Below are 57,671 nucleotides of genomic sequence, written 5' to 3' on the forward strand. Positions count from 1 at the left end.
TATAGGCGGTTCTCTGTGCTTGCTACCCAGTTACAAAACTGTTCCCACAAGGAAGCGCTTTCGCGTCTTTGTAATGTGGTTGTCATGGTTCTATGTATTGCTAATTAAACAACAGGAATGTTGCTTGTTTTGGTATGAATCAGGCTCCGTACTTGGTTGCCTGTAAATATATCTTTACACAACTTCAGCAAAAATTTCACATATTGCTAATTCTATTAAGTAATATTAAAGCAAGATATATATAAAAAAAAGTTATATTTAGAGAGAAAAATTCTGTCTGTAGGCAATATTCACAATAAATCCATAGCGATCGCAGCAACTGAAGTGAGCGCAGTCACTGCTTTGTCAAGCAGAATTGGTAGGCAAATAGTTGGTTCAAAGTAGTATAAATTTGAAAAATCCTCAGTGAGGAAATATTTAAATGTAATGAGGTATATTTCTAAAGGGGGATGAAAAAATTTAGATTTTAGCAGACCGAGCAAGGGACTTAAACAGTCGTAATTTTCGCGATCGCGCCTCCTAAAATAGAGGTAAAGACTCACTCCAGTCGAGGTTTAGATGCCTACTTCCAATTCCAACCTCAAAGAAACCGCAGGCGTAAAAGTATTATTTTTTTCAATTCCCAATAATTTTCTATTGCAGCTCGGTACTGGCTCTCTACTACTTGGGCTAGTTGGAGGTAAAGCTGTAGCTCAGGCAGTCACAGCTATTGGGCAAGCCAGTGAAGAAGTATTTCGTGGCGATCGCTTGCCAGTTTTGCCATTTCCCGAAACAGAGACGACATCAGAACCTAGTGACGCATAATTTGCATCGTGCCTAATTCGTCAGGATTTCGATTAAAGATAAAGATTGTCGCTTCGACAACGAATTAGGACAGCATTCAACTCTACAATTATTAATTGTTCCTGGCTCTACTCGAACAGACCCTATGACTTCGCTCCTCCACTCCCATGATGAAGCTTTGACTATCAGCACCTCTCCCTTTGATTTGTTCTTGAGGCAACGCCTGCAAACAGTAGAGGAGTTGTGGGAGTCTGTTCTGAAACAAGAATGCGGTCAAGAATTAGTGAATCTCTTGGCGCAATTACGCGATTTATGCTCGTCAGAAGGACAGGCGATCGACGAACAAATATCGGAAGTCGTTCAATTAATCTCTCAGTTAGAATTGAACGAAGCAATTCGCGCTGCGCGTGCCTTTGCACTCTATTTCCAGTTGATTAACATTGTCGAGCAGCACTACGAGCAACGCCAGCAGCTGAGTATCAGTCGCGCTTTGCATCAAAAAGCAGCTAAGCAGCTACATCAAACGCCACAACCCACTTCCACAATTAACGAACATCAAACAGCAGATGTAAATCGAGATCCTGGCGTAGAACTGTTAGAAAAAAACTGGCACGCTACCCAGCAGCAGCAAAAACAAGGAACTTTCCACACCTTGTTTCCCCATCTACGGCAGATGAACGTACCGCCGCAGCACATTCAACGGTTAATCGACCAGTTAGATGTCAGATTAGTCTTCACGGCGCACCCAACCGAGATCGTCCGCTCTACAATTCGGGATAAGCAAAGACGCTTAGCCAAGCTACTGCAACAGCTCGATCGGATTGAGGAAAGTACGGGCAGTATTGAAGGTGCCAATCCTTGGGAAGCAGAAGCCCTGCGGGAACAGCTCACAGAAGAAATTCGCCTCTGGTGGCGCACTGACGAGTTACATCAGTTTAAGCCAGCCGTGTTAGATGAGGTAGAGTACGCCCTGCACTACTTCAAAGAAGTTCTGTTCGAGCAAATTCCCCTACTGAATCACAGATTTAAACACGCTCTAGCAGCTGCCTTTCCCCGCTTGCGCCCGCCTAGTAATAACTTTTGCAAATTTGGTTCCTGGGTAGGATCGGATCGGGATGGCAACCCTTCAGTAACACCCCAGGTTACGTGGCAAACGGCTTGCTATCAGCGCCAGTTGGTGTTGGAAAAATACATTCATTCAGCCAAGCGACTGACGAACTTATTGAGTATATCGCTGCACTGGAGCGATGTCCTGCCAGATTTATTAGAATCTCTGGAGCAGGATCGGTTGCAGATGAACGAAGTGTATGAAGCACTTGCCCTGCGGTATCGTCAAGAACCGTATCGACTCAAGCTTGCCTACATTTTGAAGCGACTAGAAAATACATTCGAGCGTAACGCGCGCCTGTACAACAAGAATCTGCGCAAGCAAGAAATTCAAGAAGAGAACGTCACTACGGCAGTCTATAAATCTGGGCTTGACTTTCTCGCGGAATTACGACTAATTCAACGCAACTTGTCAGAAACAGGCTTAAACTGCCGAGAACTGGACAGTCTGATCTGCCAGGTGGAAATTTATGACTTTAACCTAGCTCACCTTGATATTCGCCAAGAATCTTCTCGCCACGCTCATGCTTTTAATGAAGTGTTGGAATATCTACAAATTCTGCCTCAGTCATATAACGAAATGTCAGAAGCAGAAAGAGTCAAGTGGTTGTCGGGAGAATTGCAGACTCGTCGTCCGTTGATTCCCGCCGAACTACCTTTTAGTGAAAAAACCAACGAAGCGATCGAAACTCTGCGCGTCGTACGTCTGTTACAGCAAGAGTTTGGCGTGCAGGTTTGCCAGACTTACATTATCAGCATGAGCCGCGATCTGAGCGATCTGTTAGAGGTGTTGTTGTTGGCTAAGGAAGCTGGACTCTACGATCCAGCAACAGGAATCGGCACGATCCAAGTTGTACCTCTATTTGAGACAGTAGAAGACTTGCAACGCGCCCCTAGCATCATGCAACAGCTATTCGAGCTGAAGTTTTATCGCGCTTTGTTAGCGGGAGGGTATAAGAGAGCTGGGGGAGCTGAGGGAGCTGGCAAAGACAAGGCAGACAAGGCAGACAAGGGGGACAAGACAGGCAATTCAAGTCACAAGTCGCAACTAATTCCGAATTCCGAATTCCGTTCACGCAGTGTAGCGTCAGCGTCTATTCCGAATTCCGAATTCTCTCCCCTCACTCCTCACTTACAAGAGGTGATGTTGGGTTACTCAGATAGCAACAAGGATTCTGGGTTTCTCAGCAGCAATTGGGAAATTCACAAAGCGCAAAAAGCACTCCAACAAGTTGCCGAACAGCATGGAGTCGATTTGAGAATTTTTCACGGACGCGGTGGCTCAGTAGGACGCGGTGGTGGTCCTGCATACGAGGCAATTTTGGCTCAACCCGGACATAGTATTAATGGCAGAATTAAGATTACCGAACAAGGTGAAGTTTTAGCCTCTAAGTACTCGCTGCCAGAGTTGGCGCTTTACAATTTGGAAACAATTTCGACTGCCGTGATTCAGGCTAGCTTGCTACGCACGGGATTTGATAATATTCAACCGTGGAATGAAATATTAGAAGAGCTAGCAGCGCGATCGCGGCAACATTATCGCGCCCTAATCTACGAGCAACCAGATTTTATCGACTTTTTCCACCAAGTGACTCCGATTGATGAGATCAGCCAGCTGCAAATCAGCTCTCGCCCCGCCCGACGACAAGGCGGAAAAAAAGATTTAAGTGGTTTGCGGGCAATTCCTTGGGTATTTAGTTGGACGCAAAGCCGTTTTCTCTTACCCGCTTGGTATGGTGTTGGCGCAGCTTTGCAGGAATTCTTAAACGAGGAACCCGAGCAACATCTCAAATTGCTACGTTATTTCTACATGAAGTGGCCCTTCTTCAAAATGGCAATTTCTAAAGTAGAGATGACACTGGCAAAAGTAGACATGCAAATCGCTCATCACTACGTCAAGGAGTTATCGAAACCCCAAGACTTAGAACGATTTGAGCGGCTATTCGAGCAAATTTTGCAAGAGTTTCACCTCACAACTGACTTAGTACTGAGTATTACAGGTCATAAACGCCTGCTCGATGGCGATCCAGTCCTACAGCAGTCCGTACAGTTGCGAAGCGCGACGATTGTACCGTTAGGATTTTTGCAGGTTTCATTGCTGAAGCGACTGCGGCAATACAGCAACCCGAGTACGACAGGTATCATCGATTCTCGTCATAGCAAAGGCGAATTATTGCGCGGTGCGTTGTTAACTATCAATGGAATCGCTGCTGGGATGAGAAATACTGGTTGATTGGTAGTGGGTAGTGGGTAGTTGGTAGTTGGCGATCGCATTTACAAATGACCAATGACAAAAGATCGATGACAAACAAAAAAAGAATGTTGGTTTGTACGTTTGTGGCATTGGGAGCGGGATGTTTTAGTGCGATCGCAGGTGGGCAAATTAGTGCATGGGTACACCAGCAAAACTGTCAACAGTTCCAGTGGGGAGGCAAGGAAATTTGTCAAGCTTGGGTGATACCGGGAGCGCTCTGGCAAGGTAGTACAACTGGATTTTGGGTTGGCGAAGTGGTAGGTGCGTTACTGGCTGGTTTAGCAACAGTGCAGCAGAGATCGAATGACTCCTAACTCTTGCAAGGGCGGGTTTTGGGCAAAGATTTCTTACCACAAACGCTGAATCTGTTGCTAAACCCGCCCCTACGACAACTGATAACTGATAACTGTTCACTGGTCGCTGGTTGCAGTAGGTGTTTGCAAGCTCTCCCAACTCTTCCACGTATTGGTATTTGTGTCAAAACAGCGCCAGTTCAACTGTTCTGCTTCTTGGTAGCAAATCAAGACGCGGTGGCTATATGGGTAGCTGCTACTGATGTAAGATACTACTTGTTGTAGAGGGGTTGTTTTGCGACTGAGCCGCCTAGCTACAGCCTGGTTGGGGCATTCAATTAGCATGGCTGAGTGTCCGTCAATGTAAGTCAGAGAAAAGACAGACATGCGCAAAATTGCCCGCAACCAACTTTCAGTATGGTCAAAATACTCGTCTACAATCCTGTTAGTAAATGCTCTTTGCAACGAACGGTCGTTGGAGTTGGGTTTGAGAGAGTCTGACATAGTGACGCTTGTGAGTGGCTGGCTTGAGGTTAGATCGAAAATGTTGAGAGTGACAAGTAGGCGATTCTCTTTGGGATAGCTTCGCTTCACGCACAACCGAGCAGATTTTTTCCATTTGTAACAGAAAAATTCCTGTCGATGCTTTTTGTTTTGATTTTGCCAATCTCTCTTGGTAGAATGCATCCGTAGATCTTCTCATATAGCCATGTCTGCGGAAACGTCACTAGATAACACTTTGGGAGCGGATGCTGTCGATCGCGCGATCGCGGATGGGATCGATTTGGACGGCTCCCCAATTCCTCCTGTCAAGTTGGAGCTTTACCATCAAGTCATGGCGCTAGAAGCTGGAAGACAGCGCAGTGGCGTGTCAAATACGATGCGATCGCGGATCGTGCGTATTGGTGCGAAGCACATCCCCCAAGCGGAACTCAACCAAATGTTACTCGACGCTGGTTTTGCTCCACTTAAGGATAAGGAAGTCGCTTTTTATTACGGGAATAAATAGAAGACAAGGGGGACAAGAAAGACAAGGGGGACAAGAAAGACAAGGAAAAATTAAAACTATTTTCTTCCCCTACTCCCTGCTCCCTGCTCCCTCAATTACCATTCATAGCCGCGCTCGACCCAATAGTACCAATCTTCGATCGCTTCTAACGTGTCGTCATCAACTTCCATTGGTACGACATCATATAAAGGTACGGCAAAAGTATCTTCCGTACCCTCTTCTTGATAAACAATTTCTACATACATATCGTCTTGGCATTCCTCTTCCGATGCCATTCCGATAACTTCGACTTCTTCACCTTCGATTTCTACTTCATCTTCCGAATCAATCGGACGCTCTTCTGAAATCCAAATGGCGTTGAAAGGAAATTTAACTTGGCGATCGAGATAGTAATACCAACCTAGTCGCCGTTCTTCTTCGTCATAAGCATCAACGACAACTTCCATTTCGATTCTTTCTTCTCTGCTTGCGTCGATTTCCAACTCGGACATGGGAAACCTCACCACAATGGGCTGAGTGTAAACATTACCAAGCACAAACATTTTAGATGCTAGCAATACTAGCTAGACAATGAGGTTAAAAATTTTAAAGCGCCAAGTGTAGAAATCACTGGCAAAAGATGAATTTAACTTTACCTTAAGTTGCGATCGCGTCAACAGTTTTGCAACTCATTTCAAAGAGGGCGATCGAATTAAAAATATTCGCCAGAACGATAACGTTAGGCTGCTGTACAACTGGGTATCGGTAAGAAGAGTTTATGTACTTTTATCCTGTTTTATAAGTCGTGGATAGATGATATCGGCAGTCAAGACAATTAATGCGTGAATTGGCAGGATAACTAATAGAAGTGTTGAAAACCGCGCCATAGCCATCACGCCTTCAACAATGGGAGACTGCGGAGCAAGCCAGTCGAAGGCTGATTCTAAGAAGTTTGCAACCTGTTCCTTTCCCTCTACACACAACCAGGGGCTGTGAGCAACTATTGCACGTTCAGGCTCCCAAGCACGAACGGTCTGAAGAGAATTACGCAAAGATGCTCTGTCAAAGATGTGCGCGAATTGCACGCCACGCGGTGTATGCTGATACATTTGGTTCCACCGAGTGGTAATGCGCGAAATAGATGAAAAGGTCGATGGATCGAAGTCCATGACCAGATCGGTAAAGACTATGATACGTGATGCTAGATGGAAAAAGACAATCTCATCAAACCATCCGTTCCCCGATCCAAAAATGCACTGCTCGATCTGACCAGCCCATTCAGGTTCAGGCGTATTTGTAGATAATGTTTTGTAAAAGGTTATGTCCTTGCGCTTTAGAGCTAGTCGCGGAGATGCATAAAGTTTGGCATCAGGATACGCTTGGCTCCAGTCTCCGAGGTACAAGTGGTGTAGGTGATTGGGTGAGACAAAGTATTTTACAATCCCAAGCAGATTGATATCAGTACGAATATCGGGATTGAGTTGAATTGGAGAAAGAATGAAAAGGCTATTGTCATTAAGGCGAATAACAACTGAACGATGCGTATAGGGATAGCGGGGCTGCATCGGAGGACGGAAGCAGACGCACTCCTTTGCCTCAATTGTCCAAATGTTAGAGGCAACTTGAATTAGACCACTTTTTGGTTTGTTAGGAACTAGGCGAAAGCTTTGTACCACGAAGTACCTCGGCTTAGATTCTATGTGAATTGGGATTGGCTACGGTATTGGCGGCTTCACCGATGATTCAGTTCTAGCGGACGCTCGACAAACTACCAACCCCAACTACCAGGAACGCCTTTAAATGGTCCGACAATATTGTTCGTAATCCAGCCGCCATAAAAGTTACCTGGCTGAGGCTGTACTTTTTCCGCATCGACATAGCAAGCATCCATGACATGGGCATAAAAAGCTACATAATCCTTAATTGTGGCAAAACTTGGCGTTGGGTCGGGATAAAACCAACCTACATTCTCAGCTTGTTTGTCGCCGACAACAATAGTGTAATATCCCGCTCGACCTTTCCATTCGCAAAAACTCGAATTGGGTGTTCTGACGAGGTACTCCATTTTAATATCGCTAGGAGGAATATAGTAAACCGGAGGATGGCTGGTTTCGAGTACGCGCTTGGCATGGCGAGTATTGGCAATTTCTACACCATTGAAAATAATTTGAATCTGCTTGTTGACATCCTCCAAGCGAGGAGGTCTAGGGTAATCCCAGACTGATTCTTGACCAGGAGCAGGTTGAATGCGTTGAGGATGCGCCATATGCTAATTTTTGTAGTTATCAATGTTTGAAAGTAGATATTGTTGCAAAGAGCCGATCCCCTAGCCCCCTTAACAAGGGGGAATCGCCCATAGTCCCCCTTAATAAGGGGGGTTTGGGGGATCTTCTGCGGCATAGTCATAAAGAATTGGTATAGCCTAAATCTTTGTGGGTGAAAGATTTAGCATTCGTCCCCGTGTAGGTAGCAGCGATGTGTCCGTCGCCTGTTAGCTGGTATTTGTATGTAACTAATCCTTCTAAACCAACAGGACCACGGGGTGGTAATTTGTGGGTGCTGATGCCAACTTCTGCACCAAAGCCGTAACGGAAGCCATCAGCAAAGCGAGTCGAACAGTTATGATAAACTCCTGCTGCATCGACTTGGGCTAAAAATGTTTTTGCCGTTGTCGGATCTTCAGTGACAATCGCCTCTGTATGGCGCGATCCATAAGTATTAATGTGGGCGATTGCTTCTTCTAGAGAATCTACCACCATTATTGACAAAATCAAATCGCTGTATTCCGTCGTCCAATCTGCCTCGGTTGCTGCGGCTACATCGATAATTTTGCGAGTGCGATCGTCTCCGCGCAATTCTACCTGACGTTCTTGTAACACACGGGCAACTAACGGTAGAAATTCAGGGGCAATGTATTGGTGTACTAATAGAGTTTCTATGGCATTGCAAGCAGCGGGATAATGGGTTTTGGCATCAACAGTAATCTCTACTGCTTTGGCAATATCAGCTGCTTTATCTATGTAAGCGTGACAGATCCCATCTGCATGACCTAAAACAGGAATGCGGGTATTTTCTTGTACGAAGCGCACGAAAGAGTTAGAACCCCTTGGAATAATCAGATCGACATATTCATCTAATCGTAACAGCGCTATTGTCTCTTCTCGCGTTGTCAGCAATTGGACTACGGCTGGATTAATTTCTGTTTGAGAAAGTCCGTGGTGGATCGCTTTGACGATCGCCTCGCAAGAACGCACGGCTTCCTTGCCACCTTTGAGGATGACACCATTTCCCGATTTGATTGCCAATAAAGAGATTTGAATTGCCGCATCGGGTCTAGCTTCAAAAATGACACCTAGTACTCCCAAAGGGCAAGTAATTCGCTGAAGAATTAACCCTGTATCTAATTCACGGTGAATCTGCACCGCACCCACGGGATCGGGTAATTTGCCTACATCTCGTACCCCCGCGATCGCATCTTTGAGTTTAGTTGCATCCAATTTGAGGCGATTGTAGAGTGGTTTGGCAATTCCTTCCGCTTCAGCCGCTTTGCAATCAGCCGCATTTGCTGCCAAAATTTCCTCAGCTTGGGCTTCTAACGATTGAGCGATCGCTTCAATTGCTCGATTTTTCGCTTCGGTAGATAAGACTGCGAGTTGACGCGCTGCATCGCGAGTAGAAAGAGCGATCGCGCTGAGGGAATGGGATTCGATCTGGGTGGCAGTCATGAATCGATCTCAAAGATATCCAGCCAAAGTGTAACAAAATCTGGGTGCTGTTTGATGTTGAAATAAATTGGTAATGGGTAATGGGTAATGGGTAATGGGTAATGCTAGACAAAATTACGGTGATTCAAGGTGATATTACTCAGTTGCAGGTGGATGCGATCGTCAATGCTGCTAATAATTCACTATTGGGTGGTGGTGGCGTAGATGGGGCAATTCATCGCGCGGCTGGCTCCCAGTTGTTAGCAGAATGTCGTCAGTTAAGGGGGTGTGCCACAGGTGCAGCTAAAATTACTCAAGGGTATAACTTACCAGCCAAATGGGTGATTCATACAGTCGGTCCGGTGTGGGAAGGTGGCGATCGCGGTGAGGACGAACTTTTAGCAAGTTGTTATCGCAGTAGCTTGACTTTAGCAGTGCAACATGGAATTAAAACCATTGCCTTTCCCGCTATTAGTACGGGCGTGTATCGCTTTCCTATCGATCGCGCCGCACAAATTGCTGTGAGCGAAGTTCAGGCTTTTTTGTCTACCAATGATTCGATCTCGCAAGTCATTCTTGTCTGTTTTAGTCAATCGACATGCGATCGCTTTCTTAAGGCGTTGCAACAAGTGGATAAAACATCGCTAGATTAGATCGGCGTATCTATTTTTATCGGGAGTCGGTAATCATTGTAGAGACGTTACATGTAACGTCTCTACAATGTGGTTTGTCCCCTTGTCTCCCTTGTCCTCTAAATAGGAGATAAATAATGTCAAAACTGCCCAGCAACAAGATCGATCCCGCGCCTATGACGGCGGATGTTAGCGTTGTGGATCTGATCGATAATTACTTCACGGCATATAACTCAGCAAGATTGCGGGAAATCTGCCAGTTGTTGAGTCGAGAAGTATTTCGCGAGGGTGTCACTGTAGGGTTGAGCCTATCGGGAGCAATGACCCCTGCTGGATACGGAGTTTCAGCCCTAGCGCCTCTAATTCGTCATGGTTTTATCGACTGGGCGATCAGTACTGGTGCTAATCTCTATCACGACATGCACTATGGGTTAGGTTTTGAACTGTATAAGGGTAATCCGTTTGTAGACGATGTGAAGTTGCGTCAGGAAGGCACGATTCGCATTTATGACATTATGTTCGGTTATGACGTGCTGCTGGAAACGGATGCTTTCATTCGTAAGATTCTTCAAGCGGAACCTTTCCAAAAACGCATGGGAACGGCAGAATTCCACTACTTGCTGGGTAAATACGTCCGTGAAGTTGAAAAGCAAGTTGGGGTAAAGCATTCTTGTTTACTGGCGACGGCTTATGAATGTGGCGTACCGATCTATACTTCTTCGCCTGGAGATAGTTCAATTGGCATGAACGTTGCAGCTTTGGCTTTGGAAGGCTCAAAATTAATTCTCGATCCGTCGCTGGATGTGAATGAGACAGCTGCGATCGCCTATTCTGCTAGAGAATCTGAAGGGAAAAGTGCGGCGTTAATCCTTGGTGGTGGTAGTCCCAAAAATTTCTTATTGCAAACCCAACCCCAACTTCACGAAGTACTAGGGTTGGAAGAACGGGGACACGATTACTTTATCCAGTTTACCGATGCGCGTCCCGATACTGGCGGTTTATCTGGAGCTACCCCCAGCGAAGCTGTCAGTTGGGGAAAAATCGATCCTGAAGAACTTCCCAGTACAGTTGTCTGTTATACCGACAGCACGATCGCCCTTCCCCTCGTTACCGCATACGTTCTCAACCAGTGTCCCCAGCGTCCCCTGAAACGCCTATACGATCGCCGCGAACAGATCCTAGAACAACTCCGCACCGATTACTTAGCTGCTAAAACTCAACCTACAGATAAGATTCCGGCTGCGGTGGCTGATGCTGCTACAGAACAACCGATTGCGACTTATCCCTGTGGAAGAGTAATTCCACAACATTCTTCGTGAAATTCAAAAGTAAGGTGGACGTTGCCCACCTTACTAAGAAATCTTATCTATCATCAGATAGATGAATTCAAAAAATAGTATTATTTAAGTATCAAATAATACCCCAGTCGCCAATTATTAAATCTTGTTCTTGTTACAAGATTGTCACTTTGATTGTTTAAGATACAAGGCGGCGCGGTTGAATAGTTTTATAGATTTCTCCATAAATCAGTTGCGATTAAATTTCATCCATGTTGCTATCAGTATTAGATGAATGTGAGAACTTTCTCATGCAAGCTTCATGCAAAACTTACAAAAATTCTTGAATATTTAGGTGTTGTTACTCTATCATTAAGATAAGTAAATACTGATGAATCTGCCTCTCAAAATCATCAAAAGAGTGGCTGGAAAGCTCATGGCTATGTTTTTTACTGCGTTGACTAACATCAAGCGCGATCGCTAGCTACTAGTCAAGGAAATATCCCGCTAACTTTCTAAAAGCGAACGGTAGCTTTGCGCTGCTTGTTAAAAGCTGTTTATTTTTGGTCAATTTGATAGTTAGTAGTAATGAAACAAACTTGAAAACAAAAAATCAAATTTTTTGATCGCTCAACTCTATTTTATTCGATTTTTTGTTAACTGTGTTACGAAAAATGGAGAAAAACGAGCCACGAGATCGGCTTTAAACAATAGGCACAAATGAAGTCAGTTATTAATTTTAGCCAATCAGATTAGAGGAACTGAAAAAGATTTAGGTAATTTCCGATCGCTGCTAGAAAGCGATCGATGCAATTCATAAATAGAGTCATAAATGGAGGAAAGCATGGAAATTCGGGAAGGCATCAAAAACAAACGCCCTTTCACTCGTGGCGTAACCAATGATTTTCTTGCCTCAATTGTCGTCTTTCTTGTCGCTCTGCCTTTGTGTATGGGGATCGCGATCGCCTCTGGAGTACCACCAGCAAGGGGCTTAATTACGGGCATTATCGGCGGGATAGTAGTCAATATTTTTTCCGGTTCACCCTTACAGGTAAGCGGACCCGCCGCTGGACTAGCAGTAGTCGTTGCCGAACTGATTCAAGAATACGGAATCGAAATGTTGGGTCCAGTGCTGCTATTAGCAGGTTTCATGCAATGGCTGGCGGGAGCATTCAAACTTGGGCAGATCTTTCGTGCCATGTCGCCAGCGGTGATTTATGGAATGTTAGCAGGAATTGGCGTGTTAATTTTTGCCTCTCAATTCCATGTTGCCATTGATGAAAAGCCTCATACCCACGGGTTAGATAATTTGCTTGCTATTCCCGCTTCAATTCAAAAAGCAGTCTTATCCCCTGCTGACAGCAACCATCATATTGCCGCACTTATTGCGATCGCCACCATTGTCATAATTATCTTGTGGGACAAGTTTAAACCCCAACGCCTGCGATTGTTACCAGGAGCATTAATTGGCGTAGTTTTAACCACGGCGATCGCCACTTCATTACGACTGCCAATCCAGTATGTCAACGTCCCTGGCAATTTATTAGAAGCAGTACAATTACCGCAACCTGCCGGATTATTTCGCTTGCTACACGCACCGCTAATTTTAGAAGCATTAGCGATCGCCTTTATTGCCAGTGCCGAAAGTTTACTCTCTGCTGTTGCCGTAGACCGCTTGCACTCAGGTGAGAGAACGGATTTTGATAAAGAACTTTCCGCGCAGGGAATTGGTAATATGATTTGCGGCGCGCTGGGGGCGTTACCGATGACAGGGGTAATTGCTCGCAGTTCGGTCAATGTTGAAGCAGGTGGAAAAACCAGATTATCGGCAATCCTCCACGGTATCTGGATACTAATCTTAGTTGTTGCTGCTCCTGGCTTGTTACGGATGATTCCCACCTCTAGCTTAGCGGCGATTCTATTGGTGACAGGTATCAAGCTGATCGAGATCGAACACATCCGCAAGTTGCAATTTTACGGGAAAGCTCCCCTCGTCATTTTCTTCGCTACCTTTGTCGGCATTGTTGTCACAGATTTACTCTCAGGCGTATTGATTGGCATCGTCTTAACAGCAATGACACTGCTGTACAAAATGTCTCGCTTAAATATCCATATGCAACGAGACAACAACCAACCTCGAATCGATATCTACTTAGAGGGAGCAGCAACATTTATTCGGTTGCCCAAACTAGCAGCAGCTTTAGAACAGTTGCCACCTCAAAAAGAACTACACGTTCACTTAGACAAGCTAGCTTACATCGACCACTCCAGCATGGACTTGATCTCGATGTGGGCAAAGCAACAAGAGCAAATGGGAAGTCAGGTAGTTATGCAGTGGAACGGTTTAGAAGATCGCTTCCGCAGACCGTTCTTACCTGGGCGGGCGATCGCTGCTTGATGTGGTGGTGCGTGTTTTACTTGCGAATGCGCGACTTGTGATTTGAGACTTGATTGTGTCCCTCTGCTCTCTTCCCCGATTCCCGATTTCTGACTCCCGATTTACAACGACAAGTAGAAGCTTATGAATTTGATTTTTCTGATTCCATTAGCAACTTGTTTTTTAACTGGCTGTCTTTGCCAAAAATGCCCAGGTGAAATAGCATATCTTACCGCTGTCATTGCAGTTATTAGTTTGATTTTGAGCCTGATTTTAGCTCCTTGGCAGCTTCAGCTATTGATAATCCTGTTTGTTTTTAGCAGTACTAGAAAGCTGTTGCAGCAAAATGAGTCTAGACTGCGATTGATGGATCGACAAAAGCAAGGCGATCGCCATTCGTAGTAACTTGGGCGCTGCTCAGCCGAGGAGATCGGAGTTTTAGAGGCGCTGTCTTGACCGCAAATATATACTGGACTCATCCGTTAGGTAGAGCTTTGAGAAAAATAACTCGCACCATTGGCTAGAGGAAAGAATCTGCTTGGCTTTTTACTATAGTTGGGTGGTTGAGAAAAATTGTGAATAGTTTGACAAATAGAGAGTAGAGAGCGCACGAGCAGTAATATCTACTTCAAGTAGCGATCGCCCAATTGCATTATGTAGAGGGAAGCCAGGAGTAACACATGACAGCCTCAAATGAAAAGCGTAAAATTCGCTATGCAGTAGTCGGCTTGGGGTGGATTTCCCAAGTCGCAGTACTACCAGCCTTTGCCAATGCTGAAAATGCTGAATTAGTGGCTCTGGTTTCCGACGATTCAACCAAGCGAGAAGATTTAGGCAAAAAATATAAGGTGCAAAAGACTTATTCTTATGCAGAGTACGATCGCTGTCTTGAGAGTGGTGAGGTTGATGCTGTCTATATTGGCTTACCCAACCACCTGCATCGAGAATACACCGTACGAGCCGCACAAGCTGGGGTACACGTACTCTGCGAAAAACCAATGGCAGTTACGGCGCAAGACTGCGAAGCGATGATTGCAGCTTGCCAAGATAATAATGTCAAACTGATGATTGCTTATCGCTTGCATTTCGAGCCTGCAAATATGCAAGCAGTAGAAATTGTGAAATCAGGAGAAATTGGCGATCCACGGTTTTTTAGTTCGGTGTTTGCTCAGCAGGTAGAAGCGGCGAACGTCCGCGTCAAGAAAGCATTGGGTGGCGGCGTTCTAGACGATATGGGCATTTACTGCATCAATGCCGCTCGTTATCTATTTCAAGATGAGCCAGTTGAAGTATTCGCTGTCAGTGCTAGCAAGCCAGAATCGCGCTTTCAGGAAGTAGCAGAAATGTACAGTGTCATTCTGCGGTTTCCCGAAGATCGGTTAGCGACGTTTACTTGTAGCTTCGGTGCTGCTCCCGTAGGAAGCTATCAAATCGTTGGTACAAAAGGAGATTTGAGGCTAGATCCCGGTTATGATTTTCAAGGAGCGCTGACGCATTACTTAACAGTCGATGGCAAAACTCAAGAACGAACTTTTCCACCTACCGATCAGTTTGCCGCAGAATTAATTTACTTTGCTGATTGCATACTACAAAACAAAGATCCAGAACCATCAGGGATTGAGGGTTTAAACGATATTCGCATTATCCGCGCCCTCGATCGCGCTATTGAAACTGGTAGCCCTGTAAAGCTAGGCAGGCTAGAAAAGCAACAACACCCCTCAGCCGCTCAAATTATCGAGCGTCCGCCGATTCAACAGCCAGAGTTAATTCACGCTGCCGATCCTTCAGGAAAGTCTTAACGATTAGTTATCGTGTCACGAATACTGAATCCGATGCAAGCAAAGGTGATTTTTTGTCCCCTTCTACTAGCTTTTTAGAATTAAATGCAATATTTTATACTGACAAGTCAAACTACTTGGAAAGCTGAAAACCGTGGTTGTACAAAGCTTTGAAAACTGAAATGACTGAGCGAAATCGGGCGCTTTTAGCAACAATATGATACTCGTGCAATGCGAACAGAAGACTGAAGCCCGAAAAGATAGTGCTATATGCGTTCCCAGTCGATTCCAACCACTGAAATAGAGTAGCGGTCGCGTATGATAAAAGTCATCTTTCCGCAAATATCACTAAGCCCCTAATAATATCATAAATAAGAGCATAGTTGGTTTACAGCGCAAACAGCACGTATATAGCTGAGAAAAGACGTCTATGCTCAAGAAGCATAATTTCAATTATTAATAAAAAATAGTTTTGTTTCGAGTAGTAAAAATTGCTACTTAAATCTTCTTCAACTACGCACACACTTTTTTTAAACTTCCTTTTCTTCAGAATTCTATTACAAATTATCAGAAAAGCTTGGCAAATATTTAAGCATTATTCTGGAAAGTAGCCAACTCTGCCTGTAGTGATTGAGTAGAGTAGCCTTTACATCATATTTTGTCATGCAGTTAGCCAATCGCGTTGCAATTCCACTGCGGACTCAGACTTTACCTGAACAAACCCCCGAGCAACAAAGCATAATAGTATTTCACTCTACAGGCTCTTCAAATTCACAATTATCACGCCCTCACTCTCATACATTTTTTGAACTTTTTTTTGTTGAAGAGGGTGAAGGTTGGTATTCAATAGGCGATCGCCCTATTTGGGCTAAACCTGGCGATCTATTTTTACTCGCTCCCGGTGAGGTTCACGATCCGAGTGGACTCGATGATGCAACTAAGTGGGTTGTTGGTTTCAGTGCCGAAGCTCTTAACCCTGCCCGTGCTGAAGCCGATATGCTCTTAATGTTACCCGATCGCCTGCTAAACTCATTTGTTCAAACTGAAAATGCCCGAACCAAACACTATTACGTTCCAACTGAGATTCGATCGCGCTGGTTAATTCTACTGGGACAACTCAAAAGCGAACTTTGCGATCGGGGATTTGGTTTTACCGAAGCAACTCGCGCTCTATTAATTCTATTACTGATAGAAACTGCTAGACTTGCTGCATCTGAACTACCTGAATCAAAAAAATCTTCGCCTCAAACTCGCCCAATAGTAAAACAAGTTTTGTGCTTTATTGATGCTAATTATTGCAATTCCATTGGACTGCAAGAAGTGGCTAAAGAGGTTAACCTTTCTCCTGCTTATCTAACTGACATGATTCGCCGAGAAACTGGCAAAACTGTACTAAGTTGGATTGTCGAACGTCGCATGACAGAAGCTCGTCGCTTGCTTTTAGAAACCGATCTGGCTGTAATTCAAATTGCCGAAGCAGTTGGCTATTGTGATGCGGGTTATTTCATTCGCCTATTTCGACGACTGAACGGCACAACCCCCCAGGCATGGCGAGTTATGTATCGCGGCTAGCATAAAAGTTAAAAATCAAAAGTTAAAAGTCACAAGTAGGGTGGGCAATGCTCACCCTACTAATTTTTTCAATAATTTAATTTAATAACTTGAATGTAAAGATTTTTTTCATTGGCATAAATTCAGTCAATTTGATTGAGGGTCACTACGGACATAAAGCATTATGGTTACAAATTTATTCGTGAGAAACAAGACAAAAAAAATAACCAATCGCACAAAAAAAATGTCCATTGATGTTCGAGTTTATCTTGCATAAACTAATAAATATAGAACAGATAGAGCTGGGGCGGTCGACCAATGTAATGCAGTCAAACGAACAAGACTTTAAAACATAGTTCTACTTAACAACTTCTTCAGTTAATGCTCTAATTTGAAAAAAATTGATGATTTTGCAAATAGTAGTTTGTGATTTCTGCATTGCACCGATCGCCAAGTTGAAAGATCGATACATTTTTGAAGGTTGAAATGGTGCAATCAGCCCTAATTCGAGGAAAAAAACAATGAGACAGTTTACAATTAGTACGACCCTAATGGGTAATGTGACTGAGATCAGAGAGCAAGAAGCTGCTTTTCATATTAAATGCCGTAGTGGTGACGAACTCGTCGTCAATGTGGGTAGAGAAACCCAATTTCAGTTCGTACAAAATTTAGATGGAATTAACCGCGATCGCTATCCAACTCCAGAAGGTTTCGAGAGAAATCCGTCACAGTTAGTCAAAAAATATATTCAACGCGATCGCTTAGTTGCCGTCCAAGGAGTTTATCTTGAAGACGATCCCAATCGCCGCCTCGATGCGCGAATTATTAATATCTTACATGCTCCTGACGGCAAATTCCTATTCGAGCAAACGCATTGGTGGTTAGTTCAAATTGCTCGTTTAGCTGATACTTGGTTAGGTTTCTTATTTCCAAATAAGATGACTTATGAAATTGATGATTTCAAACTGTATCAGACTAACTTAAATATTATCGGTTTGCGTACTGATGATAACTTGCAAGAAAGTTCGACGCTATCGCGATTGATCTACGGTCTATCTTCTGCTTACTTACTTACTGGATGCGAAAGCTATTTATCTGCGGCGCGTGCGGGAGTCCAGTATCAAAGAGAAACTTTTCGCGGCTTAACTAGCGATGGCAAACATTGTTTTTGGGCATCTGGTAAGCGTAAGACAGATTACAGCTATCAACTGTATATGACATCGCAAAATAGTGACGATCTCAACACAATTCCGCTCTACGAACAAATATATGCCTTAGCTGGATTAGCTCAATACTATCGAATTACCCTCGATTGGGAAGTACTAGATGATATTCAGCGAACAATTCGCACCTTTAACGATTACTATCTAGACCTTGAATCGAAGTATGGGGAGAATGCTTTTGGAGATTACTTCTCACACCTCGATTATGCAACCCTAAGTTGGGATAATGAGGCGTTAGGCGACAATCAAGCGAGGAAAAATTGGAATTCTATTGGAGACCATATTCCAGCTTATTTGGTTAATCTGATCTTAGCTCTTGAGCCATTGCCAAGAACTTGTGGCAACTTTGAAGAACTTCAGAAGTTTTTAAATATCTGCAAAAAGATTCTTCACACGACCAGCACGATTATCATCGAGCAGTTTCCCGATCCAGATTCGAGCATACCATTTGTGAACGAGAGGTTTTTCCGCAACTGGCAACCAGATCAATCTTGGCGCTGGCAGCAAAATCGTGCCGTGATCGGACACAACTTAAAGATTGCTTGGAACCTGACTCGCGTTGCCAATTACTACTACTTTACGGCTGATAAATCCATAGCTGATAACCCGGAAGCAGCAGAGCCAACAAAACAGTTTGCCGATAAGTTGATGAAGCTTGCAGATAAATTAGGTTCGACAATGGCTGAGATTGGTGTCGATCTATTCCGAGGCGGAATTTTTGATACTGTAGAGCGCCGTCCCAGCAATGGATTTCCATTAGAATTCCCTTGGAGCAACACGAAAGACTTTTGGCAACAAGAACAGGCTCTCCTAGCCTACTTAATTCTGCATGGTTGCAGTAATGAAGATGAGACGCAAAAGCAAAAGTATTTAGAACTTGCTCAAGAGACAGCCGCTTTCTGGAATTTATTCTTCCTCGATCAAGACAGCAAAGGGATCTTTTTCCGAGTCACCGAAAGCGGAATGCCCATAATTCAAGGTGGTTATGGGAATAAAGGCGGACACGCGATCTCCGGCTATCATGCCTTCGAGCTAAATTATTTAGCTCACATCTATATGAGTTCTTACGTCACGAAACAACCTTTCTGCCTTTACTTCAAACCGAATAAAAATTGTCGGCAGCGATCGATTAATGTCTTGCCTGATTTCGTCAAACCTCATAGCTTGCAAGTTAGCCGCATCAGCATTGATGGTAGCGATCGCGATGATATCGATCCCGATAACTTCCGAATTAATCTGAGCGAAAAAGAATTTCAACTCGGTTCGGAAGCAGAGATTATCGTACAACTGAAGCCTTTAAGCGCGTAGGAGCAAACAAATGACCGCGAGAATGCTTGAAGGCAAGAAAATTGCCGTACTCGTTGAGACTGAATACATTCCCTACGAGATTGAAGCATATCAAACACGCTTTGCCGAACTAGGTGCAACCGTCGATCTCATGTCTCGGCTGTGGGGAAATCAGAGCGTTCGCTTTGCCGCTGATGTCGATAGCGTAGAAGTAGCAGACCAGATTAACAGGCAAGAAACGTCCCTCGCAACACTAGAAGTCAACATAGACTTTCAAAACGTAGATCTCAATGAATATGCAGCTGTCATCATGGCTGCAAATTACACCAGCGTCCGCCTGCGCTACTTTCAACCCCCACAAGGACAACAAATCAGTCCAGAACAGACTCGTACCGCTCCAGCAGTCCAATTCTTTGCTAAAGCAATGGCGAATCCCCAAATTATCAAAGGGTTGCTGTGCCACGGCTTGTGGTTGCTTACACCAATGCCAGAGTTACTCAAAGGACGACGAGTGATTTGTCACGAAGTTGTCTTAGCAGACATCACGAATGCAGGTGCAATTTACGTACCACCCCCTGCTAATTCCGAGCCAAACGACCCCAAAAATATTGCGATCGACGGTGACATGGTGACGGGACGAGCAGGACATGATGTCAACGCATTTATCGATGCGATCGCGATTCAAATCAAACAGAAGTCGGGAGTCGTAGGGGCGGGTTTAGCCAATAATTCGCAACTGAGACAGTAAATCTTGGCTCGAAACCTGCCCGTACGGGAGTCGGGAGTGTTTGACGCACCACATTCTTACCAATTACCAATTACCAATTACTAAAAGAGGTTCCAATGACTAGAAAGATTTTGATTATTCTATCTGAATGGGGTTACTGGGGTGAAGAATTGATCGGTCCCCTAGAAACCTTCGATGCTGCTGGGTATCAAGTAGACTTTGCAACTCCAACCGGCAAACGACCCGTAGCCCTTACCCCCAGCATGGATGCTACATTCGTCGATCCGCCTTTAGGTCGTCCTGTCGTTTCTCAAGAAATGGCAGAAAAAGTCCGCGTTATAGACGACCCCAATAATCCCCGCTTAAATAATCCCATCAGTTTGAGAGATTGGTTGCCGGAAAGACCTTATTGGAGTTCTCCTAAATTTCTGCGGGAAATGGAAGCCTACTACCGCAGACTTGAGGAAATTCGCGAGCAAGATTTGAGCCAATACGATTCGATGTTAATCGTTGGTGGTAGCGGTCCTCTGGTGGATTTGGTCAACAACCAAAGAGTCCACGATTTGATCCTCAACTTCTATCAAATGGATAAGCCCATTGCTGCCGAATGTTACGGCGTTCCCTGCCTTGCCTTTGCCCGTGACATCAACGATCGCAAAAGCATTATCTGGGGCAAGCACGTTACAGGTCATTGTTTGGAATATGACTACAAAGACGGTACGGGATTTATGGGAACGAACGTCGATCCTAACTTAGGCAATATTAACTTCGGTCCTCCCTTCTATCCGCTAGAGTACATTCTGCGCGATGCTACGGGACCAGAAGGGCAATTCCACGGTAACGTTGGGCATGAAGTTTCAGTTATTGTCGATTACCCCTTCGTCACAGGTCGTTCCACTCCAGACTCCTATGCAACTGGTCAGCGGTTGGTGGAGGTTTTGGAAAAGGGATTGAGACGGTACGGCTGGTAGTGGAGAGCTGAGGGAGCTGAGGAGCCTGAGGGAGAAAAAACGCTACACCCCAACCCCACATCCTTTCCCGACTCCTGTACGGGCGGGTTTCGCTCCAAGATTTACTGTCTCAGTTACGAATTGTTGGCTAAACCCGCCCCTACGAATCCCTCTCTAAAAGGAAAAAAATTATGGAAAAAAGAAACGGACGATTTGCAATTGTCGAACAATTACTTGCCGATGGTATCCGCTACATGTTCGGCAACCCTGGTACTTCTGAGGAAGGGTTTCTCGATTCGCTCGGCGATTATTATCCAGAATTTGAATACATTCTTGCCTTACAAGAAACGATCGCGGTCGCGGCTGCTGATGGCTACGCCCGCTCTACTAAAAAGCCTACCGTCGTGCAACTGCATAGCGGTGTTGGTCTGGGAAATGGCATCGGCATGATGTATCAAGCAATGCGTGGTCATGCGCCGCTGGTCGTACTAGCAGGTGAATCTGGCGTTCAATATGATGCGATGGATGCCCAGATGGCAGCAGACTTAGTGAGTATGGCAAAACCTGTCACGAAATGGGCAACTAGGGTCGTTCATCCGAGTTCGCTGCTGCGGGTATTGCGTCGAGCGATCAAAATTGCCGCTACGCCACCGATGGGTCCAGTTTTTGTCTCTCTGCCAATGGATGTGTTGGATGCACCAAATGAGGAAGAAGTTGTTCCCACCTCGATCCCAATAACGCGAGTGGCTCCCGAACCAGCAGCGATCGCCAAAGCTGCGTCAATGCTGGCTGCGGCATCCAAACCACTAATTATCGTTGGTGACGGTATAGCTTATTCCGATGCTCAGGCAGAATTAACCCGCGTTGCCGAATTAACTGGCGCTCAAGTCTGGGGTTCGGATTCATCAGAACCGAATATGAGTGCAACTCATCCCTTGTTTGGCGGATTGCTAGGTCACATGTTTGGCGAAGTCAGCAGTCGCATTACGTCTCAAGCCGATGTCGTGCTGATCTGCGGTACATATGTTTTCCCTGAAGTCTTCCCGGCATTATCGGGTGCGTTTGCTCCTGGTGCAAAGATCGTTCATATCGATCTGAATGCTTACGAAATTGCTAAAAATTTCCCTGTAGATCTCGGTATAGTCAGCGATCCGAAAATGACCCTTGCTAAATTGGGTGCTGAATTAGAAAAAATAATGACTGCCGAGCAAAAGCGGCTAGTCGGTCAAAGAATTGCCCAAATTGCTGAAACGAAAAAGCAGCACATGACGGAACAGTTTGAAGCTGACAAAGCCTTGCACGATTTAGTGCCTCTGCATTTATCGCAGTTTGCCGAAGAACTCGCCAGACATTTACCACCAAACGCGATCGTCTTCGATGAGGCAATCACTCATTCTGAAGAACTATGTCGCTATATTCCACCAACGACACTGGGACATTATTTTCAGACACGAGGTGGTTCTCTCGGTGTAGGTATTCCTGGTGCAATTGGAATTAAGCTCGCCCATCCCGATAAGACGGCGATCGGCTTTTCGGGCGATGGTGGTGCAATGTATACGATCCAAGCATTGTGGACGGCTGCTCACCATAATATCGATGCTAAATTTGTCATCTGTAACAATCGCAGCTATCGCATTCTGAAGCTGAATATTTTGCAGTATTGGCAAGAACAGCAGATCCCGCGACATGAATTTCCGGCATCTTTTGATTTGTGTCATCCCGATCTGCGATTTGACGAACTAGCACGGGCGATGGGAGTGCAAGCCGTGCGCGTGGAAACACCAGAACAGATCAAACCCGCGATCGCGCAAGCTCTTTTCCACAACGGTCCTTTCCTGATCGATCTCGTCATTAGTAATGAAGTCCCAGGAGCGATCGGCTAGGGAACTGAGGGAGACAAGGGGGACAAGGGGCAATTCACAATTCACAATTCACAATTCGCAATTAAAGAACGCACCACGCACCACTTTCTTACCAACAACCAACAACCAACAACAAATTTCCCACACCCCACACCCTTTCTTCCCCGATCGCTGATAACTGACAACTAATAACTGTTTACTACTCACCATGATTCATCAATTAATATTTGCCCATCCTAGACCAGGAATGAGCGAGAAAGATTTTCAAGACTATTGGGTTAACATTCATGCTGTGAATTATGCTAGCAAAATTCCTCAAATTAGAAGATATTTAATCGATTTGAGAATTCCTTTTGGAGCAGAACCAGAAGATCCTCTTTTCAGTGGTGTGGCTGAAATTTGGTTAGAAAATGAAGCAGAACAAATTGCTTCGCTTCAGTCTAAAGAGTTTATCGAAGGAGCGCGACGAGATGAACCAAACTGGGCAGCATTTTGGCGCACGGTTGGATTAGATACTACGGCTCATGTTTTGATGGCAGGAGAACCGCTACAAAGAGATTCCAATCGCATCAAGCTTTTGATTATGGTGAAGCGCAAAGCTGGAATGCCATTAGCAGAATTTCGCCAAACTATGTTGCACGGTCATGCTGCTAAAGTTATGAAGATTCCAGGTTTGCAACGCTATCTTCAATGCCACGTTCGCGATAGTTTTTACGCGATCGGTGAATCTATTCTCGACTGCGTATCGCAACTTTGGTTTGATGATTTATCTTCTCTTGAGAAAGCTTTGAATTCACCAGAATATGAAAATCTGATTTTACCAGAATTCGGGCATCTTTTTGAAACTAATTACGTTCATAGTATGGTGACAACTGAAAACTGGATTATTGGTCCAGATTTTCGTTAAAGGAGATTGAGTTTATGTCGAAAGCAAGCGTAGTTGATTTTTTTAGAGCTTGTCATAGCGATATGAAATTGCTAGAAAAATTTGAGCAGAAAAACTTACCCGAAGTTATTTTTCACACTAAGAGTTTGGGTTACAGCTTTAGTGGTGAGGAATTAGCTGCTGTAATTGGAAGCATGGAAGCTCAAATTATTACAGAGATGGGTGAAGCGATCGATGCTAATAGTAGTTTATGGCGAAGAATGTGGGGAAAGTCTCGCTTGCAATATGTTATTGAGGAATTATTTCAGACTTTCTCTGAAGCAGAATTAAAGCAGTTTCTTAACTAAGTTTTTAAACCAGTCAAAATCCTATGGCAAGAACAGAAGTAGTTAACTTTTTACAAGCACTCGTTCGCCAACCTGAATTGCAAACCAAATTAAAAACCTTCCCTAAACCAGAAGTTTTGGCATATGCAGAGCAGGCGGGTTATAAGTTTACCGAGCAAGAATTTGACGATACTGTTTGGGGGATTGAGATTTTCTTAGCGAATAAATTAGGAGAAAATTTCGATTTGACATTTAGTTTATGGGAAACAATGTGGGGCAAATACTATCTAGAATATCTCGCTGTCAATGTGATTGATAGTTTGTCACAACAAGAAATTGATGAGTTTCTAAACCAGTGAAAAAGGGGGACTAGTCAATGAATTTTGAACGTACATTTGATTACATTATTGTAGGTGCTGGCGCGGCTGGTTGCGTCATTGCCTATCGACTGATGAAAAATCTGGGTTGTAGCGTTTTGTTAGTGGAAGCAGGTAATCCAGATAGTAATCCTGCTATCCACAACACAGATATGCAGTCGATGACTTCTCTGTGGGGTTCCAATGCAGATTGGGGTTACTCAACCGAACCAGAACCAGGTTTAGGCGATCGCCAAATCTCCATCGCGCAAGGCAAAGTTTTGGGCGGCGGGACTTCAATCAATGCCATGATGTACATTCGAGGCAATCGTCGCGACTACGATCGCTGGAAATATTTAGGCAACGAAGGTTGGAGTTATCAAGAAATCTTACCTTATTTCAAGAAATCGGAAAATTATGAAGGTAGAGCCTCGGAATATCGAGGTGTAGGGGGACCTTTACACGTCATTAACTATCGCAATCCCGCACCTGTATCCCAAGCTTTCGTGTCAGCAGCGATGGAATTGGGTTATGGGGGTAATGACTGGGATTGCAACGGCGCACAACAGGAAAATGGTGCATTTTTCTATCAATCGACTCGCACTCAAGATAATCAGCGTTGCAGTACGGCTGTTGCTTTTCTCAGACCAATTCTCGGACATCCCAATTTTGCAGTAGAAGTTAACGCACAAGTCACGCGACTTTTATTTGCTAAACAGCGAGTTATTGGCTTGGAATATCTGCAAGACGGCAAAATTCACCAAGTTAAAGCCGACACGGAAGTGATTCTTAGTTGCGGTGCATTTGAATCGCCAAAACTGTTGATGCTTTCCGGTATTGGAGCCGCCGAACATTTGCAAGATCGTGGTATTCCTCTTGTAGTTGACTTACCTGGAGTTGGCAAAAATCTGCAAGATCATTTGCTATTTGGAGTTGGATATAGCTGCAAGCAAGCACAACCCGTACCTAATCTGCTTTCCGAAGCAGGTTTATTTACTTATACCAGCAGCGACATCGATCGCAGTACGAACTCACCCGATTTGCAATTCTTTTTTGGACCCGTACAATTTTTAGCACCTCAGTATCAAGTCGATGGTCCTGGCTTTACTTTTGCACCAATTTTAGTTCAGCCGCAAAGTCGAGGCACTGTTTCTTTAAGATCTAACAATCCTCAAGATTTAGCTGTTTTGCGTCCTAATTACTTACAGTCTGAAGCCGATCTCAATGTTTTAATTCGCGGAATTGAATTATCGAGAGAATTAGTGAATACTCGCGCTTTTGATGAGTTTCGCGGTGAAGAATTAGCTCCGGGAATTTCTGTAACTAACAAAGCAGAATTAAGTACTTATGTTCGACAAGTTGCTTCTACTGTTTGGCATCCAGTTGGAACTTGCAAAATGGGAAGCGATCGCGATGCCGTTGTTAATTCTCGACTGCAAGTTTATGGAGTAGAAGGACTGCGAGTTGCCGATGCTTCGATTATGCCCACAATTACGAGTGGGAATACGAATGCTCCTACCATCGCTATTGGTGAAAAAGCAGCCGATTTAATTATTGCCACTCGATAGTTTAGCAAAACTAAAAACAAAAATTAATGAATGGGGGGCGATCGTGACAGAAACTTTTGATTATATTATTGTCGGTTCGGGTGCGGCAGGTGCAACCGTTGCTTATCGCTTGAGCGAACTTGCTGATGCTAAAGTCTTAATTTTGGAAGCTGGCGGAACCCAAAATTGGGAAGCTATTGACGTTCCCTATCGTTGGAATGAATTGTTATTGACCGAAATAGATTGGGCTTACATGAGCGTTCCCCAGCCAGGATTAGCTAACAGACAAATCTATTCTGCGGCTGGCAAACTAATCGGCGGAACTTCCAATATTTATCACATGATTCATACCAGAGGTAAAGCCGCCGATTTTGATGATTGGGCTTACAATGGTTGTGCTGGCTGGTCTTTCAAAGACGTGCTGCCCTATTTTCAAAAACTAGAAAATCAGGAAGACGACACCAACCCTACTGCGGGTAAAGGTGGTCCAATTAATATCATTGATGCCAAATACGAAGGCAACCCAGCTTCACAAACTTTCATCGATGCCTGTGTAGAACTGGGATATCCTTACGTTAAAGATTTTAATGCCGAAGATTTTGGTGTTGGTTGGCATCACGTCGATATTAAAAATGGCAGACGCGCTGGAGTTAGAACGGCATATTTAGAACCAGCTTTAGCTCGTCCTAACGTTACTTTAAGCAGCAATTCCCAAGTAACAAAACTATTAATAGAGAACAATCGTTGTGTAGGAGTTGAATATCAACAGGACGGATTTTTAAAGACTGCCAGAGCCGATCGCGAAGTTATTGTTTGTGCAGGGGCAATTCAATCGCCAAAATTATTGCTGCTTTCAGGCATTGGTAATCCCGAACAACTGCAACAATTCAACATACCTATAGTAGTCGATTTACCAGGTGTAGGAGAAAATTTTCACGACCATCCGCTGATTATCGGTCCTATGGGCATGATGTCAGAACCAGGAGCCGATCCCAAGGGCAACATGACCGAAGTTGCCTTGTTTTGGAAATCTGAACCGTCAATGCTGGTTCCCGACTTAGAAATTTGTTTGGTGCATCGCGCCCCATTTGGCGAATCATTTTTCGGTAACGTCATCCAACGCCTGCAAACAAATCAACCAATTGCGCCAGTTAGCCAGTTAGTCGATCCGAGAATCATTTTGGCACTACCTGGTTTGGTGCGTCCGCTATCGCGTGGCTGGGTGCGTTTGGCAAGTAGCGATCCGATGGCTAATCCGCTGATTAACGCCAATTATGGAGCCGAAGAAGCGGATATCGATCGCATGGTCGAGATGGTAAAAATAGCACGTCAGATTTATCAAACTCAAGCCTTTACTAAGTTAGGTTTGACAGAAATCAATCCAGGTCCAGAAGTCAACACTGAAGCAGCACTCAGAGATTGGGTAATTAACAATGTCGGTTCCTACTACCACTACGTAGGATCTTGCAAAATGGGTGTCGATCGCATGGCAGTTGTAGACACGCAACTAAAAGTTTACGGCGTGGAAGGATTGCGCGTCGCAGATGCTTCCATCATGCCTGCCATCCCCTCATCCAACCCTCATACAACAATCGTCGCGATCGGCGAAAGAGTCGCAGATTTTATTAAACAACAGAGGTAAATATGCCAGAACAATCACAAACAGAAATTTTCGATTTAGGTGACTTCCAACTATCAACTGGATTCATCCTTTCTAACGCCAAACTAGCATATAAAACCCACGGGAAATTGAATGCAGCTAAAGACAATGCGATTCTGTTTCCACATTTTTTGGGCGGAGCGCCAGAAGCTCTAGAAATCTATATTGGCGAAGATCGTCCGCTCGACCCGCGCAAATACTTTATCATCTTACCTGGGCTGTTAGGCAATGGTGTTTCTTCCTCGCCTAGCAACACAGCTGCACCATTCGATCGCGGAGCCTTCCCGCAAACTCATATTGCTGATGATGTCATCGCTCAACATCGGCTCGTCACTGAAAAATTCGGCATCGACGAACTGTATTTAGTCCTCGGCTGGTCTGTTGGTGCGTTGCAAACTTATGAGTGGGCGGTTCGCTTTCCCCACATGGTCAAGCGTGCAGCTTCGATCGCAGGCGCTCCCAAGCCTTCTCCGTGGACTCTTTTATGGTTGCGAACGGCAATTGAGGAGCCGATCTTAGCCGATCCAGCTTGGAACAACGGCTTCTACACCGATCCTCAAGCCGTACAAGCTGGATTGCGCCGTCAAGCACACATCATGGCGCTGACACTACCACCACTCGGATTCTACCGTGAAGGCGAAGAAGTCTGGCGGGCGATCGGCTTTGCTTCTATGGATGACTTCGTTTCTCGTTTCTGGGAAGCCTTTATGCTGCCCCAAGACCCCAATAATTTGATTAATCAATCGCGCAAGACCCGCGCCGCAGACCCCAGTGCTGGTGGCGATCTATCTGCCGCACTCAGCCGCATTAAAGCACAGATGTTTGTAGTTGCTTTCACTGGCGATCGCATGTTTCCGCCGGAAGAATGCAAGCGTGACGCTGAAAGGATTCCCAACGCTAAATACTGGGAAGTTAACAGCATCGGCGGACACTTGACGACATTCTCCCTGACCGAGCAAGACAGACAGGCGATGGATGACGTGCTGCGGCAAGTGTTAGCAGCCTAGAAATGGGAGCAGGGAGCAGGGAGCAGGGGGACAAGGGGGACAAGGGAGCAACAACTATCAATTACCAACTACCTAACTACCCATTACCAACTACCAACTACCAACTACCAACTACCAACTGCATTCCTTTTACAAGCAATTTAGTATTTTCGTAGGAGACAATCAATGTATATCGGTCGCGATTGGTCAATCGAGCATAACCAACGGGCAAAAGTCAAAAACGCCGAACTCAGATATGCGTTAGTGGGAAGCGGCGAACCCGTACTTTGCATTCATGGCACAAATATTGCTGACAGCCTGATTACGCCACTGCAATTTTATCCCCAGTTGTTTGAAAAATACCAGTTTATCAGCTACTACAGAGCTGGCTACAACGGCAGCACTCTAGAAAACGATAGTTTGAGCATTGAAGAAGGCGCAGAACACGCTAAACAATTGCTGGAGCATTTAGGGATTGAAAAAACACATATTCTGGCTTTTTCCTTTGGTGGTGTGATTGGCTTTCAATTCATGCTTTCCTATCCCGAAATGGTGCATTCTGCTATCCTGCTCGAACCATATCTGCCGAGAGAAGCTCCAGAGGCAGTGGAAGCGAACGTAAATGCCTTTAACCGAGCGATGGATCTATTTAAAGCTGGCGATCGCCTGGGTGCGGCTCAGCGCTACATGGTAGATGTCTGCGGACACAGTTTTCTGAGTGCTGTCGATATGACGAATCCAATTGACGTGTGGGACAGAGTTGCCGTTGATGCCAATATCGCTTTCACAATTGATTTCCCGGCAATTTCCAATTGGGGATTCAGAATGTCAGAGGCAGATCGGCTAGTCGAGAAAAAACCAACTATGCCAGTCTTAGCGGCGATGGGACTAGACAGTGAAGCTGCAATGCCTGGTTTTCGCGAAACGCAGCAGTTTCTCATGGACTGGCTGCCGCAAGCCGAACGGTGCGGCATTATGAATGCAACTCACGGGATGCAAAGCATGAATCCTGTAGAAGTCGGACAAGCTGCCCTGGCTTTTCTCCAGAAGCACCCAATGGTTTAAGCCGGAGAAGTATTCATATGTCATTACTCGCGCAAGCCGAGCAGTTTTTCGCAGCACTTAACGCCCACGATCTCGATCGCGTAGCTGCCGCGATCGCACCGTCAGCCATTGTTCGCACGCCCATAGGGTCATTTACTGGCGGTGAAGCCTACCGAGAGTGGATGTTAATGCACTTCCGAGCGCTACCGGATTTCACTCACGAAATTCGCGGTATGGCAGCCGAATCAGATCGGATGCTTGCCTTCGAGCTGCAAGCTACTGGAACTATGACTGGTCCGCTCGCCATGCCAGGTGGCGACTTGCCTCCTACTGACAGAAGCATAGATATCTCGGCATCCGATTTCTGGCGGTTTGAGGACGGGCTGATCGTCGAGTATCATCTTTACTTCGATCGGCTCGATTTCTTCGGGCAACTGGGGCTAACTCCACCAGCTGATTATTAATTTTTGACGCGATCTTGTATCTTTCTACTATCACTTTTTGAAAGAAGATTATGCAGACACGCACTCTCGGTAACAACGGTTCCAATGTCTCTGCTCTCGGTCTAGGGCTGATGGGGATGTCAGATTTCTACGGTCCTGCTGATGAAGCTGAAAGTATCGCAACCATACACGATGCGATCGCATCTGGAATTACGTTATTGGATACAGGAGACTTCTACGGATCGGGTCATAACGAGATGCTCCTGCGCGAAGCCCTGAAAGGTCGCAGACGTGAGGATGTCTTTATCGCTGTCAAATTCGGAGCGATGCGATCGCCTAACGGTGGTTTTATTGGCGTTGATTGCCGTCCCGCCTCCGTGAAAAACTTCCTCGCCTACACGCTAAAACGGCTGGGAACCGACTACATCGATCTTTACCAACCAGCGCGGATAGACCATACAGTGCCGATTGAAGAGACAGTCGGCGCGATCGCCGAAATGGTTGAAGCGGGCTACGTGCGCCATATCGGGCTTTCAGAAGCAGGAGCCGAAACCCTGCGCCGCGCCCAAGCCGTTCACCCGATTACCTGGCTGCAAATTGAATATTCGCTCCTCAGTCGCAGTATCGAAGCTGAGATTCTGCCGACAGCTCGCGAACTCGGCATTGCGGTTACTGCCTATGGAGTCCTGTCGCGCGGTCTTTTGAGCGGTCACTGGTCGAAAGAGAGATCGGCAACAGCCCGCGATTTTCGCGCCCACCTGCCCCGCTTTACGGGCGCAAACTTAGATTGCAACCTCGCCCTCGTCGAAGCGCTACGGGCGATCGCCCAAGAGAAAGAGGCGACAGTGGCTCAAGTCGCGATCGCCTGGGTTTTAGCGCAGGGAGCCGATATTATTCCGCTGGTTGGCGCACGTCGGCGCGATCGCCTTGCTGAGGCGCTGGGTGCGTTGGAAGTGCATCTGTCTGTGGCAGATCTCGCTCGGATTGAAAAGGCAGTCCCAACAACTGCGGTAGCGGGCGATCGCTACGATGCCGGACAGATGGCTATGCTCGACAGCGAAAGAAAAACATAAAGACGTTAACAAGAGTTTTGCTATGCCTACCATTCAGTTTACGTATTTCACGGGATTAACAAGAGAGATTTTTGCCAACGCCCGCTTAACTGGTAGCTGGGACGGCAACGGACGCTATTCGGAGCAGTGGACGACTATCCCCATGCAACAAACGACTGGTGAAGATGGTTGTCCCTGCTTTACAACTACAGTGGAGTTAGATGATTCGCAAGTTGGTTGGTTATTTCGCTGGGCTGTCATTTTAGATAGTTTAGCAGGTGCAGATCGGTGGGGCATTGCCACTGAGATTAACGATAGTAATTCGAGCGATCGCTACCGCAGTTTTACACTACAACCTGACAGCGGTAAACCGCAACCAGAAAGCTATTACCTCACCCATTCCCGTCTTCTGGGAGCGCAAAAATACTATAACGATGCCCCCCAACCAGCGATTCAATTTGCCGTTTGGTCGCCTAACGCTCAAAATGTGGAAGTGGTTTTTGGTGGTAGTAGTGGTTACATAGGCGATGACGGTTCCGGCATCGACTCCTCTCGCAGTACGCTGGCTTTATCTCGACAAAATAACGGCATTTGGCTAACAAATATCGCCAATTCCGCCCTGGCTAATTTCGCCAATTTCGACCATCTGCCCTATATGTATCGGATTACGAAACAGAATGGCAGGGTGGAGTATAAAACAGATTTATATTCCCGCTGTCAGATCGGTCAAGGAAATATCAATCCCAACGGCGCAGCTTATACTGGCGATTACCGCGAACTTGATGGTTCGGTGAGTTGTTCGGTGGTTGTCGATCCCGATCGCATTTTGATGCAGCCTGGAGATACGATCGCGCTATCTTCACAAGAATTTATCTCCGAAGTAGAGTTTTGGCAAAACGAGTTTAATCCCAATCGTCCCCTTCCCCGTCGCGTTGAAGATCTCGTTATCTACGAACTGCATATTGGTGCGTTGGGATACGGTACGAATCGACCTGGTAATTTTGCCGATGCTATACAACTGCTACCCTACTTAGTCGATTTGGGTGTCAATGCAGTTGAATTACTACCCATGTCTGAATTTAGAGACGAGCAAAACTGGGGTTATGAAACATCCCACTACTTTGCTTTAGAATACAGCGCGGGTGGTCGCGACCAATTGAAGCATTTCGTTCGCGAGTGCCATCGCAACGGTATTGCCGTCATTATGGATGTGGTATACAATCACTACTCTCCAGATGCCGGACGCGCCCAATGGGCTTACGATTCGGACGTTCCCGAACAAAACATTTATTACTGGTACGAGGGCAACTCCAGCAACTATTTCTACTCGGACGGCAGGCACTTCCCAGAAGGCGGATATGTAGACAACATGTCTACTGGTTTCTCTCCCCGCTTTCATGAAGAGATGGTGCGCAAGATGTTTATCAGCAGTGCTGCGACTCTATTAGAAGAGTTTCATGTTGACGGTTTCCGCGTCGATCAAACAACTTCGATGCACTCATATAACGTACTACACGCCGATGGTAGACCGCTAGGAAACGTTAATGTTTTTGGGGCTAAATTCCTGAGAGAATGGTGTCGGACGTTGAAGCTGATCCGCCCAGATGTGATGTTGATGGCGGAGGATCATTCTGATTGGGATCGAGTCACCGAGTCAACTGAAAATGGTGGTTTGGGATTTGATGCGGCTTGGTATTCCAGTTTCTACCATAATTTAGTTGGCGATGCCAGTGCCGGAAGAGAATATGCCAAATTAATTCCCACAGCTGGCTATGGTGACAACGATCCGCTAGCGATGGATTATTTTGCAGGCGCATTAGTAGCATCTGGCAGTCACAAAGTTGTCTACCACGAATCCCACGACGAAGCAGGTAACTCCTACTACAACGAAGGTGGCAATCGCATTGAATCTCGGCGCACGATTGTAGCAGCAGTGAACTCTGCACCTTTAATTGGCAACACGCGGCGCTTTGCTGAGGCACGCTGTCACTTTGCTTGTGGCGTAACAATGCTGAGTGCGGGTACGCCGATGTTCCTTATGGGTGAAGAAATTGGGGCGCAAAAAGCCTACAGATACCGTGGTTTCATGGACAACCGCGAAGATTTGCTAGGCGAACGGCAAACCAACGGACAGCGATTGTTTCGATTTTATCAGGATATTATCCGACTGCGACTCAACAATTCAGGATTGCGATCGCACAATATCGATATTATTCACGTCCACAACGCCAACCGAGTTATTGCATTTAGACGCTGGGACAACTCCCAGGAATTTTTAATTGTCGCCAGTCTGAATAATAATCCTTTTGGTTCGGGATATGCGATCGAAAGTTCTCGTCTTGGCAATGGTACGTGGCGCGAAGTTTTTAATAGTGACGCCGAACCTTATGGAGGAAATAGTGTCGGTAATTTAGGCGGATCTATTGCTTCTAATAACGGGTGGATTAATGTTATTATTCCAGCAAATGGATTTGTCGTCTTGCAGCGAATTTAGCTAGGTAGGGTGCGTTATTTAACGCACCTTACCAATAAAACTTTTAATTTTTAACTTACTTTATCATGCCAAAATACACAATTGAAGATGTTTTAGACATCATTAAAACCTTCACCCCAGAAGAAAAAATTACCTTACAATCTCAACTGGCTACAGCCTTAAACTCTCCAGCAGGTGTAACACCTTCAAGTAGAAACCAGCAATCTCAATCCTTTGGTAACGTTACCCTTGGTAGCGGCAACACTTTTGATGCTAATCAGATTTCTGCTGAAGGCTCTGTAAATTTAGCTCGTAGTACAAACACAGGTGAATTTGCTAAAAAAGAAATTCAAGAAGCTTTAGATTTATTGCAAACGCTTAAACAAGGAATTGCTCAAACTGAGAAGCTGAATGTATTAGAAAAGAAAAATGCTGAGGCAACGATTTCAGTTGTAGAAGAAGAAATTACTAAGCCCAAACCAGATAAAAATTTACTGACTCAAGCAGGAAGTGCTTTAGAAAATTGTTGTAAAAAAGTAGCAGAATTTGCCGATCCTGCCTTGGCTATTGCGAATATCATCGCCATGATTGTTTGACTTGTTATTAGGGAGCAGGGAGCAGGGAGCAGGGAGCAGAGGGAATAAGAGAGCTGAGGGAGAAAAAAACCTACACCCCACACCCTACACCCTATTCCTGAGCGCACCACGCACCACGCTCTTACAAATGACAGACCAATGACAAATGACAAAAAATGCTAAACAGTCAACAACAAGTACAAAGTTTCGGTGATATTGCATTAGGAGATGGAAATGTTTTTACGATTAACCAAATCCTCCAAGTCACCGCCTCTGCAATTCAAACTCGTCCTCTCAATCCAACATCACCTTATCGAGGACTGAGAAAGTTTGAATTTAATCATAAAGATCTGTTTTTTGGTCGCGATCGCCTCATTGCCAATTTAATTGAGATTGTCAGTCAAAGTAATTTTATCCTTCTTTTGGGTGCGTCTGGAAGTGGCAAGTCATCCTTAGTTCGAGCTGGAATTATCCCTCAACTCGCCGAAAGGTTAGGTACTAAATTTCGCGACTTTACATTTACGCCTGACAGAAACCCTTTTGAGTCTTTTCGGATTAGTTTAATTAGTAAAGGCTATAGACAGTCCGAAGTAAAATCTACTTTTGACAACTTTAAAACTCCTCTAAATCAAGGTATTTATGCATTAAAAGAAAAAGATTCCCAGTGGCTCATATTTATCGATCAGTTTGAAGAAATTTTTACTTTATGTCAAAATTTAGAACAGCGCAAAAAATTTATTGACAATTTAGTCGCTATTGCAAAGTCGAATCGCCAATCTGTCAAAATTATCTTAGCAATGCGGGCAGATTTTTTAGATCGTTTTAGTCCCTATCCCAACTTAGGTAAAATTGCACAGCAGAATATTCATCTCGTGACTGATATGCATCCAGACGAGTTGAGGCAGGCGATCGAACAACCTGCTGCTCATCATGGTATTATTTTTGAAGCCGGATTAGTAGAAGAAATTATTCGAGATATCCAAGGACAAGCTGGTTCTTTACCTTTATTACAATATACTTTAGATTTACTTTGGCAAAATGAAGATATTTCAGACCGCACTTTAAATATTAAAACTTATCGAGAACTGGGCGGTGTGCGCGGTGCATTACAAACTCATGTCGATCGCATTTATCAGCATTTAAAACCACAAGAACAACTGGCAGCAAAACAAATTTTTCTGAGATTAATCGATTTAACCGCAACAGAACAAGAATTCAATATGGTGGGAAAAGCTGTCAGCCGTCGCGCCCATCTATCAGAATTTGATAACCAATTAGTTCAAAATATTTTAGATCGCTTAATTGATAGCAACTTATTAGTCAGCAATAGACAAGAACGATCGACTGTAGAAATTGCTCACGAAATTTTAATTAACTCTTGGTCAACTCTGAAAGAATGGATTGAAGATAGCAAAGAAGCGATCGCCATTCGCAATCGATTGTCAGAAGATGCCCAACGCTGGCAAGATGCAGGTACACCTTCAGACGAACTCTGGAGTGGTTCCAAGTTGCAACGGGTGGAAGAACTACGACAACAGCAAGAATTCGATTGCCTGGGTGGGTTAACTGAGTTAGAAAATCAATTTATCGGTGCCAGTATAGCAGAACGCGATCGCCGGATTTGGGAAGCAGAAGCACGTAGAAAACGGCTACTAATAGCAGTTTCAGGCGCATCTGTAGTTTTTGCTGGGCTATCTCTCTTAGCGGGGATGCAGTGGCAGCAAGCCGAACGACAGAAAACAATTTTAAGCTTGCGCGAACGGGCAAATCAAGCCACCAACCTGCTAAATATTAACCCAGTAGCAGGAGTTACGAGTGCGATCGCCCTCACTGGTGAAAGTATAGATCGATTTGGCGATCGATTCGCGCAGACTTTACCTCAAGTACGTTCTAGTTTACGGGATGCGATCGCTATACCGACAGAACGCAACGCCCTGAGAGGACATCAGGGTGCTGTTTGGGCAGCTGCTTTTAGCCCTGACGGTCAAATGATTGCCAGTGGTAGTGACGACGGGACGGTGCGCTTGTGGGATAAACAGGGTAATCCCATCGGTCAACCCTTTCGGAGTCATAAAGGTTTTGTTCATTCAGTCGCTTTCAGTCCAGACGGGCAATATATAGTCAGTGGCGGTGGTGATAACACAGTGAAGTTATGGGATAAACAGGGCAATCTCATCGGTCAGCCCTTCCAGGGTCATCAAAGTGCCGTGCTGTCTGTTGCTTTCAGCCCTGATGGACAGTACATCGCCAGTGGCGGTGATGATAGCACGATCGGGTTATGGGATTTACAGGGCAACCTCATCGGTCAACCCTTCCAGGGACATCAAGGAGAAGTTTGGTCAGTCGCCTTCAGTCCAGACGGACAATACATTGCTAGCGGTGGTACTGACAACACGATTCGGCTGTGGGACAAACAAGGAAATCCACGCAGCCAGACTTTTCGGGGTCATCAAGACCAGGTGTTTGCAGTTGCCTTCAGTCCAGACGGAAAAGCGATCGCGAGTGGTAGTGCCGATAATACGATACGCTTGTGGGATCTCAGGGGCAATGCGATCGCTCAACCCTTCACCGGACATGAAGATTTTGTTCGTGCAGTTACTTTTAGCCCTGATGGAAAGTATATCTTAAGTGGCAGCGACGATAAAACTCTGCAGTTGTGGGATTTAAAAGGACATCAGATCGGTCAACCACTGATCGGACATGAATATTATCTTTACTCAGTTGGCTTTAGTCCTGATGGAGAAACAATTGTTAGTAGCAGCGAAGATGGTACAGTTCGTCTGTGGAATCGAGCCGATTTTGAAACCGATTCCACTTTGACAGGACACCAGGATAAAGTTTTAGCTGTAGCTATTAGTCTCAATGGGCAGTACATTGCGAGTAGTAGTGCTGACAAGACAATTCGGTTGTGGGATAAATCTGGAAATCCTATAGCTCAGTTACAAGGTCATCAAGGTGCTGTAAACTCAATCGCTATTAGCCCTGACGGACAATTTATCGCTAGCGGTAGCGACGATCGCACGGTACGATTGTGGAATAAACAGGGTAATGCGATCGCGCGTCCCTTCCAAGGACATGAAGGTGATATATTCTCAGTTGCCATTAGCCCTGACGGACAGTATATTGCTAGTGGTAGTGCAGACGACACAATTCGATTGTGGGACAAACAAGGTAACGCGATCGCGCGTCCCTTCCAAGGACATGAAGGTGGCGTATTCTCAGTCGCCATCAGTCCTGATGGACAACAGATTATCAGCGGTGGTAACGACAAAACAATTCGCGTGTGGGATCTAAAGGGCAATCCTATCGGTCAACCCTGGCGCAGACATCCAGATGAAGTCCACTCAGTAGCTTTTAGCCCAGATGGAAAATATGTCGTTAGCGGTAGCCGCGATCGCACGGTACGATTGTGGGATTTGCAAGGCAATGCGATCGGTCAACCCTTTATAGGACATGGTAGTGCTGTCTCATCAGTAGCTTTCAGTCCAGATGGAGAATATATAGTTAGTGGTAGCCGCGATCGCACGGTAAGATTGTGGGATTTGCAAGGCAATGCGATCGGTCAACCGATGCAAAAACATGAAAGTCCTGTCAGTTCCATTGCTATTAGCCCCGATGGGCAACATATTGTCAGCGGCAGTTGGGACAAAACAGTACAATTATGGCAAGGTGGCAGTTTCTCAACTTGGTTGAAAACAGCCTGTAACAAACTACAAGCGCATTCTATTCTCACTACGTCTGCCACAGATACAGCTAAAGCTGCAAGCAAAACCTGTCAATCTGGGTTGTAATGGGTAATGGGTAATGGGTAATTGGTAGTTGGTAGTTACTCCCCTCTCACCCTTGTCTTCCTTGTCTCCTTGTCCTTCCCTAGCCCCCTGCCCCTAGCCTCTAGCCCCTCAAATGGTTTCATCTCGCAGTATTCCCAACCGTCAGACTATAGAACAGCTGGCTCAACAATTTCCAGAAGTTGATATTGCTTCAGTCGAAACCTGTTTGGCTTTTCTCGATACTACTGCTGATGTTTATACTGCCCTAGAAACTCATTTTGCCCGTCACAGCTTATCTGTGGGCAAGTTTACCCTACTAATGCAATTGTTTGTGGCTGGGGAACAGGGACTTACACCTTCGGGTTTTGCCGAACGTGCGGGTGTCACTCGTGCATGATTATTTTTGGAACTTTTTGGTTGTTTCCTTGGGCAAACGCGGCAACTGAGATTTCGCTCGAATCAGGGCTAAAATCGTTTCAAAATCCACTCTATACCTTTGACGCGCTCGGAGTGTTACTCGGAACGCTAATTCAGGTTTTCTTTCTATTCGTCATTGTCGGCATCTCGGTACTCAAGCCGTGGGGAAGACGAACAACCACAGAGAAACAGGCAAAGCCAACCGCCGCAAGTTAAGTTTTTGTCCAAGGATTAATACTTTGAGTTTGTAACTAGTCGCAGTCTAATTGTCATTTAGTAGCTTCATTATTGTGTTAACGTAAACGTCATCTTACTTCAATTTGAAGTTGAAACATAAAACAGGGTTGATGGTTAGCAATCTCCTATCAACTTTTCTTTATGCTTGCTTTCATCAGAAGATAAAGCACTATATCAAAGTATCGTCTCCGAGATAGTTATTTTTCTTACAATTTGTCTATTTTTCTAAACTAATTTTGTTGCCAAGTCTGTTAATTCACTTTTTAACAATTCTAATACTAAGAAATCCTGAATACTAATTATATCGGTATTTCCTTACCAAAATTTTTATTATATTCAAAAACTTCTGCTAACAAAGCACGCATTACATAAAGTATAACCATCGCCACGAACAAACTACTTACCTTACTGTCAATTACAGTATTTTTTCAATTCCTGAACTTTTCTGTCTTAACAAAATATAGCTTCTAGCAGAATATAGAGACTAGATTGCTTCCTAAAGTAGTACTTCAACTTACTATTGCCTACTAGTAAACTGTTCGAGAACTATTTTAAGGTTTTTTTAAATTTAGCTTTAAGAGCTACTAGGGGTAGTTGTGAAGCTGCAATCTGACAGCAGATACATGCTAAAGCTACTATAAAAAGTCATGACAATTATTTTAGTCACGGGTTCGGCAGGATTAATTGGTTCTGAATCAGTGAGATTTTTCTGCGATCGAGGTTATACCGTTGTAGGAATTGATAATAATATGCGGCAAACATTCTTTGGGGAAAATGCCTCAACTAAATGGAACCGCGATTTGCTATTAGAAAAATATGAAGAACGCTACATTCATCATAATATTGATATTCGCGATCGCGAGGGAGTTACTCAACTATTTCAACAATATGGCACAGACATTAGTTTAATCATTCATACAGCAGCTCAGCCTTCTCATGATTGGGCAGCTCGCGACCCATACACTGATTTTACAGTCAATGCTAACGGTACTTTGGTCTTACTAGAAAATACCCGCCAAGTTTGTCCAAATGCTGTCTTCATTTTCTGTTCTACTAATAAAGTTTATGGAGATAAACCCAATTTTTTACCACTAGTCGAGCAAGAGTGGCGCTGGGAAATTGAGGAAACACATTCATACAGTGTTGGCATTGATGAAACTATGTGTATTGACCAATGCAAACACTCTTTGTTTGGAGCTTCCAAGGTTGCAGCGGATGTACTAGTCCAAGAATACGGACGTTACTTTGATATGAAAACTGCTAGTTTTCGAGGTGGATGTTTAACAGGTCCTAGTCACTCAGGTACTGAATTACATGGATTTTTGTCTTATTTAATGAAATGCACGATGTTAGGAAAACCCTATCGGGTTTATGGCTATAAGGGTAAGCAAGTTCGAGACAATATTCATAGCTACGATCTAGTCAATGCTTTCTATCATTTTTATCAAGATCCTCGTGTTGGTGAAGTTTACAACATTGGGGGAAGTCGGTTCAGTAATTGCTCAATTTTAGAAGCGATTCAAGAATGTGAAGCGATCGCTGAGAAAAAACTCAATTGGAGTTATGAAGAAGTTAATAGAAGCGGAGATCATATTTGGTGGATTAGCGATGTTCGGAAGTTCCAGCAGCATTATCCAAGCTGGGAGTTAACCTACGGCATCAAAAACATTATCAAAGAGATTTACATTCAAAATACGAGTCGTTGGAATTAAGAATTAACTTGTTTTAGTAGTACAAATTACTCTCGTAACTTCATTTATATTGGAGTAATAGCGATGCAAAAAGTATTTCAACAACGCACAGTTAAATTTTTCATTGGTGGGGGTATAGCGGCGGCACTGAACGTGTGGCTAATTTCTCTATTAATCGATCGCTTAGGGTTTCATACACCTGAATTGCGAAATATAGCCAATGCAATCTCAATGGAGGTTTCTTTATTATTTAGTTTTTTCATCTACCGCATCTGGGTATGGACTGGTGGTGATTGGAGGCTGGAAAAAGTTTTGTGGCGACAGTTACCGCTCTATCATGTATCTGCCAGTTCGAGCATAATTGTACGTTTAATACTTTTTCCTATCCTCGATTGGTTAAGTCTTAGCCCTCAGAGTAATACTCTAATAGGTGTGCTACTAGGTGCTATTCTTAACTATATAATTAGCGATCGCTTAGTATTTAAAACAAGAAAAAAGACCGAGCTTTATTATCCAGAAGGATTAGCACCAGCTTTAGCAACTCCGTCAAATTCAGCCAAACTACCTGTAACCTCCACAAGTATTGAACCTACTCTAGTTCTTTCAATAGTCATTCCAGCTTATAACGAAGAGGATTGTATTACTCAAACAATCCAATCGATTAGCCAAGTTTTAGAAGAGAAGTACATCCCTTACGACATTTTAGTAGTTAACGATAATAGTCGCGATCGCACAGAAGCAGTTTTACAACATCTGCGCTTACAAAATCCTAAAGTGACATACATTAATAACTATTATCCTAATGGTTTTGGTTTTGCAGTACGCTGCGGTTTAGAGAATTTTCAAGGGGATGCCGTAGCGATTGTAATGGCAGATTGCTCTGATGCTCCAGAAGACATAGTTGCTTACTACTATAAGCTATGCCAAGGTTACGAATGCGTGTTTGGTTCTCGCTTTATTAAAGGTGGTAAAGTCATTGATTATCCAGCTCATAAGTTGGTTGTGAATCGTTTAGCTAATTTATTTATTCAAATCTTATTTGGCTTAAATTTCAACGACACGACTAATGCTTTTAAGGCTTATCGCCGAGAAGTCATTAAGGGAGTTTATCCACTTTTATCTCACCACTTCAATCTTACGGTTGAAATTCCGCTTAAAGCGATCGCGCGAGGCTACTCTTACGCAGTTATACCAATTTCCTGGCGCAATCGTACAACAGGAGTGTCTAAGTTAAAGCTAAAAGAGATGGGGAGCCGTTATTTATTTATTGCCCTCTGTATCTTTCTAGAAAAGAAACTTTCTAGAGGAGATTATGTTCGGAAGAACTTACAATCTGCAATTCGTAGATGAGTATAAAAAAATACTTTTTAATTCGAGGAAGCTAATAAATTCATGGCTATTTCACATTTAAACCAAGAGAAATATCTCAAAAGACTTTACAATAATCGATTTAATTATAAAGAGAAAAGAGCTAAAATTGCTTTGTGGAAAGTTTTAATAGAAAACTTTTTACAAAAACATGTCGGACAAGACTCAGTTGTATTAGACATTGGGGGAGGATATTGCGAGTTTATCAATCAGATTCAAGCAAAAGAAAAATACTTAATTGATTTAAATCCTGACTCTCAAGTATTTGCTAATTCTGACGTTAGGATTGCTCATCTTAATCTTCTAAACTTTAAAGAACGAGATTTGTTTACCAAGCGTGTCGATCGGATCTTCATCTCTAACTTTTTTGAACATTTAAATAACAAAGAAGAGTTAATTGAGATTTTATTGTTTTGTTGGGATCGCCTTAAACCTAGCGGTTCGCTATTAATTATTCAGCCTAATTTTAAGTACTCGTTTAAGGAATACTATGACTTTATCGATCATGAATTACCACTAACTCATCTTTCTTTGAAAGAAATACTAGAGACTGTAGGCTTTGAAATTAATGTGTTAATTCCCAGATTTCTACCTTATTCAACAAAAGGTAGATTGACCTCACCTCATCTGTTGAAACTCTACCTTAAATTGAAAATTTTGTGGAGGTTTTTAGGAGGACAAATGTTTGTGAAAGCAGTTAAACCTTCCAAAGTTAATGAATTACCAGCGATTGGGAGATAGGTCTAATGACTCGACAAGTTTTGATTACAGGAGGAGCGGGTTTTGTAGGTAGTACTCTAGCGTTGGGGTTAGCTCAGCGGTATCCTGACTGGCAGATTACTGCTTTAGATAACCTCAAGCGGCGGGGTTCAGAACTAAATTTACCTCGACTGAAGCAAGCAGGTATTCAGTTTATTCATGGAGATGTACGAAATCAAGAAGATCTCGATCCAGTGGCACTTAAACCCGATTTAATTTTAGAGTGTTCCGCAGAACCATCAGTTTTAGCGGGATATGCGTCTCCAGGGTACGTACTACAAACAAATTTAGTGGGAACTGTAAACTGTTTGGAATTGGCTCGACAAACTCAAGCAGATTTTATTTTTCTTTCTACTAGTAGAATTTATCCAATTAAGAGCCTTAGTAGTTTGCAGTTTAAAGAGGCAGAAACACGGTTTCAACTCTTAGAACAACAAAGTTTACCAGGAGCATCGAGCCAAGGTATTGCTGAGAATTTTCCTTTAAATGGGTCGCGATCGCTTTACGGTGCTACTAAGTTAGCGTCAGAGCTGTTGGTGGCTGAATATGCCGAGGCTTATGGACTAAGAACTATAATTAACCGCTGTGGCGTGCTGACTGGACCCTGGCAAATGGGCAAAGTCGATCAAGGCGTATTTGCTCTGTGGATGGCATTTCATTATTTTAAGCGATCGTTGAAATACATTGGCTATGGTGGAACGGGCAAACAGGTAAGAGATTTTTTACATGTAAGCGATCTACTAAACTTAGTTGACCTACAAATTCATCAATTATCAAAATTAGCCGGACAGACATTTAATGTAGGTGGTGGAGTAAACAATACACTTTCACTCTGCGAGACGACGCAGCTTTGCCAGGAAATCTGCGGACACAGCATACCAATTACTCCCCTTCCAGCCTCTCGAATGGGAGATGTACCAATTTTTATTACAGACTCTAGCAAGGTCATGTATGCCACTGGATGGCAACCTCAGAAAGATGCAAAAACAACTCTAACTGAAATTTATGAGTGGCTGCATAAATTTGAGCATCAAGTTAGCGAAATTTTTCTTTAAATATTAGTTGTAACACCAGCAATAGGGGAACTATTGTTAGTAATCTTATGTTGCTAGCATAAGTAATTTGCTTATAAAGCATAAAAAACTACTTTTAAAAATAATTTTTATGTACAAAACTACAATTTCTAAATTCAACATACCATTATTATTAGTATATCTCATACCGCCTACAGTTACTCTATGTTTTATAGCTATTTTTAGCGTAAATGCTCCGTTCTGGGATCAATGGAGTTTAGTCAACTTGTTTGAAAAAATCATTAAAGGAAGAGTGGGTTTTGTAGATTTTTTTGTTCAGCATAACGAACATCGCATATTATTTCCAAAGATTATATATACTAGTTTGGCTTTTGTGTCTAAATGGAATATTAGATACGAATCGTATTTCAGTGTATTTTTGGTGGCAATAACTTTTTTGGTATTTTACAAAATTTCGACTTTGAATGCAAAGAGGAATCTCCACATTTCAAAGCATTTAACTAATATTTTAACCTGCATTTTGCTATTTTCTATAGTTCAGTATGAAAACTGGTTATGGGGATTTCAATTAGCATGGTTCTTAGTTAATACTTGTTTAGCGATAGCTGTCCTAATTATTTCTTTATCAAATAAATATCCAAAAAGATTATATTTGGCTGCAATACCTTGTTCTATAGCTAGTTTTTCTCTAGCGCATGGCTTGCTAACTTGGTTAGCTGTAATACCTTCAATAGTTTCTATTAAAGGAAATGCTAGACAGAAAAAGACAAGAATTACAATATGGCTATTACTATTTCTAGTAAACTTTGTTGCTTATTTTATTAATTATCATAAACCAAACCACCATCCCACAACGCTTTTCTTTCTCAAAAATCCATTAGCGACTTTACATTACTTTTTTACTCTTCTAGGAACTCCACTTATATACAAGGCTATTCTTCCCACGCTCGCAGGAATAATATTTTTCGGAGTTTTTCTATTCTTAACATTTCATTTTGTCAAAAAAACTAATTTCACGTTAAACATAGATTTAGAAGTAGCATCTTGGATATCAATAGGTCTATTTGCAATTCTCTTCGCTTTCGTAACTACTTTAGGTAGAGCAGGCTATGGAGTTGGACATGCAATGTCAGTGAAATATATAACCTCTTCAATATTACTAATTATTTCTACCATCCATTTACTGCAAATATTTTTATCAAACAATAGTTTTATTATTGGAATTGTGATAGGTCTTTTTCTGATGAATTCTATTAATCAACTCCCTCCAATAAGTTCTCTTCATTTACAAAGACAAGCTGGGGAGACTTGCTTAGAGTTAATAAATTTTATAGAAGGAACTGAACATAAGTGTTTTGAAGGTTTGCTCCCACTTTCTTTTACTAGTCAGCTAAAAAATTATGCAAAAACATTAGAGGAGATAGGTTTAAGAGAGTTTCCAAAAGACATATCTTTCATCACTAAGCCAAACGAGAGCTATGGGAGTATAGAATATCCCTCTACAATAAGAAACTCTATAACAACTAGTAGGAATGGAAGTATAAGTTTGAGAGGCTGGTGTATGCTACCGAATAGTCAACAAACTCCGAAAATAGTACTATTTTCTTATGGTAGTAATAAATCATTTTTTACTGATGTGCTTGTAAACTCAGGTAGTTCTAACATTGCTCAAGCTTTCAATTTTAATCGCATCACTAAAATCAGATGGACGGCTAATATTTCAACTAGATTTTTGCCACTTGGAGAAACCGTAATTAAAGCTTGGGTATATGAACCTATGGATAAGCAATTTATCAAATTAGATGGTGAACTCCAAGTCAATGTGGTGGAGTAAATTATCTTTCTTTGTTAATGCTATATATTCAATACTGAGAACATGCAAAAAATTACTTTTAAAGGAAATAGGATTTCTCTATATCCTATACTTTGGATAATAGGACTATTATATTGTTTTGCAATTTTTATACCAATACCAAATAGTCTAGGAACAGATTTAGAGTTATCTTGGCAATATGCAATTAGCCGTGCAGCAATAGACAAACTTATTTTTGGAAAAGATATTATATTCACATATGGTCCGTTGGGATACTTAGTTCATGGAGCAGCGTTAGAGCAAAATTTTATTACGGTAACAAAATTTCGTTTTATTGTATATTTGATTTTGTTTGTAGCGGTATCTTTAAAAATAGCAAAGCTAAAAACGAAACTACAGAAATTAGCAATATTCTCAAGCTGGTTATTACTTGTTTCGATTAATATATCTGTAACTTATCAAAATATATCAACAGACTACCAAATTCTATTTATATTTTTAATCATTTTATCTATAGTTGATAACTTACCTATAAAGTTAACGAGATGGTGCGCTGTAAGTTTAGGAGCTTTTGCTGGTTTCTGCCTATTAACCAAGTTCACTCTTGGAATTGCTACTGCTGGTTCTCTATGCTTATTTTTTTTTGGCAGCTTTTTTAGTGCTATTAAGAAAAACTCAAATTACCTTGTTAGTTTCTTTGCCTTACTTGATTCATTATTAGCTGCCATATCCGTATCATTTATATTATTGTCTCCAGATTTCTATATATCAAACCTCCATAAAATACTAGTTTGTCTTGTTTTATCTGGTACTGGTGGAGTACTAGCTTGGTTTATTCAGCTAAGGCTAGCACGTAAAGTTATTGATAAAGCGGGCGAAAAAACGATCGCGAGTAGAGATTTAAGTAGTAGGTTCCATAGTCGGGCTGTTAGCTGGTACGTATTTTATGTAATTTATTGTCTTTGTCTTGTTGTAACAATTTTTTCCTCTCATCCTTCATTAGTAGACTATTTAAAAAATTCTTTAGATGTAGCATCTAACTATTCTAGTGCAATGAGCCTTGTTGGTTCTAGGCGAGAATTAATTCTTGCAGTTTCAGAACTAGCTTTGATATCTCTTCTTTTAGTTTTAGTAGCAAGAGCCGGAAATCTTGGTTTCGCATTAGCTTTATTTCTATGTTTATTTTTAGCTTTTAAACATGGGTTTGTCCGTCATAGTGTCAATCACATCGTCATTTTTAGTTGGTGTACGCTGATTGTAGTTTCATTATCTATACCAAAACTCAGAGTAGTTCGCCTTCAAAAGTTTTCGTATCTACTCTATTTTTGTGTTTTAATTATAGCTTTGATATTTTGGATTCCAATAGGAGTTAGTAGTCCTCGCTCTATTACTCCAGATAAGGCAATCGCCAATTTATCACATATATTTAATCTAAGTTCATTACAGGCTAGCGTACAAGCAAATAGCAACAATAATTTAGCTGCCGAAAAATTACCTGCTAGCATGACAAGCATAGTAGAAGATAAAAAAATTGATATTGTTCCTTGGGAAATATCATTAGTAGCAGCCAATAATCTCAACTGGAAGCCGCGACCAATATTTCAATCTTACTCAGCTTATACAACTGCTCTTGATAACATCAACTTTAAAAGCTTATCAGCAGAGCCGAGAGACTATATCTTCTATGATTTTTCTGCCATAGATGGTAGACATCCTTTTTTTGATGAACCTAGAACTTTTGCTTATATTTTTTGTAACTACAAGTTAAATTCTTATCTACCTAAGTCTGTCGAACCAAATAAATTTTCTTATCCAACAAACTTGTTGCTTTTAGAAAAGCTTCTTTCGAGTGGATGTTCTTCAAGTGTTTCAACAAGTAAAATGTCAACTGTACGTTGGAATAATTCTCAGCATGTAGAAGCAAGCGATCGCTCTATAATTCTTGCAAAAGTTAAATTTACGTATTCTCTCTTTGGGAAAATCTATAAAAGCTTGTTTAGAAGTCCACCTGTAACTATGCAAGTAACTTATGCAGATGGTAGCAAACGAGACTACAGAATTATTCCTGAGAATTCAGAAAACGGTGTTATAGTTAGTCACCTACCTAAAGATGACAATGAAGCTTTGTCTTTCTTTCGCAGACAATTACCCGCTCCAGTCCAGTCATTCAGGTTCCATGCAACTAATTCTCTCTTGTACTCATCAACCATAGAAATAAATTTCTTATCACTTCAGATCTGATTCCTCTAGGGATAATTTCTGAAATTCCACGCAAATCTTTACCAGTAATCGTGCGTAAAGCAATAGTCACAGCTAAGATTTAATAAATCTTCAACTGCAACTATTAGGCTGAAAGCCTTGCTCTATCTAGTTTTTTCCGATGGCTCAAGGCAGATTTGAACTGCCGACCTTGGGCTTATGAGTCCCCTGCTCTAACCAACTGAGCTACTGAGCCAGATTTTTGACGCTTAACTATACTAACATATCGATCGCTAATCGTACTTTCTGACAAAATTCTGAAGCTAGGATCGATTTCGATCCAATCTCGATTTAAATTGAGAGGACACCGAAATTTCTCTATCTGTTAAATTGGCATGAGCATAAACACAGATGTAGCTTTTTAGCAAGTCTGAACTATACTGTTGCTGCTCGTATTCATCCTTATGATTAAGGATTGGATTAAAAAAGATGAACATCTACGGCTTCCTCCAATCTATCGGGATCGCCAGCCCATATGGTTATGGTTGGCTATCAGTCATGTTTACCTTTGTGTTGGCATGGATAGTCACTTGGCAATTAATGCCAGAAGTGCGATCGTTCGCTTTAAAAGTAGGTTGGGCAGACCAGCCTAACGAACGACGGCTCAACCGCGAACCTTTGCCTAATGCTGGTGGTTTGGTAATTTATACTGGAGTGTTAGCTGCTTTAGTATTGGCAACGCTTTTGCGCCCCATAGTTATTGAAGGAGTGCTAGCTGAGGTACTAACAATCTTGTTAGGAGGCTCGATTTTAGTTTTAGTAGGATTCATCGATGACCAATTCGGCTTGCCACCTTGGGTACGCTTGTCCGTACAAATTCTGACAGCTTTTTTGCTCATTGCTAGCGATATCCGCATCGAAGCTAGAATATTTCCACCAATCGATCCGTTACTTTCGACTCTGATTACCGTACTGTGGGTAGTTGGAATTACGAATGCAATTAACTTGATGGATGGAATTGACGGTTTAGTAGGAGGAGTCAGCTTTATCACTTCTATGAGCCTACTAGCGGTCTCGGCACAATTTGCCACTCGAGCCGCAGCAACTTTACTCTTAGCAGCATTGGGAGGCTCAGCACTAGGATTTCTACGTCATAACTTTCATCCTTCCCGTATCATCATGGGAGACGCTGGAGCTTATTTTTTTGGCTACGTGCTAGCGGCTACCGCAATTTTAGGTAGCTTAAAAGTTAATACTGTATTTGCTTTAGTACCAACAATCCTATTTCTGCTGCTACCAGTCATTGACACAACTCAGGTGTTTGTCCTGCGGTTGATGGCGGGGAAAAATCCTCTGAGTACTCCTGGTAAAGACCATCTACATCACCGCTTGTTGGCTACTGGCTTATCGCAACGAGCTACGGCGCTTTCGCTATGGTCTTTCACCGCGATCGCGAATTGTTTAGCAATGAAATTACAAGGTATGACCCCTCTTGCTATCTTGATGACTATGCTCAGCATTGTCGCACTTCTAAGCTTCACCATCTGGCAAAGAATTAGGAAGGTATGAAGTCAGTTATCAGTAACTGATAACTGACTCCCTTCATCGAGGTAAAAAAGCAATTGGATTAACTGCTTTTTTACCTAGTGGATGAATTTCAAAGTGTAGGTGAGGACCGGTACTAAAACCTGTATTACCCATCTCGGAAATCTGCTGCCCTTGGTATACTGTTTGACCTTTGTGGACGAGCAATCGCTTGTTGTGGGCATAGCGAGTGACCGTACCATCTGTGTGTTGAATATCAACCATATTGCCGTAGCCGCCAGAGTTCCAACCTGACTTGATGACGACTCCAGCCGCAGCCGCAAAAATAGGTGTCCCCACCGGAGCAGCAATGTCAATTCCCCGATGCATCCTCCCCCAACGATAGCCATACCCGGAAGAAAGTTTTCCTCTAGCAGGCCACATGAAGCCCTTTTTGGAAATTGTCGGTTTGGGTAAATAGGTATCTGCTGAATCTAAAGGTGGTAATGCTGGCGATACGTTTCGTTGCTGAATTGATTGGAGCGAATCTGTTGCATCTCTACCAATCGGTGCTGTTGCCAAGCTATCGTCACTTTCATCTTCAGTTGGTTGCACTGAACGCTGCGGCTGTTTTGGTGCTTCTACTTGTAAAGTCTTGCTTGCTTGTTTGGAATTGAAGTTTTGGTCTGTTTTAAGTTCGATAGATGCAATCTGACGTAGCTTCCGCAACAAGCGATCGCCACTCGTCTTGGCAGCAGGTTGTTCTGCTAGTGTTGCTTGACTCAGCAATGGCTGGGTGCGATATCTCTGCTGTAATTTATCGATATCACTACGTAAATTTTGGACGTAGCGATCGCTCAACTGTGCTTGTTCGGCTTTTGCTGATTGCTGCCGCTGAATTTCCGCTATCCCTTGAGGATTGGCTTCCACAACCGAATCATCTTCAGAAATGTTGCCACCCATACCAGCATTAGTATTGTTTTCCAGAGCTGCTGTTATTGGCTGCTGGCTCTCACTTCCCTTTGATGGCGAAATTGGCACGATCAGCTGTTGGGCGATCTGAATGCGGTTGGGATCGGCTAATTTGTTGGCGGTAATGAGAGTTGTCAGTGGTAGTCTGTGTTGTTGCGCGATCGCACTCAGCGTGTCTCCGGCTTTTACCTTGTAGCTAAGTGCCTGTAAGGGGACTAGTACCATTGGGCGATCGACCGCTATTTTTGGCAGACTTGCCACTGTGTGCGTTTGTGCCAAAGACATGCTTCGAGCTTCAGGCATTGCCTCCAGTACGTAAGGCATTGCCTCCCCACTTGCATTACCATGTGTTGACTGTGGAGTTTGTAACTGAGGATGGAATGCTAGTAGAGACACTGCGGGTTGTAGCCCAGGATCGCTTGCTAGCGACGCCCCCATTTGTTCCTGGCTCGATGTCCCTGCCGATGCTTGCCACTCCTCAAACCCCAACTCCGCCGAACTATCTTCTTCCAAGCGATTCAATTTCTGTCTCAGGCGATCGATCGACCATCTTTGTCTGGCGATCGCTGCTTCTCGCTCGTCTAGTTGAGATACTAACGCTGCTGTTGATACGGTAATTTTACTTGCCTTGAGCTGGCGAATCAGGCGATTGACTCGCAAAGCTTGTAAAACTTTGGCTGTTTTCTCTGTTGGTTGCTTGGCTACAGGCTCAAATAACTGTATCGCGTTACTATGACTTCGAGTGAATGCTAAAGGCACGGTTGCCGCGATTCCTGTTGGCACACCAATGCTGCTAATGGTTAAGCTCGCTCTAGTTGCTATCGGCATTTGACTGAGCGAAGGCTGATTTACGGTTATGGCTGGAGCGCTATTACTGATTTGGGTCAATAGCAGATTGGACGCTCCGGCTGAGAAAATAATGCCGATCGTGGCGGCTGAAGTCCGCACTTGCCGCTTGGCTTTAGAGGCTCGATCTGCTCGATCTTTTGCCCACGTTTGTTTCAACAATGACCTCCTGTCTGGAATAGCGCTTAACTACCTCTGTTCATTTGCTCTGGCGATCGCAATTGCGATACTACTACACGATGGTTTTGAGTGTTATCAAATCCAGTTTTTCATGCTGAGATAAATATGCTGAGGCAAGCTTACTAGGCATTTTTGATTTAAACAAGCTTACAGCCTATTGGCAAAAAAAATTAACGTTGTCTCCAGTCTGCTCAATATACTACAGTTGGGCGATTTCTACTTAAGGAGTAAGAACTGCCCAGAATATAGGCATTTTTTGTTTTGGCATATCTATTTTTTCTTTTACCGCTATTTAACATTTCTTTAGAAAAAGATTACGCCAATGTATTGAGTCATATTACTTGTGTTCTCTATTACACATAGTCAATTTAAGTCAATTCCTGTAAGCCAACAAGTGTTGCATTTTACCAAAACTGCGAGCTACACAGCCAAGGCTTAACTCTGAGTACAAAGACTCAAATCCTCAATTTATCTTCCTATGGGAGCTGTCAATCTTCCATAACAAGACAGATGAATAATGAAGAAAATGTATCATCGAAGAAGAGATTTTAGTCAAAGAATCTATAAAAATTTCTTATATCTATCTCAAGACTGAAAAGCTGATGATGAGAATTTATTAAAAATAGCTGTAAAAAAAAATACTTTTATTTAGCTTAGAGTCAAAAAAATCAGAGAATATACGTAAGTCAGTTGTCAGTTATCAGTTATCTGTGGTAGTTGGTAGTTGGCAGTGATGCGTGGTGCGTGAAAAGAGAGCTGAGGTAGCTGAGGTGGCTGAGGGAGATACTGGTCACTGGTAACCGACGCTGGTAACTGGTCACTGCTCCCTATGCCCTCAAATATCCTAATTGCCGACGGGCTTCAAACAGACCAATGGCGACGCTGACAGAAAGGTTTAGACTGCGAACGCCAGTTTGAGCCATAGGAATGTAAACTCTAGCGTGACAAGCAGAGAGGACGGCTGGAGGTAATCCAGTTGTTTCGCTACCGAATAGCAACCAATCGTCAGCCTGAAATTGGTATTCGATGTAGTTCGATTCACCTTTAACGCTAAAGCCAACCCAGCGTCCCCCGCGCTCTAGATAATAGGTTTTGAAGCTGTCTAGAGATTCGTGGTAATGCAAGTTGACATATTGCCAGTAGTCTAAGCCAGCTCGTTTCAAATAGCGATCGCTAATTTCAAAACCCAACGGTGCAACCAAATGTAATTCTGTCCCTGTCGCCGCACAGGTACGGGCAATGTTTCCAGTATTGGGAGGAATTTGCGGGTGAACCAAAACGAGTTGAGGCATTTAAAAAGTCAAAAGTCGAAAGTCAAAAGTCAAAACGTTGAATTGAGATGCTGTCCTCTCAATAGCACAATTTGGCTTCAGATTCATAAATATATAGTTTTTTTAAATAAATGTAAATCGAAAATAAATGATTAAAAATTCTTAACATTTATTTGTCACTTGTCACTCGTCATTTGTCATTTGTTCTACCAATAACAAATGACAAATGACGAGTGACTAATGTACTACACCATTGCCGACGAACAGAGCTTATCTTCCAGTTCTAACTCGCGATCGCTCATTGCTTGAATAGATTGCATGATAATGCTTCTTGGCTCAAAGCCGTACGCATGAAGTTTCAACCACTGCTGAGCGGTGTTACCCTCGCGCAGAATTTTTTGTACGGGAGAAAGAAAACAATTGAAGCCGTTTTGCTTGGCGATCGCCCAGACTTCTTGATAAACTTCTTCAATCCAGTCTCTCGCTAAGATTTTTCTGCCGTCTTGCCAATGAGTTAGCTGAGCGTCGAGGCTAGAGCGGGCGACGGCACTCTCGTTAGCAGCAGTAATTGTCAACAAATCTTCAGCGCGGGTTGTTGCTGGTAGGGTACTCATTTCTAGCGGATCGAGTTGTGGATCTGCTATGAGTTGGCACAGCCGCGCTTCTAGTAAGGCAGTAATACTTAATAAAGCAATCGGATCGGTGACGAGATCGCAGATTCTTAATTCTAAACGGTTGAGGTCGTAAGGGCGGCGATCGCCATTCGGTCTTACCGATGCCCAAAGATGGCGCACGCTCTGCATTGTCCCTGCGGCTAACTGTTCCTCAACCCAACGAATATGATGAGCGTGGCTTTCAAACAGGGGGACGTGCGCGGGAGTTTGAGGAAAAACTGCCCAACGGGTGGAGTGATAACCAGTAGGTTCGCCGTCAATAAAAGGAGAGGAGGCACTGAGGGCGAGGTACAGAGGTGCTTCGACGCGGATCAGACGACACGCCCGTAAGAGTGCTTCTGGATCTTCAATCCCAACATTGATATGAACGCTAGCAGTAACAACTGTAGTACCGTAGGTCTTTTCAATATATTCATGGTATGGGTTATTCGGGTCGGAACGGTAGAAGCGATCGCTCCCCCCCAAAGATAAAGTACTACCAGGAATAAACGTGTAGTTACCCAATCGCTGGAGATATTCCCGTATTTTGCGCCGAGGGCGCAGTAGTTCGCATAACTGTCTTTCGTATTGAGTTGAGGGAGACGTTATATACTCTACGTTACGGCTATCTGGCTCTTTGGCAAAATTACCCTCTAAATTTGCCACGATTTTGTCTGAAAGACCGACGACATCACCCGATGGTGTCCCCGTGTACATTTCAATTTCAAAGCCTTTTGATAGCAGCACTTGATTCTCCTCGGCTTGCAGTGAGTAATTCTTCCACTAACTAAGTGTATCTAGCAGCGGCAAAACTTTGCATCTGCCCGAAAGTTCAATACCTGCGTTAGTTTGACATGACAGAGCTTCTATCCGTAGTTAGGTGCAGTTATATCTTTGGTTGAATGCAAGAAGGCAGCAGGAAGAACACCCCTGGAATCCTTAGATGGCGGTTTAACCTTGCTATCACCATAGATCTAACCACCTCGTATTGACTCCTCTATAAAGAATCATATCGCTTTTCAGGAAATGAGCTGCGGATCGCTGTCAGCAGTTGATGAATAGCGCGAATAAATGAGGCTTGTCTGCCATTACTCCCGCTTTGCTTGCAAAAACTCTAGTTTGCGAGTCTTCATTAGCTCGTTGGAGAAACTTATGCGAAAAACGAAACGATTTCGATGGCTACGCTATGCATTAATTGTAATTATGGTTTGCGGACTTGCTATTCTACCTCAAACGGTTCTATCTCAAGAAAGACAAATTTTTACAGTTAATAGCATCTTAGATGAACCGGACGGGAATATAGGTGATGGGAATTGTATTTCCAATCCTTCCCGCCTCTGTACGTTACGCGCCGCAGTACAGGAAGGTCAGGCAGTCAACCGTGCTGTCACCGTACCAGCAGGTTTGTACGAACTGAGTCAGGGACACTTAGATATCACCAAAAACTTAACCCTGACTGGTGCGGGTTCTGGGAAAACAAAACTGGATGGCATGTTGAAAAGTCGCGTGTTTGATATCGCTGACACTGGCTTTGCCTACATTGGTAAAGTCACAGTACAGTGGGGTGATGCAACCCCTGGCTTTGCCAGTCACTCCCACGGTGGGGGTATTCACAACCACGGGACACTGATTTTAGTTGACAGCACAGTCAGAGCAAGTTCTATTAACTGGAGGTATGGTAATGCTTGGGGTGGTGGTGGAATTACCAATGCGAGTACCGGCAAAGCGACACTCGTGAACGTAACGATTGTGGGAAACTCTACATCTGGTGCAGGTGGGGGGATTGAAAACCTCGGCACGATGGATGTGTACAATAGCACGATCGCTAACAATCAGTCTTTCCGCTCGGCAACGAGTGGTGGTGGAATTGCCAATACTGGTACGATTCAGTTAAAGAATTCGCTGGTAGCAAATAACTATGAGGGTGATAATTGCGACGGCACGATTGTCGATCTTGGTGGTAACCTGTCAAGTGATGCAACCTGTGGCTTTCCTACCAGCCGAAGTAACGTTGAGATCGTACTAGGCGGACGTGACGATAATGATATCTTGCCAATCTCCGCTGAGAGTCCGGCAATCGATCGCGGGATTGACGAACAATGCCAGAGTACCGATCAACGTGGTATGACTCGACCTCTGGACGGAAACAGAGATGGTATTGCTGTATGCGATGTGGGTGCATACGAGTATCTCGCACCTCCAGCAGAGGGAGTTGACACAATTACTAATTAATAGCCGTTTCAATTGGATGAAATACCAATGATGTAGGGGTGCACAGCTGTGCGCCCCTACCAATGTCATGTACACAATCGAGAATTGCTAGCAATAGATTGGGGATTTTAAATTAAACCCAAAATCCCAAATCTAGAATTTATCTTCTCGAGCGTCTGCGGAGGCGATCGATTGTGACGGCAACAATAATGACTAAACCCTTGACAACTAACTGCCAGAAGAATGACATATTCAACAAAGTTAGTCCGTTATTGAGGGTGGCAATGATTAACGCACCAAGCAGAGTTCCCCAGATAGTGCCAATCCCACCCGAGAAGCTGGTTCCGCCCAAAATTACAGCCGCGATCGCATCGAGTTCGTATCCATTCCCTAGCATTCCCGTAGCACTGTAAAGACGGCTGGCGCTCATAATTCCCGCTAAGCCGGAGAGCAAGCCACTGACACCGTAAACAAATAACAGTACTCGCTTGACCTTAATTCCCGTTAGTCTTGCCGCCTGTTGATTGCCACCCACTGCATAGATCTGCATTCCCAAAATAGTGCGGCGGAGAATAAACCAGCTAGCTACCACTGTCAGCAACGCAATTACCACTAACCAAGGAACTGGTCCTAAGTAATTAATCCCGATCCAAGCAAAGTTGAGGTCGCGGTTGATTACGGTTGTACCGCTGGCAATTAAATAAGCAGCCCCTCGCAGAGCCGTGAGCGCACCTAGAGTGACAATGAAAGGTGGCAGGTCAAGAAAGGCAATTAAAGCACCGTTAATTAAGCCCAAACCCAAGCCTGCGAGTAAAGCAACGGGAACCGCCAGCCAGCCGACTCCTGGTATGAGTGATGTTAGTACGCCAACTACAGCTGTTACTCCCAGGATAGAACCAACCGAAAGATCGATTCCGCCCGTAAGGATTACAAACGTCATCCCTGTTGCTAGCACGATGTTGATCGATGCTTGCCGGAATATATTGACTATGTTGCCTGTGGTCAGAAAGTTAGGCGTGAGTAAGGCGAAGAGAATGCAAATCAGCGCCAGAATCGGTAGAATTCCTACTACCTGAACCAGGTTACTTGCAGATTTACGCCTACCTCCCTTGGGGCGATCGCTCGATCTGCCTCGCATTGGTTTTGATTGGATTTGACTCATAATTTTTCTCCCTCAATTGCTCCGGTGGCGTAAGTCATAATCTTTTCTTGCGTAATTTTCTCGCCGTTAGTACTGTTTAGTTCGCCAACTAAACGCCCTTCTCGCATCACCAAAACGCGATCGCTCATCCCAATAATTTCGGGTAGTTCGCTCGAAACCATTAGAATTGCAACTCCTTGGGCTGCTAAGTCGCTAATGATGCGATAAATCTCGCTTTTTGCCCCAATATCTACACCCCTTGTGGGTTCGTCTAACATCAAAACTTTAGGCTTAATTGCCAACCATCTTGCTAGCAGCAGTTTCTGTTGGTTGCCACCAGATAAATCTAAGGCTCTAATGCCTAGTTCTGCTAGCCGAATATTAAAGTTATCGACTGCGGCTGAGGCAATTTGGTTAATTCGTAATGGGCTGATCGTGCCTACTTTTGCTTCCCGTTTGAGCAGGTTAATTGCAATATTCTTGCGGCAGCTCATTTCGAGAAATAAGCCCTGTTCTTTGCGGTCTTCTGGCACGTAACCAATACCAGCGGCGATCGCATCGCTGGGTTGATTGATGTTGAGATGTTTACCATCTAAAATCACTTCGCCACTTGTCTTGGGGTCGGCACCGAAAATTAACCGACATAATTCCGTACGTCCTGCACCTACCAGTCCTGCCAAGCCGACAATTTCTCCTGCGTGTAGTGTTAAACTTGCAGGCTGAATTTTGCCACCATCGCTCATGTTTTTTACCTCTAGTACGACTGAACCGATGGTTTTTCCGGGCTGTTTCTCAAACAAGTCTTGCAAAGGTCTGCCTACCATCATTTGTACCAAGCGCTCGCTAGAGATCTCCTGGCGTTCTAAACTGCCTACGTACTCGCCATCTCGCAAAACGCTAATGCGATCGGCAAGCGCGTAAATTTCTTCCATGCGATGACTGATGTAGATAATGGCAATGCCGTTGTCTCGCAGCTTGCGAATTAACTCAAATAGTTGTTCTGTCTCGCGGTCTGAAAGCGCTGCGGTTGGCTCATCCATAATTAGGATGCGGCTATTGTCCTTGAGCGCCCGCGCAATCTCGACTTGTTGCTGTTCGGCAATCGAGAGGCGAGACACCGTGTCTTCTGGCTGAAAACTCGCTCCCAAACTGTTGAGGACTGCTGCTGCTTCCTGATTCATCCGATCGCGATCGAGGAAATATCCTTTAGTTAACTCGCTACCCATGAAGATGTTTTCAGCTACAGTCAAGTTGGGGGCGAGATTCAATTCTTGATAAATCAGCGCAATTCCTGCAAGTTTTGCAGCACTAGGATCGGAAATTTTTACTGGGTCGCCGTTAATGCGAATTTCACCTGCATCTGTGTCGTATGCCCCAGCCAGAATTTTCATCAACGTACTTTTACCCGCGCCATTCTCGCCCATCAGAGCGTGAATTTCACCTG

49 protein-coding genes and 1 tRNA gene (1 of these 50 running past the window's edge) are annotated in these 57,671 nt (G+C 43.7%); 38 read left to right on the top strand and 12 right to left on the bottom strand.

The window, feature by feature from the left end:
* Positions 1-558 precede the first annotated feature (558 nt).
* From H6G17_RS06970 to H6G17_RS06980, 3 genes are all read left to right on the top strand, one after another.
* Entirely contained in the window at positions 559-804 is a 246-nt protein-coding gene (locus H6G17_RS06970; protein ID WP_015153218.1) for a hypothetical protein, read from the top strand.
* Between the two features lie 124 nt (positions 805-928).
* Positions 929-4,123 carry a phosphoenolpyruvate carboxylase gene (locus tag H6G17_RS06975; protein ID WP_192155523.1) on the top strand — a complete coding sequence of 1,065 codons (3,195 nt, stop codon included), beginning with the start codon at positions 929-931 and terminating at the stop codon, positions 4,121-4,123.
* A gap of 68 nt (positions 4,124-4,191) precedes the next feature.
* Entirely contained in the window at positions 4,192-4,458 is a 267-nt protein-coding gene (locus H6G17_RS06980; protein WP_242038285.1) for a hypothetical protein, read from the top strand.
* A 96-nt stretch (positions 4,459-4,554) separates the two neighbouring features.
* On the opposite strand, the gene H6G17_RS06985 is transcribed toward H6G17_RS06980, so the two are convergent.
* Positions 4,555-5,124, bottom strand: a complete 570-nt coding sequence (locus tag H6G17_RS06985) for a hypothetical protein (RefSeq protein ID WP_242038286.1) — start codon at positions 5,122-5,124, stop codon at positions 4,555-4,557.
* Between the two features lie 22 nt (positions 5,125-5,146).
* Between H6G17_RS06985 and H6G17_RS06990 the strand changes: the two genes are divergently transcribed.
* Positions 5,147-5,446: a DUF4090 family protein gene (locus H6G17_RS06990; RefSeq protein ID WP_192155525.1), complete on the top strand. Its 300-nt coding sequence runs from the start codon at positions 5,147-5,149 to the stop codon at positions 5,444-5,446.
* A 95-nt stretch (positions 5,447-5,541) separates the two neighbouring features.
* Here the strand turns inward: H6G17_RS06990 and H6G17_RS06995 are convergent, their stop codons facing one another.
* The 4 genes from H6G17_RS06995 to H6G17_RS07010 form a co-directional block, all read right to left on the bottom strand.
* The gene (locus tag H6G17_RS06995) at positions 5,542-5,937 is read right to left on the bottom strand and encodes a calcium-binding protein (protein ID WP_192155527.1); all 396 of its coding nucleotides are present in this window, start codon (positions 5,935-5,937) and stop codon (positions 5,542-5,544) included.
* A gap of 264 nt (positions 5,938-6,201) precedes the next feature.
* Positions 6,202-7,101, bottom strand: a complete 900-nt coding sequence (locus tag H6G17_RS07000) for a DUF4336 domain-containing protein (RefSeq protein ID WP_192155529.1) — start codon at positions 7,099-7,101, stop codon at positions 6,202-6,204.
* A 92-nt stretch (positions 7,102-7,193) separates the two neighbouring features.
* Positions 7,194-7,691: a DUF427 domain-containing protein gene (locus tag H6G17_RS07005; RefSeq protein ID WP_192155531.1), complete on the bottom strand. Its 498-nt coding sequence runs from the start codon at positions 7,689-7,691 to the stop codon at positions 7,194-7,196.
* A 136-nt stretch (positions 7,692-7,827) separates the two neighbouring features.
* On the bottom strand, positions 7,828-9,150 hold the full coding sequence (locus H6G17_RS07010; RefSeq protein WP_192155533.1) for a glutamate-5-semialdehyde dehydrogenase: 1,323 nt from the start codon (positions 9,148-9,150) through the stop codon (positions 7,828-7,830).
* A 101-nt stretch (positions 9,151-9,251) separates the two neighbouring features.
* Here H6G17_RS07010 and H6G17_RS07015 point away from each other — a divergent pair, with 101 nt between their 5' ends.
* The 10 genes from H6G17_RS07015 to H6G17_RS07060 all read left to right on the top strand — a co-directional run bounded on the left by H6G17_RS07015 (position 9,252) and on the right by H6G17_RS07060 (position 22,814).
* The gene (locus H6G17_RS07015; protein WP_192155535.1) at positions 9,252-9,782 is read left to right on the top strand and encodes an O-acetyl-ADP-ribose deacetylase; all 531 of its coding nucleotides are present in this window, start codon (positions 9,252-9,254) and stop codon (positions 9,780-9,782) included.
* Between the two features lie 116 nt (positions 9,783-9,898).
* Complete coding sequence (gene speY, locus H6G17_RS07020) at positions 9,899-11,080, top strand: deoxyhypusine synthase (RefSeq protein WP_192155537.1); 1,182 nt, start codon at positions 9,899-9,901, stop codon at positions 11,078-11,080.
* A gap of 802 nt (positions 11,081-11,882) precedes the next feature.
* Complete coding sequence (locus H6G17_RS07025; RefSeq protein ID WP_192155539.1) at positions 11,883-13,436, top strand: SulP family inorganic anion transporter; 1,554 nt, start codon at positions 11,883-11,885, stop codon at positions 13,434-13,436.
* Positions 13,437-13,559: 123 nt separating this feature from the next.
* Positions 13,560-13,817, top strand: coding sequence for a hypothetical protein (locus H6G17_RS07030; protein WP_192155541.1), 258 nt, complete (start codon positions 13,560-13,562; stop codon positions 13,815-13,817).
* A 278-nt stretch (positions 13,818-14,095) separates the two neighbouring features.
* Positions 14,096-15,214, top strand: a complete 1,119-nt coding sequence (locus H6G17_RS07035; protein WP_192155543.1) for a Gfo/Idh/MocA family oxidoreductase — start codon at positions 14,096-14,098, stop codon at positions 15,212-15,214.
* 642 nt (positions 15,215-15,856) lie between these two features.
* A complete protein-coding gene (locus tag H6G17_RS07040) occupies positions 15,857-16,765 on the top strand; it encodes a helix-turn-helix domain-containing protein (protein WP_192155545.1) in 909 nt (302 codons plus the stop codon).
* Between the two features lie 500 nt (positions 16,766-17,265).
* Positions 17,266-19,275, top strand: coding sequence for an N-acyl-D-glucosamine 2-epimerase (locus tag H6G17_RS07045; RefSeq protein ID WP_192155547.1), 2,010 nt, complete (start codon positions 17,266-17,268; stop codon positions 19,273-19,275).
* Positions 19,276-19,285: 10 nt separating this feature from the next.
* Positions 19,286-20,002, top strand: a complete 717-nt coding sequence (locus tag H6G17_RS07050; RefSeq protein WP_192155549.1) for a DJ-1/PfpI family protein — start codon at positions 19,286-19,288, stop codon at positions 20,000-20,002.
* 95 nt (positions 20,003-20,097) lie between these two features.
* The gene (locus H6G17_RS07055; RefSeq protein WP_192155551.1) at positions 20,098-20,952 is read left to right on the top strand and encodes a type 1 glutamine amidotransferase domain-containing protein; all 855 of its coding nucleotides are present in this window, start codon (positions 20,098-20,100) and stop codon (positions 20,950-20,952) included.
* A gap of 170 nt (positions 20,953-21,122) precedes the next feature.
* Positions 21,123-22,814, top strand: a complete 1,692-nt coding sequence (locus tag H6G17_RS07060; protein ID WP_192155553.1) for a thiamine pyrophosphate-binding protein — start codon at positions 21,123-21,125, stop codon at positions 22,812-22,814.
* Positions 22,815-22,862: 48 nt separating this feature from the next.
* On the opposite strand, the gene H6G17_RS07065 is transcribed toward H6G17_RS07060, so the two are convergent.
* Positions 22,863-23,003: a hypothetical protein gene (locus H6G17_RS07065; RefSeq protein WP_192155555.1), complete on the bottom strand. Its 141-nt coding sequence runs from the start codon at positions 23,001-23,003 to the stop codon at positions 22,863-22,865.
* Between H6G17_RS07065 and H6G17_RS07070 the strand changes: the two genes are divergently transcribed.
* From H6G17_RS07070 to H6G17_RS07175, 22 genes are all read left to right on the top strand, one after another.
* The gene (locus H6G17_RS07070; protein WP_192155557.1) at positions 23,002-23,700 is read left to right on the top strand and encodes an EthD domain-containing protein; all 699 of its coding nucleotides are present in this window, start codon (positions 23,002-23,004) and stop codon (positions 23,698-23,700) included. The two genes, H6G17_RS07065 and H6G17_RS07070, sit on opposite strands and share 2 nt — an antisense overlap.
* A 14-nt stretch (positions 23,701-23,714) precedes the next feature.
* Complete coding sequence (locus H6G17_RS07075; RefSeq protein WP_192155559.1) at positions 23,715-24,026, top strand: Nif11 family protein; 312 nt, start codon at positions 23,715-23,717, stop codon at positions 24,024-24,026.
* Positions 24,027-24,049: 23 nt separating this feature from the next.
* Positions 24,050-24,364: a Nif11-like leader peptide family natural product precursor gene (locus H6G17_RS07080; protein ID WP_192155561.1), complete on the top strand. Its 315-nt coding sequence runs from the start codon at positions 24,050-24,052 to the stop codon at positions 24,362-24,364.
* A 17-nt stretch (positions 24,365-24,381) separates the two neighbouring features.
* On the top strand, positions 24,382-25,929 hold the full coding sequence (locus H6G17_RS07085) for a GMC family oxidoreductase N-terminal domain-containing protein (protein WP_192155563.1): 1,548 nt from the start codon (positions 24,382-24,384) through the stop codon (positions 25,927-25,929).
* Complete coding sequence (locus H6G17_RS07090; RefSeq protein WP_199316572.1) at positions 25,916-27,550, top strand: GMC family oxidoreductase N-terminal domain-containing protein; 1,635 nt, start codon at positions 25,916-25,918, stop codon at positions 27,548-27,550. The genes H6G17_RS07085 and H6G17_RS07090 overlap by 14 nt, the downstream gene beginning before the upstream one ends.
* A gap of 2 nt (positions 27,551-27,552) precedes the next feature.
* A complete protein-coding gene (locus H6G17_RS07095; RefSeq protein WP_192155565.1) occupies positions 27,553-28,575 on the top strand; it encodes an alpha/beta fold hydrolase in 1,023 nt (340 codons plus the stop codon).
* A gap of 2 nt (positions 28,576-28,577) precedes the next feature.
* Positions 28,578-28,730 carry a hypothetical protein gene (locus H6G17_RS07100; RefSeq protein WP_192155811.1) on the top strand — a complete coding sequence of 51 codons (153 nt, stop codon included), beginning with the start codon at positions 28,578-28,580 and terminating at the stop codon, positions 28,728-28,730.
* Positions 28,731-28,740: 10 nt separating this feature from the next.
* Positions 28,741-29,619, top strand: a complete 879-nt coding sequence (locus H6G17_RS07105) for an alpha/beta hydrolase (protein ID WP_192155567.1) — start codon at positions 28,741-28,743, stop codon at positions 29,617-29,619.
* A gap of 17 nt (positions 29,620-29,636) precedes the next feature.
* Complete coding sequence (locus tag H6G17_RS07110; RefSeq protein WP_192155569.1) at positions 29,637-30,062, top strand: nuclear transport factor 2 family protein; 426 nt, start codon at positions 29,637-29,639, stop codon at positions 30,060-30,062.
* A gap of 50 nt (positions 30,063-30,112) precedes the next feature.
* Entirely contained in the window at positions 30,113-31,114 is a 1,002-nt protein-coding gene (locus H6G17_RS07115; RefSeq protein ID WP_192155571.1) for an aldo/keto reductase, read from the top strand.
* A gap of 22 nt (positions 31,115-31,136) precedes the next feature.
* Positions 31,137-33,587 (top strand): alpha-amylase family glycosyl hydrolase, encoded by a 2,451-nt coding sequence (locus H6G17_RS07120; protein WP_192155573.1) that lies wholly within the window; start codon positions 31,137-31,139, stop codon positions 33,585-33,587.
* 65 nt (positions 33,588-33,652) lie between these two features.
* Entirely contained in the window at positions 33,653-34,162 is a 510-nt protein-coding gene (locus tag H6G17_RS07125; RefSeq protein WP_192155575.1) for a hypothetical protein, read from the top strand.
* Positions 34,155-34,304: a hypothetical protein gene (locus tag H6G17_RS07130; RefSeq protein ID WP_192155577.1), complete on the top strand. Its 150-nt coding sequence runs from the start codon at positions 34,155-34,157 to the stop codon at positions 34,302-34,304. The genes H6G17_RS07125 and H6G17_RS07130 overlap by 8 nt, the downstream gene beginning before the upstream one ends.
* 13 nt (positions 34,305-34,317) lie before the next feature.
* Complete coding sequence (locus tag H6G17_RS07135) at positions 34,318-37,932, top strand: hypothetical protein (RefSeq protein WP_192155578.1); 3,615 nt, start codon at positions 34,318-34,320, stop codon at positions 37,930-37,932.
* Positions 37,933-38,044: 112 nt separating this feature from the next.
* Entirely contained in the window at positions 38,045-38,308 is a 264-nt protein-coding gene (locus H6G17_RS07140) for a hypothetical protein (RefSeq protein ID WP_199316573.1), read from the top strand.
* Positions 38,305-38,544 (top strand): hypothetical protein, encoded by a 240-nt coding sequence (locus H6G17_RS07145; protein ID WP_192155579.1) that lies wholly within the window; start codon positions 38,305-38,307, stop codon positions 38,542-38,544. Before H6G17_RS07140 ends, H6G17_RS07145 begins: the two co-directional genes overlap by 4 nt.
* 668 nt (positions 38,545-39,212) lie before the next feature.
* Positions 39,213-40,277, top strand: a complete 1,065-nt coding sequence (locus H6G17_RS07150) for an NAD-dependent epimerase/dehydratase family protein (RefSeq protein ID WP_192155580.1) — start codon at positions 39,213-39,215, stop codon at positions 40,275-40,277.
* Positions 40,278-40,340: 63 nt separating this feature from the next.
* Positions 40,341-41,606: a glycosyltransferase gene (locus H6G17_RS07155; RefSeq protein WP_192155582.1), complete on the top strand. Its 1,266-nt coding sequence runs from the start codon at positions 40,341-40,343 to the stop codon at positions 41,604-41,606.
* 42 nt (positions 41,607-41,648) lie between these two features.
* Positions 41,649-42,365 carry a methyltransferase gene (locus H6G17_RS07160; protein WP_192155584.1) on the top strand — a complete coding sequence of 239 codons (717 nt, stop codon included), beginning with the start codon at positions 41,649-41,651 and terminating at the stop codon, positions 42,363-42,365.
* Between the two features lie 5 nt (positions 42,366-42,370).
* A complete protein-coding gene (locus H6G17_RS07165; protein WP_192155586.1) occupies positions 42,371-43,438 on the top strand; it encodes an NAD-dependent epimerase/dehydratase family protein in 1,068 nt (355 codons plus the stop codon).
* Between the two features lie 109 nt (positions 43,439-43,547).
* Positions 43,548-45,251, top strand: a complete 1,704-nt coding sequence (locus H6G17_RS07170) for a hypothetical protein (RefSeq protein WP_206757146.1) — start codon at positions 43,548-43,550, stop codon at positions 45,249-45,251.
* A 42-nt stretch (positions 45,252-45,293) separates the two neighbouring features.
* Positions 45,294-47,471: a hypothetical protein gene (locus H6G17_RS07175; protein WP_192155590.1), complete on the top strand. Its 2,178-nt coding sequence runs from the start codon at positions 45,294-45,296 to the stop codon at positions 47,469-47,471.
* A gap of 140 nt (positions 47,472-47,611) precedes the next feature.
* Here H6G17_RS07175 and H6G17_RS07180 read toward each other — a convergent pair.
* Positions 47,612-47,685 (bottom strand) — tRNA-Met (locus H6G17_RS07180).
* Positions 47,686-47,918: 233 nt separating this feature from the next.
* Between H6G17_RS07180 and H6G17_RS07185 the strand changes: the two genes are divergently transcribed.
* Positions 47,919-48,998, top strand: a complete 1,080-nt coding sequence (locus tag H6G17_RS07185) for an MraY family glycosyltransferase (protein ID WP_192155592.1) — start codon at positions 47,919-47,921, stop codon at positions 48,996-48,998.
* Between the two features lie 33 nt (positions 48,999-49,031).
* On the opposite strand, the gene H6G17_RS07190 is transcribed toward H6G17_RS07185, so the two are convergent.
* The 3 genes from H6G17_RS07190 to gshA all read right to left on the bottom strand — a co-directional run bounded on the left by H6G17_RS07190 (position 49,032) and on the right by gshA (position 53,622).
* Positions 49,032-50,930, bottom strand: coding sequence for a peptidoglycan DD-metalloendopeptidase family protein (locus tag H6G17_RS07190; RefSeq protein WP_192155594.1), 1,899 nt, complete (start codon positions 50,928-50,930; stop codon positions 49,032-49,034).
* An 848-nt stretch (positions 50,931-51,778) separates the two neighbouring features.
* Positions 51,779-52,243: a tRNA (cytidine(34)-2'-O)-methyltransferase gene (locus tag H6G17_RS07195; protein ID WP_192155596.1), complete on the bottom strand. Its 465-nt coding sequence runs from the start codon at positions 52,241-52,243 to the stop codon at positions 51,779-51,781.
* Positions 52,244-52,467: 224 nt separating this feature from the next.
* Positions 52,468-53,622, bottom strand: coding sequence for a glutamate--cysteine ligase (gene gshA / locus H6G17_RS07200; protein ID WP_192155598.1), 1,155 nt, complete (start codon positions 53,620-53,622; stop codon positions 52,468-52,470).
* A gap of 405 nt (positions 53,623-54,027) precedes the next feature.
* Here gshA and H6G17_RS07205 point away from each other — a divergent pair, with 405 nt between their 5' ends.
* Positions 54,028-55,107 carry a choice-of-anchor Q domain-containing protein gene (locus H6G17_RS07205; protein WP_192155600.1) on the top strand — a complete coding sequence of 360 codons (1,080 nt, stop codon included), beginning with the start codon at positions 54,028-54,030 and terminating at the stop codon, positions 55,105-55,107.
* Positions 55,108-55,246: 139 nt separating this feature from the next.
* Here H6G17_RS07205 and H6G17_RS07210 read toward each other — a convergent pair whose 3' ends face one another.
* Positions 55,247-56,248, bottom strand: a complete 1,002-nt coding sequence (locus H6G17_RS07210; RefSeq protein ID WP_192155601.1) for a ribose ABC transporter permease — start codon at positions 56,246-56,248, stop codon at positions 55,247-55,249.
* Positions 56,245-57,671 carry the 3' portion of a sugar ABC transporter ATP-binding protein gene (locus H6G17_RS07215; RefSeq protein WP_192155603.1) on the bottom strand. Its footprint extends 106 nt past the window's final position, so 1,427 of the gene's 1,533 nt are visible here — the last part of the coding sequence; its start codon lies beyond the right edge, outside the window — the gene reads right to left on this strand; it ends in the stop codon at positions 56,245-56,247. Before H6G17_RS07215 ends, H6G17_RS07210 begins: the two co-directional genes overlap by 4 nt.

It is taken from the genome of Chroococcidiopsis sp. [FACHB-1243], from assembly GCF_014696895.1.
Taxonomy (GTDB): domain Bacteria; phylum Cyanobacteriota; class Cyanobacteriia; order Cyanobacteriales; family Chroococcidiopsidaceae; genus Chroococcidiopsis.

Excerpts from the sequence above, each read along its gene's own strand:
- H6G17_RS06970 (WP_015153218.1), top strand. The coding sequence starts at position 559 with ATGCCTACTTCCAATTCCAACCTCAAAGAAACCGCAGGCGTAAAAGTA.
- H6G17_RS06975 (WP_192155523.1), top strand. The coding sequence starts at position 929 with ATGACTTCGCTCCTCCACTCCCATGATGAAGCTTTGACTATCAGCACC.
- H6G17_RS06980 (WP_242038285.1), top strand. The coding sequence starts at position 4,192 with ATGACAAACAAAAAAAGAATGTTGGTTTGTACGTTTGTGGCATTGGGA.
- H6G17_RS06985 (WP_242038286.1), bottom strand. The coding sequence starts at position 5,124 with ATGCATTCTACCAAGAGAGATTGGCAAAATCAAAACAAAAAGCATCGA.
- H6G17_RS06990 (WP_192155525.1), top strand. The coding sequence starts at position 5,147 with ATGTCTGCGGAAACGTCACTAGATAACACTTTGGGAGCGGATGCTGTC.
- H6G17_RS06995 (WP_192155527.1), bottom strand. The coding sequence starts at position 5,937 with ATGTCCGAGTTGGAAATCGACGCAAGCAGAGAAGAAAGAATCGAAATG.
- H6G17_RS07005 (WP_192155531.1), bottom strand. The coding sequence starts at position 7,691 with ATGGCGCATCCTCAACGCATTCAACCTGCTCCTGGTCAAGAATCAGTC.
- H6G17_RS07010 (WP_192155533.1), bottom strand. The coding sequence starts at position 9,150 with ATGACTGCCACCCAGATCGAATCCCATTCCCTCAGCGCGATCGCTCTT.
- H6G17_RS07015 (WP_192155535.1), top strand. The coding sequence starts at position 9,252 with ATGCTAGACAAAATTACGGTGATTCAAGGTGATATTACTCAGTTGCAG.
- speY (WP_192155537.1), top strand. The coding sequence starts at position 9,899 with ATGTCAAAACTGCCCAGCAACAAGATCGATCCCGCGCCTATGACGGCG.
- H6G17_RS07025 (WP_192155539.1), top strand. The coding sequence starts at position 11,883 with ATGGAAATTCGGGAAGGCATCAAAAACAAACGCCCTTTCACTCGTGGC.
- H6G17_RS07030 (WP_192155541.1), top strand. The coding sequence starts at position 13,560 with ATGAATTTGATTTTTCTGATTCCATTAGCAACTTGTTTTTTAACTGGC.
- H6G17_RS07035 (WP_192155543.1), top strand. The coding sequence starts at position 14,096 with ATGACAGCCTCAAATGAAAAGCGTAAAATTCGCTATGCAGTAGTCGGC.
- H6G17_RS07040 (WP_192155545.1), top strand. The coding sequence starts at position 15,857 with ATGCAGTTAGCCAATCGCGTTGCAATTCCACTGCGGACTCAGACTTTA.
- H6G17_RS07045 (WP_192155547.1), top strand. The coding sequence starts at position 17,266 with ATGAGACAGTTTACAATTAGTACGACCCTAATGGGTAATGTGACTGAG.
- H6G17_RS07050 (WP_192155549.1), top strand. The coding sequence starts at position 19,286 with ATGACCGCGAGAATGCTTGAAGGCAAGAAAATTGCCGTACTCGTTGAG.
- H6G17_RS07055 (WP_192155551.1), top strand. The coding sequence starts at position 20,098 with ATGACTAGAAAGATTTTGATTATTCTATCTGAATGGGGTTACTGGGGT.
- H6G17_RS07060 (WP_192155553.1), top strand. The coding sequence starts at position 21,123 with ATGGAAAAAAGAAACGGACGATTTGCAATTGTCGAACAATTACTTGCC.
- H6G17_RS07070 (WP_192155557.1), top strand. The coding sequence starts at position 23,002 with ATGATTCATCAATTAATATTTGCCCATCCTAGACCAGGAATGAGCGAG.
- H6G17_RS07065 (WP_192155555.1), bottom strand. The coding sequence starts at position 23,003 with ATGGTGAGTAGTAAACAGTTATTAGTTGTCAGTTATCAGCGATCGGGG.
- H6G17_RS07075 (WP_192155559.1), top strand. The coding sequence starts at position 23,715 with ATGTCGAAAGCAAGCGTAGTTGATTTTTTTAGAGCTTGTCATAGCGAT.
- H6G17_RS07080 (WP_192155561.1), top strand. The coding sequence starts at position 24,050 with ATGGCAAGAACAGAAGTAGTTAACTTTTTACAAGCACTCGTTCGCCAA.
- H6G17_RS07085 (WP_192155563.1), top strand. The coding sequence starts at position 24,382 with ATGAATTTTGAACGTACATTTGATTACATTATTGTAGGTGCTGGCGCG.
- H6G17_RS07095 (WP_192155565.1), top strand. The coding sequence starts at position 27,553 with ATGCCAGAACAATCACAAACAGAAATTTTCGATTTAGGTGACTTCCAA.
- H6G17_RS07100 (WP_192155811.1), top strand. The coding sequence starts at position 28,578 with ATGGGAGCAGGGAGCAGGGAGCAGGGGGACAAGGGGGACAAGGGAGCA.
- H6G17_RS07105 (WP_192155567.1), top strand. The coding sequence starts at position 28,741 with ATGTATATCGGTCGCGATTGGTCAATCGAGCATAACCAACGGGCAAAA.
- H6G17_RS07110 (WP_192155569.1), top strand. The coding sequence starts at position 29,637 with ATGTCATTACTCGCGCAAGCCGAGCAGTTTTTCGCAGCACTTAACGCC.
- H6G17_RS07115 (WP_192155571.1), top strand. The coding sequence starts at position 30,113 with ATGCAGACACGCACTCTCGGTAACAACGGTTCCAATGTCTCTGCTCTC.
- H6G17_RS07120 (WP_192155573.1), top strand. The coding sequence starts at position 31,137 with ATGCCTACCATTCAGTTTACGTATTTCACGGGATTAACAAGAGAGATT.
- H6G17_RS07125 (WP_192155575.1), top strand. The coding sequence starts at position 33,653 with ATGCCAAAATACACAATTGAAGATGTTTTAGACATCATTAAAACCTTC.
- H6G17_RS07135 (WP_192155578.1), top strand. The coding sequence starts at position 34,318 with ATGCTAAACAGTCAACAACAAGTACAAAGTTTCGGTGATATTGCATTA.
- H6G17_RS07140 (WP_199316573.1), top strand. The coding sequence starts at position 38,045 with ATGGTTTCATCTCGCAGTATTCCCAACCGTCAGACTATAGAACAGCTG.
- H6G17_RS07145 (WP_192155579.1), top strand. The coding sequence starts at position 38,305 with ATGATTATTTTTGGAACTTTTTGGTTGTTTCCTTGGGCAAACGCGGCA.
- H6G17_RS07150 (WP_192155580.1), top strand. The coding sequence starts at position 39,213 with ATGACAATTATTTTAGTCACGGGTTCGGCAGGATTAATTGGTTCTGAA.
- H6G17_RS07155 (WP_192155582.1), top strand. The coding sequence starts at position 40,341 with ATGCAAAAAGTATTTCAACAACGCACAGTTAAATTTTTCATTGGTGGG.
- H6G17_RS07160 (WP_192155584.1), top strand. The coding sequence starts at position 41,649 with ATGGCTATTTCACATTTAAACCAAGAGAAATATCTCAAAAGACTTTAC.
- H6G17_RS07165 (WP_192155586.1), top strand. The coding sequence starts at position 42,371 with ATGACTCGACAAGTTTTGATTACAGGAGGAGCGGGTTTTGTAGGTAGT.
- H6G17_RS07170 (WP_206757146.1), top strand. The coding sequence starts at position 43,548 with ATGTACAAAACTACAATTTCTAAATTCAACATACCATTATTATTAGTA.
- H6G17_RS07175 (WP_192155590.1), top strand. The coding sequence starts at position 45,294 with ATGCAAAAAATTACTTTTAAAGGAAATAGGATTTCTCTATATCCTATA.
- H6G17_RS07185 (WP_192155592.1), top strand. The coding sequence starts at position 47,919 with ATGAACATCTACGGCTTCCTCCAATCTATCGGGATCGCCAGCCCATAT.
- H6G17_RS07195 (WP_192155596.1), bottom strand. The coding sequence starts at position 52,243 with ATGCCTCAACTCGTTTTGGTTCACCCGCAAATTCCTCCCAATACTGGA.
- H6G17_RS07205 (WP_192155600.1), top strand. The coding sequence starts at position 54,028 with ATGCGAAAAACGAAACGATTTCGATGGCTACGCTATGCATTAATTGTA.
- H6G17_RS07210 (WP_192155601.1), bottom strand. The coding sequence starts at position 56,248 with ATGAGTCAAATCCAATCAAAACCAATGCGAGGCAGATCGAGCGATCGC.